The organism is Geotalea uraniireducens, assembly GCF_027943965.1.
Taxonomy (GTDB): domain Bacteria; phylum Desulfobacterota; class Desulfuromonadia; order Geobacterales; family Geobacteraceae; genus Geobacter; species Geobacter uraniireducens.
Map to the genome: position 1 here is coordinate 810,172 of NZ_AP027151.1, position 53,861 is coordinate 864,032.

A 53,861-nucleotide genomic window follows, 5' to 3' on the forward strand; every position below is an offset into this window, starting at 1 on the left:
TACAGCAGTCAAAGATGACCATGCACCTGCTGCTGAGCGCCCTGCTGATCGGGTGTGCGCTCCTGTTCGGATGCTCGGGCGACAACGGTTCGAATGGTGCCAGTACCGGGACGGTCAGCGGTGCTGTTTCCGACTGGTACGGCAATACGGTTCCCGGCGCGCAGGTCGCGACAACGGTCGGCGGCGAAGAGGTCAGCGCGACCACCGATGCCAACGGCAAGTATACGCTCACCCTGCCGACCGGCACCTTCACCCTCAATGTAACGGCAAGCGGTTACAATGCGCTAAGCCAGTCGGTCGAGGCGGCCGTCGGCCGGAACGTGACCGCCGACCTCAAGCTGACGCCGACCGGTCCGGCCGCGGTAAGCGCCATCAGGACCGACACCAAGTCGACGGTGCTTCCCGGTGACGTGGTGACGCTCCAGGCCAGCACCAAGATCTTCGACCCGGCACTCCAGGGACAGTCAGTGAGCTATGTCTGGTCGACCGCTCCCGGCAGTGCTCCCCTGACCTTCAGCGATACCACCAGCCCGACGCCGACGGTGTCCCTGCCGAGCAGCGCCGCGCTGAAAAAGTACCTGGTGGAGACCCTCGCGCTCCCGTATTTCAATGATAATCCCGATGAGCCGGCGGTCGTCATCGACCGCTACCAGGTGGTACCGTTCTCCCAGCAGGCGGCGGCAACGCTCGGCAATTCGGCCACCGCCCAGGTAACGGCGACGATCAACGGCCAGATCTTCACCAGCACGGTCAAGGTGCCGGTAAAGGCGCCGTTCGTCCCGAACCAGGGATTGAACAACGTTGCCGTCGGCCAGCCGGTCGTTCTGCAGGGACAATTCCCGTTCACTCCCACCCCCAAGACGAGCTGGAACTGGTCGGTGACCGGTCCCAGCGGCGCCGTGACGGTTAACGATGCCAATACCGCCTATCCCGATTTCATTCCGGCGACGGTGGGGACCTATACCGTCAGCGAGGGCGGCGTTGCCCGGCTGACAATTACCGCCGACAAATGGGTCGGAATGATGGCCGGCCTGAATACCCCCGACCCGACCTGCAACGGCGCCTCCTGTCACCAGGACAAGATTACCTCCTGGCTGCAGACGGGCCACAAGGAAGTCATGTACACCGGCATGATGGAAAATCCGGGCGACTACTCGATCACTACCTGCGCCAAGTGTCATACGGTCGGCTACAACCAGTACAACAGCGGCATCAACAATGGCGGGTTCTCCGACGTATATCCCACCGAAGGGTTTACATTTACCCAGGGCGATCCGAACGTCGAAGCGAACCTCTGGAAAAATTATCCGAAATCATCGCGGCTGATCGGCGTTCAGTGCGAGGCTTGTCACGGGCCGCAGGGGAGCGCCCACCACGTCAGCGGCACGGTCGATCCGAACGTCGGCAATGCCCGGGTCAGCTTCTCGGCCAACGTCTGCGGCACCTGCCACGGCAGTCCGAAGAAACACGGCCGTTTCCAGCAATGGGAACAGAGCGCCCACGGCAGCTTCAACACCTTCACGTTCAACTCCAACGCCGACGGTACCCTGAGCGGCGGGTGCGCCTGCTGCCACAGCGCCCAGGGATTCTCGGCCTTCATGAAGCTGAGCGACATCTCCAACCGCAATGCGACGGTCTTGCCGGCCGGCCTGACGGTGAACAACGCCCAGCCGATCACCTGCGTCGTCTGTCACGATCCGCACAACGAAGGTCCGCCGGCCCATGCCGGTGAGTCGTTCGTCACCGTCAACCTTACCGCGGTCAGCTCCACCGCCGGCAGCACCAGGCTCCTCCCTGGCGGCTTCACTGCCAACGGCGTCGGCAAAGGGGCACTCTGCATCACCTGCCACAACAGCCGGAACGGCTACAAAAGCGGCAGCGGCAGCGACCTCCACGAAGACGGCAGTGTCCTCTTTGCTAACATCGGCACCAGCTACACCGCGCCCCACGAAGCCTGCCAGGGCGATGTGCTGATGGGCCGGAACGCCTATTTCCTCGGCGCGCAGAATTACGGCAACACGGCGACCCGCTCCAAGCACTCCTTCATCGCTGACACCTGCGTTACCTGTCACATGGAGCTGACGCCGGCCAATTCGGCTTTCTCGCTTCCCCAGTCGGAATCGTTCAACACCAACCATGACTTCAAGGCATCCAACGACATCTGCCGGAGCTGCCACGGCAACTACAGTGCCGAAGCGGTTCAGCTCAACTTCGACACTAAGCTGCAGTCGCTGAAGAATGCCGCCGGGATGGCGATCCTCCGCCTTCGTTACGGCGGGGCAGGGACGGTTCCGGTCGGGATGCAGGCCTCTCTGGTGGCCAACCGGGTCGGCCAGGTCGATGTAACCGCTGGCGGCGTCACCCAGCGGTGGTTCCTCAAGACCGGTTCCTACGACGCCTACCTCAAGGATGCGAGCGGCAACGCGATTGCCGGCTGTGCGTCGACGCCGAACGCGGACGGTTCGTATTCCTGCACCGGCTACCTCGACGGGGCCCCGGGGACGGTCGGCAATGCCGTCTCTACCACCGGCTACAACGAAAACCTCGCCAAGGTGCTCTGGAACACCGTCCTTGTCCAGGATGACGCCAGCCGTGGCGTCCACAACCCCAGCTTCACCAATCAGGTAATCGACGCCACCTACGTCGTAACGAGTACCGGCATCTGATCCGTTTACCTGCTGTGATTCGGCGGGCCGCCAACGGCCCGCCGCTTTTTCTGCCTGTCGATTCACTCTACCGCTCTGGAGGAAAGATTTTCATGTCAGGTTACAGATCCACTCTCGGATTGTTCATTGGAATGATGTTCTGCCTTGCCGGTTGCCAAGGAGGGGACAAGCTGCCTCCCGGGCAGGGAGCCAAGGTCCTTGCCACGGTTAACGGTACGCCGATCATGGCGGACGACTTGCGACTGCGTAACCGGACAGCTCACGGGGCGGCACCGGAGGAGATCAATGCTGCCCAGGCCCTCGACGATGTGATCAAGGAGGAACTCTGCTACCAGCAGGGGGTGAAACTGGGGCTCGACAAGGACCCCGAATACCGCAAAGAGATCGATCGGCTCGAAAGACAGCTGGAAGCGATGAAACGGGCTGAAATGACCCGTCGAATCTTCAATACCCAGATCGCCACCCAGGTCAACGTCACGAACCGGGATGCCCAGGATTACTACGCGAAGCATGCCGACCGGATCGCTACCGATCTCCACTTGGCGATGATTTCGTTCCCCAAACGCGAGGCGGCGGAAGCGGCCTTGAAAAAAATCCGGTCCGGAGCCTCTTTCGACATGGTTGCTGCCGAACTGGCCTCGGGAGCGCCGGCTGTCGCAGTCGGCGAGCGAAAACCGTGGGACATGGGGTTCGTTACCTGGGAACAGCTGCCGATCGACTTCGACGACGCGGTTTACAGCCTGAAACCGGGAGAAGTGAGCGAGCTCATCGCCTCACCGCGGACCGGCTTCCATATCGTCCGGCTGATTGAGACGCGCAAAAATTCCAAGGCTGATTATAACGCCCTGTCGGGCATCATCATCAACCGTCTCCGGGATCGAAAGGTGCTGGAGGCGTATGACCGGTATGTCGTGCAGCTGCAGAAGGATGCGCGTATCGTGAAATTCTAAGAAGGAGGGCATGCCTTGAACAGCAACGATCTGAAAACGTCTCGCAGCATACCCCGGCTGGCCGGCCTCGTCTGTGCCTGTGCGCTTCTGGCCGGGATACCGGGCGGGGCCGCGGCGGTGTCGATCAGCGGACAGACGGATACCATTTTCCGCCTCGGCCAATCGGCGGTGGAGAAGCGGGATCTCTATCCGCTCTATGAATATCTGCGGTTGTCGGTAACGAACATCGATAAGAACGGCAACCTGTCATTCCATATCGGCGGCTGGGGGCGGGCCGACCTCGCCGACAAGACCACCGACCGCTATACCGATACCGACCTGCAGTACGGTTTTCTCAGCTATCGGCCGGCGCAGAACAATCTGGTGCTCAATGCCGGGCGCCAGTTCGTTACCGAAGGGGTCGCCGCCGAACGGCTCGACGGCCTTTACCTGCGCAGTGACCTGGCGGCAGGTTTTGGTGCTGCCCTCTTCGTCGGTTCTCCCGTCGTCACCGAACCGAATTTCAACGGCGGTGATCTGGTCTACGGCGGCAGGATCAGCCACAGCTACGGCAACTACTACACCATCGGACTGAGTGCCCTGCAGACCGACTATGCGGGCAGCCGGCTCCGCGAGGAAGAGGGGGTGGATCTCTGGCTGCGCCCTTTTGCCTCCGTCGAGGTCGTCGGCCGCTCTTCTTACAACTCCATCACTTCCGGCTGGATGGAACACGCCTACACGGTCTCCTATACTCCCCGTGACCGGTTGCGGATTACCGCCGACCTTGCCGCGATCAACTACGAGGATTATTTTTATCACGTCACTACCAGTGCACTCAGCCTGACCAACGGTATCCTCGATCCACGGGAAAAAATGCTTGCCGTGGGGGGGGGCGTTTCCTATACGCCGATCAGTGCCCTGACCCTTGCCGCCGATTACCGGAATTACGGTTACGATATCGCCGGTGACGCCGATTATTTCGGCGGCAAGGCCACCGTTACCGTTGCCGGGTTCGCGGCCGGGCTTTCTGTCCACCGGATGAGCGGGGAATCCGACCGGCTGCGCTATGACGAGTATCGGCTGTTCGCCTCGAAAAAGCTCGGCAAGGCGGACCTGACGGTCGATTTCTTCGATATCGACTACGACCGGAGCATCAATGGCATCAAAAACACCTTCTCTCTCGCTGGCGCGGCGACCTATGAGATTACCGACCAGTTCAAGGTCGGCGCCGATGTCGATTATTCGCGGAATCCCGATTTCGATAACGAAGTGCGGGGGCTCGTCAAGATCAGCTATGTGTTCGATGCGACCTATCGGGCGGAAGGGGGAGGGAAGAGTGAGAAATAATGTCCTGATTTTACCGGTGATGCTGCTGCTTGCCAGCTGTCTTTTCGCCTGTGCCAATACGCGTAGTATTGCCAAGGTCCATCCCGAGAACGTTACCGGTCTGGTGGATTGTACCGAGTGCCATGCCGACCGGTTGGCGGCCTTTAACCACCGGGCGAGCGATTTCTATGCCAAGCACGGGTTTTATGCCGGCGAACAACGGGCGGCGTGTGCCGCTTGTCACGAGGAGTCGTTCTGCGCTGACTGCCATGCCCATAAAGAGGAAATCAAGCCGAGCGACAAGTACAAGGATTCGCCGGAGCTGGCGCTGCCGCACCGGGGCGACTATCTCAGCCAGCACAAGATCGACGGCCGGATCAACCCCGCCTCTTGCGTAAAATGCCACGGCAGGCAGAACAACGAGAGGTGCAAGACATGTCATCGCTAAGGAAAACCATACTTACGGTCGTCCTGCTGGCACTTGCCGTCCTCCCCCTGGCCGGGTGCGGCGACACTAATTCCCAGTCCACCTTTGATGCCAACTCCGGCGCCCATCCTGCCGACTGGCTTCCCCTCGGGCACACAGTGGCTGCCGAGGATCATCTGGAAACGTGCACTGAATGTCATGGCGGCGACCTGGCGGGCGGGATTTCAAAAGTACCGTGCGCGCAGTGCCATTTGGGGAACAACGAGGCGGTGCATCCGCTCCAGTGGGGAAGTTACGCCTATGCCCTCCATGCCAATTATGTCAAGCTGAACGGTACGGCCAGCTGTGCCGAGGCTGCGTGCCACGGAACCGCCCTCGAGGGAGTGCCGGGGAGCGGTCCGTCCTGCACCGCATGCCATCTGGGCGGGCCGACGTCGAAACATCCCCAGCTCTGGGACACCAACATCACCCTGCACATGGGGTATGTGGCCCAAAACGGGACGGCCGCCTGCCAGAATGCCCTGTGTCACGGCGCGGCGCTGCAGGGGGTGTTCCTGAGTGGCCCCAGCTGTAATGCCTGCCATCAATTCTGATCGATTCCTTGCGGTCCGGAGGACTCACGTCTCTCCGGACCGTATTTCCCTGCCTTCCCGGCATGCTCTTTACCACTTCGGACCGCAGTAACTTCATTTTCCTGCCGCTGGACGATCGCCTCCCTCTTTTCTTTCTTTTGTTAGCGTATGTTTATTTTTTTGCGGCGTATTGTTTTTTTATGCACCTTCAGGAAAGGATGCGATTGTGTAATATCAATATGTTAGCTGTGATGTGCTCCGCCGGTATGGCCCTCGCCCCATTCTTCTGCATACCCTGTCCATACAATAGGGGCAGGGTCAGAACCTGCCGCTGGCCGGCGGCGCGGCGAAAAGTTGTGGATTTTAAAGAGTTAAATAAAAATTTCTCATATTTTGTTTTTGTGGCACACCGGCTGCAATATACAAAGACAAAAGCAGGAGTTGGAAAATACAGGATCGGGGAGGATGCCATGAAAACCACAGCCAGAACACTTATCGCGATGATCGCTTCTGCCTCTTCAGCCTTTGCCGCTAGCGGCGCGGGTGTCGACGAAAGCGGATTCCTCACTCCGCTGTTCCTGGCCTTTGGCGCCCTGATCGTTGCCTTCCAGACGGTGCCGGCGCTGATGCTGTTCGGCTCGATGCTGAAAGGGCTCTTCTCGGCAAAGGGCGAAGCGAGCAAAGCCCACTAGCAGATTTCAAGGACCTGGACCGGTAGAGGCTTTGTGACGGCTCGCCGGGTAATGAAAAGGAGGATGTCATGAAAGCGAGAGTAGCAGGATTCCTGGCAGCGTATCTTGGTAGCGTAGCATCGGCCTTTGCCGCATCGGGCGCCCGGGAAGACAACAGTGGCGTGTTCGTCTGGATCTTCCTCGGCTTCTGCGCCCTGATCGTCGTCGCCCAGCTGGTTCCGGCCGTCCTCACGATGTTCGGTATGGCCAAGGGGGTCGCCGAGGGGTTGAAGGAAAAAGCCGAAGCGAAAGCCACCAATCACAAATAGCCGAGAATTTTCCGTAACGGGAGGCAGCAGAACCGCGCGGCGCCCTGCCAGCGGGGCGCGCGCCGGGGGAAAAGATGGCACGGTCCAACGATTAAGGCCGTCCTCGCAAGGGGGACGGCCTTTTGTTGTGGGGGAGGGGGGGCCTACATGGTGGTTTTCCAGCCGAATGATTTGCACTGCGCTTCAAGAACCTGGGCGTGGCTGATCCCCAGTGCCGCAAGATGGGCTTCGGCCGCCGTGAAGTCGAGCTTCTCGATGTTCTCGGCGCAGCACAAGAGCTCTCCGAGCGGGCCTTGCCGGTGCAGCAGCGCGCGGCTAACTTCGTCGGAAAGATTCAGGCTCTGCACCACTTCGACCATGGGGATCGCGTAGATCGTTTCCATGAGCGAGAGGATGCCGGTCATAAACGCCTGGTCCCCGGCATCGCTAAGCCCCTTGAAGTGCGGGAGAGTGCAGGCAAGCTGTTCCATGAAGCCCGCCCGGACTGCCGCCATGTCCACCAGCGGATTTTCCGTCCCGGAACTGTCTCCCGCAGCGAAAATGGCGAGCTGTACCCACCGCTTGATCTGTTGGCGGCCAAGCATGGCGATGGCATGCCGGGCCGTTTTGATCTTCTCACGGGTCCCTGTCCCGACCGAGTTGACCAGGAGCAGCAGTTTGTAGGTCAGGCCGGGGTTCCCCTGGAACGCCTGAACGATTTCGTCGAGGGGGGAATCCTCCAGCAGGAGGTGCAGCAGTTTGAGGAGCGTGGCGGTCGCTTCGTCGATCCGCTTCCGCTCCATGACGAGCGGCTTGGCGAAAAAATACCCTTGGAAGTAGTCGAAGCCCAATGCCGCGCAATGGTCGAATTCTTCCCGCGTCTCGACCTTTTCCGCCAGCAGCCTGAAGGGGTAGGGGCGGAAGCGGGCCAGCATCTCGGGCAATTGGGCCAGCGGCGTCTGGAGCAGATCGACCTTGACGATGTCGACAATCCCGTAGAGTTCTTCGTAGAGCGGGCTGTACTCGTGGTCGTCCAGCGCCAGGGTGAAGCCGGCCTCCTTGAGCTGGCGGCATCGTTCGACCAGGGAGGCGCTGACCGTCAGGGTTTCGAGCAGTTCCAGTACCACCATCTCCCGGGGGAGAATTTCCAGGGCGTCGCCCATCAGGAGATCGAGTTCGACGTTGATGAACCCCTGGTGCCCGCCGAGAATCTCCCGGGCACCGAAGCCGGAGAGGGTGTTGACGATGACGTTGGCCGTGGCGAATGAGGCGTCAGTGACGTTTGCCTGCAGGCTTTTGGGGGAAGAGCGGAACAGCAGTTCGTAGGCACAGAGCTGCTCCTGCCGGTTGACGATCGGTTGCCGGCCGATCAGGTATTTATCGTTGCCCATCGTCTTCTCTCCGGTCGGTGGTGTTTTTAGCGATGCGGTCGACCAGTTCGTTATATGTTCACTCTATCGGTATTATCGGATGATGTCTTGAGGGGAAATCACTTTTTTGATCGGCGGCAGGCGGGCGAGAGCACTTCAGAATGGCGAAGAGCCGTTATCTTCCTCACGGATGCTGAAGAGCCACCAGCGACGATCCCTCCTGCCGTAGCGGGGCTGTCGGTCAAAGTAGACCTTCATGATGCCGGCGGTTGTTGCCACCTCGAACCAGTGCTTGCGGACGTACATCTCACCGCTGCCATGGCTGCAGGGGCCGGTATCGTGCCAGCGACGGAGCACGGTCGTGACTTCGACGGTCCGGCCGCGCCAGACGAAAGCCTGTGGTACGCCAGGCTCACCGGATGCCATGGCGGCACTGTCGAAGCTGCCGGCCACCGGCGTAATGGCTTCGCCGACGAAACGTTCATGCCCCGTTGGGTGGGATGGGAGAGGCATCGCTCAGATCTCGCTGTAGACAACCGTTTTTACTTCGGCGATTTCCAGGTGGTCGAAGGTTACTTCCGTATTGTCCTCGAGGATGATGGTCGTATAGCCGTAGTAGCGCCAGGTGCCGTCGCAGCCGGCATTGTTGCCGACACTGCCGCTGGTGACGTAGCCGGTATACGCCCGGCCGTTCAGTAAGATTACCTCAATGAAGTTGCTCATGGCCAGGACGGCGGAGAGTTTCTTGTGGTTCCGGTAAAAGCACTCGGCTTCCGCCGTTGTTCGGGTCCATCGTCTTTCCGCAATCATAACTGCCCCCCTCCTGCAGAAGGATGCAGATGCACTTTAGGTTCACGCGGCCCCCGCTGGGCAGGCCGGTTACACTACTAAAACAAGATACGTGCCAAGAGGTGAAATTGTTTAATTACAATAGGTTATACGGGTAGTGGCGGTGCAGAAGCGGTTTGTGCTGTAAAATATTTTTACGACTCGGCTAAAAAACATGGCAAAACAGCGGGTTAAAGGACCGTAAAAAAATTTTACAGTAAAAAATTTTTACGGCGGGATGTTCGGGTGAGCTAATTTCAATTACTTGCGAATCCGTGCGACCGTGGCGCCGTTCAGCCGTTGCAGTTCCCGGGGGGCGATCCGGACCAGTGTTGTGGCGGTGCCGCCGCCACCGTAGACGATTTCCCGATCGAAGACCCGTTCGTCGATGAAGAATCGGGCGGCAAAGCCGAAGGGGGGCGTGCCGCCGCAGGGGTAGCCGGTTGCGGCCAGCATCTCGGTCGGGGTTGCCAGCCGGGGCATCGGACAGCCGGCGGCCTGGCCGAGCCGGCGGGCGCTGGCCCGGTCCTCTCCTTTGACGATGGCGACCAGCAGCATACCATTGTCGGCAATCATGCAGATGCTCTTGACTAAATCTTCCGGGGAGATGCCGGCCGCTGCGGCGGCTTCGGCGACTGAATGGCACGATTCGGCAAACGAGAGGTGGTCGCCCTGGACATGGTTGGCCGCCATCCAGGCACGCAGGCGTTCGGCGGGACAGGAAATCTCGTTCATGACTGGTCTCCTTGGCGAATTCTGTCGCATGGTAGCCGATTTGCCGGTTTATCGCAACGGCGGACCGGAGCGGGAGATTCCTCTTGACATTGCTAGACGATCGGTCTAATAGTTGATTCCATGGAAAAGAACGAGACACGCCAGCAGATCATCCAGGTCGGCACCGAACTGATCGCCCGCCAGGGGTTCAATGCCACCGGCATCGATGCGGTGCTGAAACAGGCGGGGGTGCCGAAGGGGTCGTTTTATTATTACTTCGGCAGCAAGGAAGAATTCGGCCTGGCCGTGATCGACCAGTTCGCTCTTCGCTACGCCCGGCGGCTCGATGATTACCTCGGTGATGAGACGCTTTCGCCGTTGAACCGGATTCGCCGTTACCTGGAGAGCGTTCTGGCGCGACTGGAGCAGAACCACTGCACCAAGGGGTGCCTGATCGGCAACCTGGGGCAGGAGATGGCCGATCAGCACGAGCGGTTCCGGACTCGGCTGGAGGAGGTCTTCCGCTCCTGGCGCGAACGGTTTGCCCGTTGTCTCCGTGAGGCTCGCGCTGCCGGCGAACTCGCCGCCGCATTCGATGTCGATGTGATGGCGGAATTTATCCTCTCCGGCCTGGAGGGCGCGATCCTCCGGACCAAGGTGATGAAATCTCCCCGGCCGTTGCAGGATTTCATCGACATCCTTTTTGCCCGGGTGCTGGTATAATTCAAGGCAGACAGAGACAACTCGACAGGGCCGTAGTGCCCTTTTTTTAGCGCTGCCGCTAGACGATCGGTCTAAAAAGGCGCCGCGAGCCGGCAGATATGCCCTGTTTTGAAAGGAGTCGTCGTGAAACAATCACTGGGTGCAAAAACCCTCGCCTATCCGACCCCCGTCTGGCTGGTCGGCACCTACGACCGGGAGGGGAAGCCGAACCTGATGACCGCCGCCTGGTGCGGTATCTGCTGTTCCCAGCCCCCCTGCGTTGCCGTCTCGCTGCGCAAGGCAACCTATTCCTATGAGGCGATCGTCGAACGGCGGGCCTTTACCGTCGGGATGCCGGGCGAACGACTGGTCCGGCAGACCGACTATGCCGGCATCGCCTCGGGGCGGAACCTGGACAAATTCGCCGCCGTCGGCCTGACCCCGATCGGCAGCGAACTGGTGGACGCCCCCTATGCGGCGGAAGTGCCGCTCGTTCTGGAGTGCCGGTTGCTCCATATCCTGGAAATCGGTCTCCATACCCAGTTCGTCGGCGAGATCGTCGACGTCAAGGCCGACGAAGCGGTGATCGGCGATGATGGTCTGCCGGAGATCATGCGTGTCAAACCATTCGTCTACGATACCGGTCATCGTGGCTATTACGGGATTGGCGCCTACCTGGGCCGGGCCTTTGCCGTCGGCAAGGAGCGCTGATCCGCAGCCATCGTCGTTCAACCACCAAAGGAGGTGAGCCATGTCGCCACGTAATCTGCTGCTCGAAACGACCGAGGGGGTCGTCACCGTCACTATCAATCGCCCGGCGGCGCTCAATGCCCTGAATCGGGAGATGCTCGAAGAATTGGCGGCGGTGATCAACGAACTGGCCGCTGATCAGGCCGTTCGAGTGATCATCCTGACCGGCGCCGGCGAGCGGGCCTTTGTCGCCGGGGCCGATATCGCGGTGATGCGGGAGATGGCGCCGGCGGCCGCCCGCGAACTGGCCCTGCTCGGCCAGGGGGTCTGCCGGGCGATCGAACGCTGCCCGAAGCCGGTGATCGCCGCGGTGAACGGTTTCGCCCTGGGGGGCGGTTGCGAGCTGGCGCTGAGCTGCGATATCCGGCTGGCCGCCGAGAGCGCTCGCTTCGGCCAGCCGGAGGTGAACCTGGGGATCATCCCCGGTTTCGGCGGCAGCCAGCGGCTCCCCCGGCTGGTCGGCCGGGGACGGGCCCTGGAACTCTTGCTTACCGGCGAGATGATCGACGCCCAAGAAGCGTGGCGGCTCGGCCTGGTGAACCGGGTAGTACCGGCTGCCGAACTGCTGGCGGAGGTCCGGGGCCTGGCGCGGAAGATTGCCGCCAAGGGGCTCGTCGCGCTGCGGCTCTGCAAGGAAGCGGTCATCAACGGCCAGGAACTGGACCTTGAGCGGGCCTGTACCTATGAGGCCGACCTGTTCGCCCTTACTTTTGCCACCGAAGACCAGCGAGAAGGGATGACCGCCTTTCTCGACAAGCGGCCGGCCCGGTTCAGCGATCGCTGACCGGCCGACAAACAGGGGGATAACTATGAGTCTGGCAACCATCGACCGGCAGCGTTGCATCCACGACGGCCTCTGCATCAAGGCGTGTCCGGTCCATCTCTTCGTCGACGATCCGAGCGGCGTGCCGCGTTTCCAGAACGAGCGGGCGGAGGCGTGCATCGGCTGCGGCCATTGCGTGGCCGTCTGCCCCGCCGATGCCGTTGACCACCTGGCGGTGCCCCTGGCCGAATCGCCGTTGCTCGAACCGGCGCTGACCGTTTCCGGCGCCGCCGCGACGCAGCTCTTAAAAAGCCGGCGTTCGATCCGCCGCTTCACCGCTGAGCCGGTTGCCGAGGAGCCGCTGCGGCGGGTGCTCGATACCGCGCGCTGGGCACCGACGGCGAGCAACCGGCAACAGGTTCACTGGCTGGTGATCCGCGAACCGGCGGCGGTCCGGCATCTGGCGGGGGTGACGATCGACTGGCTGCGCGGGATCGCCAACCGGCCGGCCTATTACGAGCCATTTATTGCTGCCTGGGACCGGGGCGAGGACTGGGTGCTCCGTGGCGCGCCCCACCTGGCGGTGGCCCATGCGCCGGAGAACGACTGGGGTGCCATCGACTGTGCCATCGCCGTGACCTACTTCGAACTGGCGGCTTTGGCGGAGGGGTTCGGTACCTGCTGGGCCGGTTTCCTGACCCGGGCGGCCGGCAGCGACGCCGGGGTCGCTGCGGCGCTGGCGCTCCCTGCCGGGCACCGGATGTACGGCGGGGTGATGTTCGGCAATCCGGAGTTTCGCTACCGGCGCTCGCCGCAGCGCCGGCTGGCACAGGTCGAGTGGCGGTAGGCCGGCCGATGGCTGGTGCTCCGGTACGGCACGATCGGCAGCCGTCGGCCGCCAGGCTGCTCTTGACCTGCTGTGTCATCAGTTTCGGCTGCTTTTTCGGCTCCTACATGCGGATTCCGGTGGTACCGCTGTTCGCCATCTCGCTCGGGGCCGATTCGGTTCAGGTCGGGCTGATCAACGGTGCCTTCATGCTGATGGCCGGCCTGCTCTCCATTCCGTCGGGACTGGTCTCCGACCGGCTGGGGCGCCGTCTGCCGCTGCTCGGCGGGCTGACGCTTCTGGCCGGTTCGTCGTTTCTCCTTTACTGGAGCAGCAGCCCGCTGCAGATGGCCGGTATCTACCTGCTATTCGGCGTCGGCCTGTCGGCCTTCTCGCCGACCCTGATGTCCTACGTTGCCGACGTCACCCCGCCCGAAGTGCTCGGTCAGGCGTTCGGCTGGTACACCATGGCGCTCTACGGCGGGATGACCATCGGCCCGGCCGCCGGCGGCCTGCTCGGCAAAGCGCTCGGGCTGCGCCAGGTATTCCTGGTGTCCGGCGGACTGATCTTCGTCATGTTCTGGGTGGCGCTGTTCTTCCTGCCGGCCCCGCCCGGCGGCCGGTCCGGCAGGACGGCCCGGCCGGCGGTGTTGCCGGCGCTGCGCACCCTGGCGGAGAACCGGCCGTTTCTCGCCTGCATGCTCGCTACCTTCGGCACCTGTACCGGTTTCGGGATGTTCGTTACTTTCATGCCGCTCTATATCCGCAGCCTGGGGATGAATTCGGGGCACGTCGGCCTGGTTTTCGCCGCCCAGGCCCTGGCCAACGCCCTGTCGCGGCTCCCTTTCGGCCGGTTGAGCGACCGGGTGGCCGACCGGAGCGTCTTCGTAACGGGCGGAGCGGCCCTGTTTGCCCTGGCGCTGGCCTCTTTCGGTCTCTGCCACACGGTGGTGCCGTTGATGGCGGCGGCCGCACTGCTCGGGGCGAGCATGGGGGTGGCCTTCACCGCCGTCGGGGTGCTGATTGCCGACGTCGTTCCCCGGCAATTGCGCGGGCTGGCGATGGGCGGGTACAACACCTGCGTCTATGCCGGCATGATGTTGAGCGCCGCCGGGATGGGGCCAATAGTCCGGGAAAGCGGCTTCCGGACCGCTTTTTTCCTTAACTGCGGCATCTGCCTGCTGGTGGCGCTCGGTTTTTACCGGCTGTTCCGCCGGCAGCCCGCCCGGGTGACGGCTGGCTGGGGCCAGCCGTAAAAGGAGACCATAATGGAAGAATTGGTGCGGGAAGAGATCGGCAGTTTTGTCGCCACGAGCACGGAGAACTGCTTCCCGGATGGGGAGCCGTATTTCGCTGCGCCGCTGGTCGGTTTTGCCGCGGCGAACGATCCGCTCTTCGCCGACTACAAACGGATCATCGGCCCCTTCCACCTGGCGCCGGCGGAGTTTCTTGCCGGGGCGGCGACGGTGATCTGCTGGGTACTGCCGATCAGCCGGCCGACCCGGGAGAGCAACCGGCGCCAGCAACACTGGCCGTCCCGGGAGTGGTCAATGACCCGCACCTATGGCGAACAGTTCAACGTAGCGCTCCGCCGTCATCTGGTCGCCTGGCTCACCGGGCGAGGCCAGCGGGCGGTCGCCCCCCAGCTGGCCCCGGAATGGCGGGCCCTCGACGACTGTCGGGCCGGGGTCGCCTCCTCGTGGTCCGAGCGTCATGCCGCCTATGCCGCCGGCCTCGGCACCTTCAGCCTCAATGATGCCCTGATCACCGAGCGGGGGATTGCCCACCGGCTCGGCACGGTGGTGACCGACCTGGCGCTGGTGCCGTCACCGCGCCGACCGGCCGACCACCGCCATAATTGTCTCTATTTCCGGGAAGGGAGCTGCGGCCGCTGCATCGGCCGCTGCCCGACGGGCGCCCTTTCTCCTGCCGGCCACGACAAGGAGCGTTGCCGGGAGTATGTCTACGGGGCCGTACCGGCGGCGGTCGAGGCGGAGTATGGCGTCTCTCAGACCGGCTGCGGTCTCTGCCAGACGGCGGTGCCGTGCGAGGCCGCCATCCCCGGCAGCCTCCTGCGCCCCGGCGGCAAGCGGGCCTGACCCCGGTGACGGTGCCCGGGCTTTCCCGGCGCCGGAATTGTTCTATACTTTGATGACGGGCCGCCACGGCCCGTTATTCTCCGGTCGGCCGCAGGCCGGCCGGCGCCGGAGGGAACATGGAAACGACGACTATTGACGGCATCGGGATCAAGGCATCGCGGATCGCCCTGGGGACCTGGGCGATCGGCGGCTGGATGTGGGGCGGCTCCGAGGAGGAAGAGTCGATTGCGACGATTCACGCCGCCCTCGATCAAGGGATTACGGTAATCGATACCGCTCCCGTCTATGGCTTCGGCCGTTCGGAAGAGATCGTCGGCCGGGCCATCGCTCGGCGCGGCGGGCGCGACCGGGTGATTATCGCTACCAAGGTGGGTTTGGAGTGGCGCGATGGCAAGGTCTTCCGCAACTCAACGCCCGCCCGGATTGCCGCCGAGGTCGAGGATTCGCTGCGCCGGTTGCAGACCGACTACATTGATCTCTACCAGGTCCATTGGCCTGATCCCCTCGTGCCGATCGAGGAGACGGCCGGCACCATGGAGCGGCTCCGCCAGGCGGGGAAGATCCGGGCCATCGGTGTCAGCAACTATTCCCCCGCCCAGCTGGAGGAGTTCTGCCGGGTGGCGCCGCTGCAGGCCTGCCAGCCGCCGTATAACCTGTTCGAGCGGCAGATCGAGGGAGAGCTTCTCCCTTATTGCCATGATCAGGGCATTGCCCTCCTGACCTACGGGGCGCTCTGCCGCGGGCTGCTCAGCGGCCGGATGACCGCCGACACCGTTTTTACCGGCGACGATCTGCGCAGGGTCGATCCGAAGTTTCGTTCGCCCCGCTTTGCCCAGTACCTGGAAGCGGTCCGCCGGCTCGACCGGTTTGCCCGGGAGCGGTTCGGCAAGGGGGTACTGGCGCTGGCGGTGCGTTGGATTCTCGATCAGGGGGTGCAGGTTGCGCTCTGGGGAGCCCGACATCCAGCGCAGGTGAGGGCGGTTGGCGAAGTGTTCGGCTGGTCGCTCAGCGAGGCCGACCGGGCCGAGATCGAACGAATTCTGCGCGAAGCCGTCCCGGAGCCGGTCGGTCCCGAATTCATGGCGCCCCCCTCCCGCTAGCCGGCTGACGAACCGAGGGGTGGGGGCCGCAGGTCGGCAGCCCACCCCTTGCATGTATCCGCCGTTTCGTGGTATTTATCGGATATCTATTCCTGCGGCCCTGCCGGCCGACCCCACCCGTTCTTTCCCTGTTGTCCCGTGTGTTGTGCCGTTGGTGATCTGTCGGAATTCCCGCAGGAAAACCCGGTTTCCTGTCGTCGAGCCCCGGAGCGGTTTTCCGCATTGGGGCTTCGAGCGATCAGCCGCGCTGGGGCTTGACGAAAAAATAGGTGATCAGGAGGAAGGGGAGGGCGGAGAAGGCCGCTTCCAGGTTGCCGCTGAACAGCTGCCAGGTGCTGAAGGAGATCACGGCCAGGACGAAGAGGATCATCAGTATCGCGACAATTTTGTGCATGTGGCGATACTACACCTTCGTCGGAAAAATGTGAAGGGGCAACCCTTCAGGAATCGGTTGGCCGTACCGATAGAATTCCCAGGGGAGAATGTCATGGATACCATATTAATCGACGCGGAGCTGGAGCATTATTACCGGGAGCGGCTGGCGATGAGCGGCAAGGTTGCCTGGCAGCGGTTTCTTTTCCGGGCGAGCACCGCCTTCCAGGGGGCCGAACTGGAGCTCTACCTGGAGCGGGTCCGGGCCCACGCCCGGGCGTACGCTTCTTACTGTGCGACCTTCAAGTCGCCATTTCGCCATTGCGAGTCGGCACTGTTCCTGTCGAGCTTGCTGTTGTTCGGTGCCGGGATTGTCATGATCCTTACCGGCGACCTGTCGGTCTTCGTGGCCGGAGGGACCGCCGCCGGAGTGGTCGGGATGGTCGAATGCGCCCGGAAGCTGGCGGATTACTGGCGGCAGTACGGCTCGATGGAGACAGTGTTCCGCGAGTTTGCCGAGTGTCCCGGCGAGTGAGGCGGGCCGACGGCTAGCGTTGCCGCTCCCGGTGTTCCAGCCAGCGGACCCGGGCCAGCCAGGCGACGATGGCGAGGTTGAGCAGGAAGGTTCCGGCCCGGATGGCGGTCACTCCGCGCCAGAGCTCGTAGATTTCGACCGGGAGATAGATGCCGCCGGAGATGATGCCGAGCCATTGGGCCCAGATCCGGTCGCGCCAGAGCCCCCAGGCTTCGATGAAGCGGAGTGTGGCGTAGCCGATGGCGCCGGTGGCGAGTGCCTGGAGACGACTGTCGCTGGCCCGGTCGGCAAGTTCGAGAAAAATCCGCGGCGCGGCATTGGCCGGGTTGAGGTGAAAGTGGGCGACGATCTGTTCCGCGAGGGCCTCGACGTCCCGGTGGATCAGGCTGAGCAGCCCGAGGCCGACCACGATGACCAGCGCGCCCTTGGTTGCCTCGAAGCAGGCGATGGTATGCAGCCCGGCCGCTGCCTTGAGATGGTGGTCCCGGCGACGCATCGAGTCCCCGCTAGCGCCGGTAGATCAGTGCCGCGCCGGCCAGCAGCAGCACGGTTCCGGCGAGCCGCCGGCCGTCAATGGGGATGGCGCGAAAGCCGAACAGGTTGAGCTGGTCGAGGAGCAGTCCGGTGATCAACTGGGCGGCGATGGTGGCCGCCATCGCTGCTGCCGTGCCGATCCTCGGCACTACCAGAATGGTCAGGGAGACGAACAGCGCTCCGAGCAGCCCGCCGGTCAGTTCCCACCAGGCGGCATCGCCGGCGGCGCGAAGACTTCCCCGGCCGCAGGCCGCTACCACCACTGCCAGGGCGAGGGTGCCGACGGCAAAGGAGATGAAGGCGCTCTCCAAAATGCCGACCCGTTCGGCGAGACGGCCATTGATCGACGGCTGGAGCGTCAGGATGACCCCGCCGCCCAGCATCAGCAGGAAGAGGAAAAGATTGGACATGGGTAGCCTGGCTCCTTGGGAAGTGGGGCATGCGCTGCCGGTCCGCCGATTCTACCCGCTGCCCGGTCGGCCTGCAAGGAGAAATACCCCCGGCTCGGGACAAAAAAAGGGGAAGCGTTCGCTTCCCCGAGCCACAGGCCGGAGTGCCTGGCTCACCGTGGCCTATTCCACGGTTATCTGTTTGATCGTTGAAGATTCTCGCCTCGGGAAACGGATTTCTAGGATGCCGTCCTTCAGCGAAGCCTTGATGTGATCGGTATCGAGGCCGTCGGGGAGGCTCAAGGCCCGGCTGAAGCTGCCATGGGACCGTTCGAGCCGTAGATAGTTGGCCTCTTCGACCCGCTCTTCGCTGTTCCGTTCCGCCGCGATGATCAGGTTGTTATCGACGAGTCGCAGGTTGAGATTTTCGCTGCTGATCCCCGGCATTTCCGCTTTGACCACCAGTTCGTTCCGCTCTTCGTACATGTCGATTGAGGGGCTGATCCCGCCACCTTCGCCCAGTTCGTGGAGCATCCCCCGGAAGGGGAGCCAGTTCATGCCGAAAAATGGCCGGTTGAAGGCCTCTTCGAACCACCGCTCCATTTCGCGGAACTGGCTGGCCATCCCAGTTTCCGGTGATGCCCCCGTTGCCAATGCCGTTCTCGATGTCCCTGTCGCGGACCCTGCGGACCGCTTGACGTGCACCGTCCCTTTGCCGGTACCCTGCTGTGGAACCGTTCTCAGTTCAGTCTGCCGCCTCATGATCGAACACCCCTTTTCATGGTGATTGAATTCATTTAGTTATCAGTATAATAAATTGAAAATGAATGTCAAGTTCTGCTTCCGGGTGTCGTTTCGCGCTTGCGCGTATCGGGACGGCGGTGTACTCTGGAGCAACTGGACTAGGGGATGATCCACGAAGAGAGGGCGTAGATGGCCGATCACGACACAGCACAAACAACGGCGGGGAAAGGGGGCGTCTGGCTGATCATGATGGCGGCGGTCCTCTGGGGGACCACCGGCACCTCGCAGGCACTGGCCCCGGTCGGTGCCAGTCCGGCAGTGGTCGGCGCCCTGCGGTTGGCGGTCGGCGGTGGGGCGCTGCTCCTCCTTGCCCTGTGGCGTGGCGGGTTGCGGGGCGGAGGCCGGTGGCCATTCTGGGCGACCGCCAGCGCCGGCGGCTTCGTGGCCGCCTACCAGCTCTGTTTTTTCGCCGCCGTTGCCAAGACCGGCGTGGCGGTCGGCACGATGGTCGGTATCGGCAGCTCGCCGGTGCTGGCCGGTATCCTCGTCTACCTGGCCAGGGGTGAACGGCCGGGACGACGCTGGCTGGCGGCGACGGTCCTGGCGATCGTCGGCTGCACCCTGCTGCTGGCGACCGGCGGCACGGTCAGTGTCAATCCCCTTGGCGTCATCCTCGCCCTCGGGGCCGGTGCCTCCTATGCCGCCTATACCCTGGCGATCAAAACGCTCCTTGACGGTCGTTCCGCCGATGCGGTGGTGGCGGTTGCCTTCTGCCTCGGCGCCCTGCTCCTCTCACCGTTGCTGGTGACGGCGGACCTTTCCTGGCTTGCCGCCCCTCGCGGGCTGGTGGTGATCCTGCACCTGGGACTGCTGGCAACCGCCCTGTCCTACCAGTTGTTCGGCCGGGGGCTGCGGACGGTACCGGTGGCCAACGCGGTCACCCTCTCCCTGGCGGAACCGCTCACCGCCGCCATCCTCGGGGTCACCGTGGTTGGCGAGCGGCTTACCCTCCCAGCGCTGATCGGGATTGCCCTTCTTTTCTCCGGGCTGGCGCTGCTGGCCATTACACCCCGGCGGAGTATCACCGGCTGATCACTCCACCGCCCCTGCCGTTTTCCCCGTTTTTTTGCGATGTTCCTTGCCGTACCGGTAGAGCTGTGGCAAACTTTATGAAAATTTGCCAATCTGTTCCCTCGGGACGCAAAGGAGTGCGCCATGACGACGAGAGAGATCCAAGGAAGGAAATTCGACGCTCGCCCCGACCGGGTCGATTACCGTGACCGCATCTACAATCCGCCGCTGGTCTGTCTTCCCCCCCAGTATCCCGATGCCGGCTTCATTACCGGCCACCTGAGCGATTACACCACCAAGCACCGGCTGATCCTCGACCAGGGGAAAGAGGGGGCCTGCACCGGCTTCGGCCTGGCGGCGGTCATCAACTATCTGCTCTGGAAAAAACATTTCGACGACGAGCAGCGGACGGGTAAGTTTGGGAAGCTGGCGACGGTGAGTCCGCGGATGCTGTACCACATGGCACGGATCTACGACGAGTGGCCCGGCGAGGACTACGACGGGTCGAGCTGTCGCGGGGCGATGAAGGGATGGTACCGGCATGGCGTCTGCGCCGAGGCGCTCTGGCCCTACAAGACCAAGTTCGTCCCCCCGCGGGAGGGCTGGCAGCAGGATGCGGCGCTCCGGCCGCTGGGAGCCTACTATCGGATCAACAAGGACTCGGTTGCCGACATGCAGGCGGCAATCCACGAGGTGGGGGCGATCTACGTCTCGGCATCGGTGCATGAGGGGTGGTTCCTCGGCAGTTCGCCGACCCTGCCGGTGATCCCGCTGGTCGCGGGGGAGACGGGAGGGCATGCCTTCGCCCTGATCGGCTACACCAGCGACGGCTTCATCGTCCAGAATTCCTGGGGTGATTCATGGGGCTGCTTCGGCTTTGCCATCCTTACCTACGAAGACTGGATCCGCAACGGTTCCGATGCCTGGGTGGCGGTGCTCGGCGCGCCGATGGCGATCCAGGAAAAGGTCCGCACCCGGAGCAGCATGACCCTGCAGGAAGTGGCCAACGGCAAGGCCGGCTGGTCGTGGCAGCCGGACAGTACCGCGCCCCCCCACGTCTACAGCAACCCTGCTGTCGAGCCACTCAGCGAGAGTACCGCCTACGAGCACACAGTAGTTCTTGGTAACGACGGCCGGCCGATCAACCGCTTCCTCGACGTTGCCGATGCCACCGGGGCGGTCCGGGAGACCGCCTTCACCCTGCCGCTGGCTTGGTTGCAGGGGCAGGCGAAACCGATCCTGGCCATCTACGCCCATGGCGGCCTGAACAGCGAAGAGGCATCGCTCAAGCGGATCCGGGTGATGGCTCCCTACTTCCGGGCGAACGGCATCTACCCGCTCTTCATCACCTGGAAGACCGGTTTCGGCGAGAGCATCTCCGGAATGCTGGAAGACGCGGTCGGCAAGTTCCTCAAGCCGTCGGCGGAAGGTCCGGCCCGCGGTCTCTGGTCTGACATTACCAGTCAGCTCAAGGAGGCCAAGGACCGGTCGGTGGAGGTTGCCTGCGAGAACCTGCTGGTGAAGCCGGTCTGGATGCAGATGAAGCAGAATGCGGCGGCGGCCGTCGAACGGGAGGCGGGGCTGACCCTGGTGGCCGGCTGCCTCGCCGAGCTAAAGAGCCGTCTGCCGGACCTGGAAATCCACCTGGTCGGCCATTCGGCGGGCTCGATCCTCCATGGCCACCTGCTCGACCGGCTTGTCCAGAAGAAGCTGGCGGTCCGGACGGTTTCCCTCTACGCGCCGGCCTGTACCGTCCGCTTCGCCCTCGACCATTACCGCCCGGCGATGGAGAAGCAGATTCTCGCCAAGGAGCGGCTCTTCTTCGACATCATGAGCGACGAGCGGGAGCAGGCTGATACCGTCGGCCCCTACGGCAAATCGTTGCTCTACCTGGTCAGCCGGGCGCTGGAAGACCTGCACAAGATGCCGCTGCTCGGCATGGAGGCGGCCTGGAACCCGGCAGTGGCGGCGCCGGCCCAGTGGAACCCGCGAACTGCCGGCGATGTCGCCGGCTGGCAGTCATTCATGGGAGGAATGGGGACGGTGCGGGTCCACAGTCGCGACCGGGCCAAGGTCTTCGACGGCCAGGAGTATATCCCCCTGGCCCATGGTTCCTTCGATAACGATGTGGTGGTGGTGGCCGCTACTCTGGAGCGGATTCGCGGCAGTGCCCTGGCGGCAAAAGTGGAGAACCTGCACGGTTTCTGAGCACGGGGCCAAGGGCGGGTGATCAGGGGGACGGAGGGGTGCCCCGGGTACCGAGGGTCGTCGCCACCATCAGCCGGAACAGCTCTTCCAACCCCTCCTGGACGGCCGGTGTCTCGATGATCCCGAGGGCTCGGGCAATTGCCTCGAAGGTCGCCAGCCCCTCGGGATGGGGTTCACGGCGGATGCCCCAGGCGGTCGGTGGTCCGGGCGGAAGTCTGACCATCCGGGCGCGGGCGAGGCCGGGGAGCCGCCGACCCATCCGGGCCGCCTGCCGCCAGTTGCCGTCGGGGACTATCAGCGTCACCGGCCGGTCGTCGCCGGCAAGCAGTTCCCGGCTCAACAGCGGTACGTCGTCGCCGGGGTAGAGTATAAGAGTCTGCCGTTCCGGCATGTCGAGGTCGGCCAGGTCGAGGGGCCGGTCCAGGTTGCCGTGGATGCGCAGCTCGCTGTTGGGAAGCGCCGCCAGGGCCAGCGGGCCGGTGGCGGTGGACTTTTTGTGTTCGCGCTGGTGCATCACCAGCACCAGGCGGGTGGCCAGTTCGTAACGGGGGATCGCCGCGCAGATGCAGAGGGTGAGATGCATGCGGCAGCGGGCACAGCGGGGGGTGCGTTTGGCTCGGGTTCCCATGGCTCTTACTTAACCCGGATTTGCCTGTTTGCGCAACTGAAAGCTTGATCAGCTGCCGGCACAAGCCGTCGTGTCAGCGGAAAATCTTCTCTCGCCATTCAATGCTTGCCATAGAGGGTGACATAACGGTATATTTTTCGTGGCCTCCCGCGGTAACATTGCCGAACGATGACTTCCTGCGCATTTCCGGGAACTACGATGACTGACGCCAAGCCCGCTGCTGGCACGCTCGTGCCGTTTATTGCCGGGGGAGGGCTCCTCGCCGGGCTTTACCTGACGAGCTATGCCAGCTTCCTCCTCTTTCATACCCTGGTCGAGCTTTTTTCCGTCCTGGTGGCCGGTGGCATTTTCGTTATCGCCTGGAACTCCCGCCGCTTTGCCGGCAACAGCTATTTCCTCTTCATCGGTATCGCCCATCTCTGCATCGGTGTGACCGACCTGTTGCACGCCCTGGCCTACAAGGGGATGGGGGTGTTCCCGGGAGGCGGCGCCAATCTGCCGACCCAACTCTGGATCGCCGCCCGTTATCTGCAGAGTGTTTCCTTCGTGCTCGCCCCACTGTTCGTCAACCGCCGGCTTAGGCCCCGCATTGTCCTGGCGGCATTCCTGGCGGTGACCGGTTTGCTGTTCGCTTCGATCTTCTCCTGGGGGCTTTTCCCTGTCTGCTACGTGGACGGAGCGGGCGTCACCCTCTTCAAGACCTGGAGCGAATATGCCATTGCCCTCCTTTTCCTGGCCGGGCTGGTGCTCCTTCGGCAGCGGCGGGCGGCCTTCGACCGGCACGTGCTCGATCTTCTCTCCGGCGCCCTGGTGCTGCTGGTGGGGACCGAGCTGGCCTTTTCCCGTTACATCAGCGTTTACGGCCCGAGCAATCTGGTCGGGCATCTGTTGAAGGCGGCGGCGGTCTTCCTGATCTACCGGGGGACCATCGAAACCGCCCTGACCCGCCCCTACGACCTGCTGTTCCGCGAGCTGAAGGCTGGCGAAAGGGCGCTGCGGGAGTCGCACCAGCGGGTTTCGTCCCTGCTGGAGAGCATTACCGATGCCTTCTTTTCCCTCGACCGGGAATGGCGTTTCACCTATCTGAACAGCGAAGCGGAACGGTTGCTCGGCAAGAGCCGCGCCGAACTGCTCGACCGCGACCTCTGGACAATTTTTCCCGAGACGGTCGGCTCGGCCTTCGATACCGGCTACCGCCGGGCGGTTACCGCCAACGAGGCGGTAACGTTCGAAGGGTACTATCCGTCGCTGGAACGGTGGTTCGAGGTCCACGCCTATCCCTCCCGGGAAGGACTGTCGGTATTTTTCCAGGATATCACCGCCCGCAAACGGGCGGACGAGAAGTTGCGCGCCTCGGAAGAGCGTTTTGCCACGGTGTTCAGGATCGCCCCGACCATTATGGTCATTTCGTCCCTGCAGGACGGTCGCTACCTGGAGGTCAATGCGGCGTTCGAGCAGCATCTCGGCTGGCGGCGCGAAGAGGCGCTCGGCCGGACCTACCTCGATCTGGGCGTCTGGGAAAACCCGGCCGACCGTGAGGCAATCCGCGCCGTCATCGATCGCGAGGGGGAGGTCCACGACCGGGAGATCATGGTCCGCGGGAAAGGGGGCGAGTCGATCGTCGGTCTGTACTCGGGCGTCACTATCGAGCTGAACGGCGAAACCTGTCTGCTGAGCCTGATCCGGAACATTACCGCCCGGAAGCGGGCCGAGCGGGAGGTAGAGCTGCTTAACGTCGAACTGGAGTCGCGTGCCACGGCGCTGGAGGATATGAACTGCGAGCTGGAGGAGGCGAACTGCGAGCTGGAGGCGACGGTGGAACAGCTGGAGACGGTCAACCACGAGCTGGAAGCGGCGAATACCGAACTTGAGGCGTTCAATTATTCGGTATCCCACGATCTCCGCCGGCCGCTCACCAATATCAACGGTTACTCCCAGGTGATTCTGGAGCTGTTCGGCAACGGTCTTGACGAGCAGTGCCGGCAGTTCGTTGCCAACATCTACGACGAGACGAAGCGGATGGACCATCTGATCGGCACCTTGCTCAATTTTTCCCGGATTTCCCGCTGCGACATCCGGCTGGTGACCGTGGACCTCAGCGACATGGTGTGGGCGGTGGCGCAGAAACTGAAGATGAAGGAGCCGGAACGGCAGGTGACGCTGACCATTGCCGAAGGGATGACGGCGTACGGCGACGCGGGGCTGCTCCACGTGGTGGTCGACAATCTGCTCGGGAATGCCTGGAAGTATACCGGCAAGCGGGAACATGCGTTGATCGAGTTCGGAGTGACCGACATCGACGGCAGCCGGACGCATTTTGTCCGCGATAACGGCGCCGGCTTTGCCATGGACCAGGTTGAGCGGATCTTTGCGCCGTTCCAGCGTCTTCACCATCCGGAAGATTTTCCCGGCGAGGGGATCGGCCTGGCTACCGTGGCCCGGATCGTCCAGCGGCACGGCGGCCGGATCTGGGCGGAAGGGACCGTGGACCGGGGCGCCACCTTCTATTTCACTCTGTAATCCTTCCTGCTTCTGGCGGCTGTTCCGCACTGCCTGCCGTGGCGATCGCCACCCGGTTGCGTCCCCCTTGCTTGGCCCGATAAAGCGCCTTGTCGGCAGCGCCGACCATTGTGTCGGGGTCGGCCCACGATGCTGTGTCGCTGCTGGCGACCCCCAGGCTGATGGTCACCGGGATCGGTCCCTCCGGGCTGGCGAAGCCTTCGCTATCGATATGTGCCCGGAGGCGTTCCGCCAGGATCGCTCCCTGCTTGGCGTCGCAATCGGGGAGGATGATCAGGAATTCCTCCCCGCCGTACCGGCCGACAAAATCATAGGTCCGGACCAGCGAGAGCATGCGCCGGGCGATTGCGCAGAGCACTGCATCGCCGGCCTGGTGGCCGTGCGAGTCGTTGATCCTCTTGAAATGATCGAGATCGGCCATGATGATGCTGACCGGCTGCTTTTCCCGTTGTGCCTTGGCCAGTTCCTGGCCGAGGAAATTGAGGATCTCCCCGTGGTTCCAGAGTCCTGTGAGCGGATCGTGGGTGGCGCGGGTCCGGAGCGCTTCCCGGGCCGCGAGCAATTCGTTCTGCAGCTCGACGATGCGCTGGCCGGCGCGGAGCCGCACCTTGAGCTCGTTGTGCTTGAACGGTTTGGTGATGTAATCGTCAGCCCCGGCCTCCATGCCGGTGACCAGGTCGTCCTCGCGCTGCTGCGAGGTGAGCATGATGATATAGGTGTACGGCTCCTGCCCGGCGGCCCGGATGCGTTGGCAAACCTCCAGCCCGTTGACGCCCGGCATCACCCAGTCGAGAATCACCAGCCGGGGGGGATCCTCGCCCTGCAAGATCTGCCAGGCCTCGTTGCCGTTCCGGGCAACGATGACGTCGTATCCCCAGGCGGTCAGGCAGACTTTGAGGAGCTGGCGCAGATTCGGTTCGTCTTCGGCGATCAGGATTCTCATGGCTCCTCCCTGGGCGAGGGGGGTGGCCGGCGTGGTGTGTCGAGCCGGCGGGGTTAGAAAAAAATACCATAACTCCGGCCGTTGGCAAAAAATGAGCACCCGGTCGCCAAAATGTTTTTGTTGTTGGTTTGTTGTGATGTTGTTTTATATTGGTGGGTACTGGTGATGTTTCGTCGGAGAAAGGAATTGCTGATGACCCGAGCCGCCCTTCTTACCCATTTCGCTCCGCCGGAGCGTGCCGATCAGGGGGATATTGCCCGCCGCCATGCGTTGCTGGCGGCTGATGAAGGGCTGCGTGCGCTGCTCGATGCCATGCCCGAGTTCGTGATGGTTGTTAGCCCGACCCGCCAGATCCTGCTCGGTAACCGGGCTCTCAATGCCTTTGCCGATTCCCAGGGGTGCGAGGACATTATCGGCCTTCGTCCCGGCGAACTGCTGGCCTGCCAGCACGCGCTTGCCGCGCCGGCCGGTTGCGGCACTGGCGAGGCCTGTCAGACCTGTGGTGCGGTAGAGGCGATCCTGGCGGCGCTGGCCGGCGATCGGGCAAGTCACGAATGTCGGGTGCTCCGGCACACCCCCCAGGGGATCGAGGCCCTCGATCTGAAAGTCTGGGGAACCCCGTTCCGCTGGCGGGGAGAGACTCTGGCCCTGGTGGTCGCCGTCGACGTGAGCAACGAGAAACGGCGGCAGGTCCTCGAACGGCTCTTTTTCCACGATCTGCTCAATACCGCCAGCGTCATTCACAGTCTGACCGAATTGCTGTTCGACGGAATCATGAGCTTCGACGATGGGAAAGAGAGCCTGCTGGTCGCGGCCCGGGCACTGGTGAGCGAGATTCGCAGCCAGCGTGAGCTGCTGGCGGCGGAGAACAACGAACTGACCGTGCATCCGGGACCGCTGCATTCGCGGCTGTTCCTCGAAGGGGTAATCCAGACGTACTACAACTCCACCCTGGGGCGGGAGCGGCAGATTTCCCTGGCGCCGGGGCTGGCTGAAACGATCTTCTATTCCGATGAGCGGCTCCTGGGCCGGGTACTCGGCAACCTGCTCAAGAACGCTCTCGAAGCCTCGCCGCGGGGCGCCGCGGTGACCCTCGGCTGTCGGGAGGGCAACGGGGAAATTTCCTTCTGGTGCCACAACGTCGGGGTCATGTCGCGAGAGACGCAGCTGCAGATCTTCCAGCGCTCGTTTTCCACCAAGGAGGCGGGGCGCGGTATCGGCACCTACAGCGTCAAGCTCTTGACCGAACGTTATCTGAAGGGGCGGGTGTCGTTCACTTCCACCATCGCTGCCGGTACCACCTTCACCGTTACCTATCCGCTCGATCTGCGCAGCCTCGATAGTGCGCTATCTTCCCCCCCTCGTTTGCCGGCCTCCTGAAAGGCGGCCGCGTGAGTGGGTGGCTGTTGCCGCCAATCAGAGCGCTGCGACGGTGCCGGCAATATCGGCCAGGGCCTTGATCGCTTTGGCCGCCTTGGCGACCACCTCGGCCACGTTCTCCAGTCTTCGGATATCTTCCCCGATCTTTCGCGCCACCTCGGCCAGTTTCCCGCCGGCCAGCCGGAGCGCCTCGATCCGCTGGTCGAGGGCCGCTTCCAACAGCAGGTCTTCCTGATCGTCGAGGTCGACGTACAGCTCTTCAAGGAGGCGCTGCTGGTCGGCGGAGAGGTCCGCCCCGTTACGCGCGGCCCTTGTCTCCTCCTTTGCTGCGCGGATGGCGGTCAGCGCTTCTTGCCGTGCCGTTTCAAGATGTGTCATGTGATTATCCCTCGCTAAACGCTATTCGTTGTAATCTCCCCCGCGCCGGCGAATCGTCTTGCTGGTCGTTGCCGGAAGCTCATTCGGCGGCGAGCTTCTTCCGCAGCTTATTGGCGGTGTTCACTTCCTGGACAAGTGTTTGTACTTGCCCGATGGCGTTTTTCAGCCATCGCCGCTCGGTGACGTTCTGTACCAGGGCCCGGTGGGCGGCCCGGTAGGTTTCAGCCGCCCGGAGCGCCTGGGTCGCCAGCTGAACCGTTTCGTCGGCTCCGGTCAAGCCGTCGGCCACGAGCAGCACCGTTGCGAGCTGCTGCTTGCCGCCGGCGCTGTCCACGATCCGCCGGTAACTCTCCCGGAGGTCCGTGGCAACGTTGCGGATCAGGTCGAGCTGCTCGGGGGGCGGTCCCGCAGCAATCGCGAGTTGCAGTCCGGCAAGGTCGGCGGGCGCGAGGTACAGGGCGAGTAGTCGCTCCACCTCGACGATCATCGCTTCCACGACCGGGTCGGCGGCGGTGATCGCCTGTTTCAGGGCCTCGGCCTGTTCATGGCGGATGTAGATCCCGCCGGCGCCGCGGGCCCCGGCCGCTGCCAGGGCGCCGAAGCTCCCCAGGTTGGTCCCCTGCAGTTTGTTGAAGCGGTCGATGGCCCGGTCCACCGCACCGCCGAGGCTTTCGGCGCTCCCCTGGAGTTCGCCGGTGTAGCTGTCGCCGGTGAGTTTCACGAGGAGTGCTGCATAGTCGTTCAGAATTTCCAGAGCACTGTCGGCTGCCGTGGCCCGCCGGGCCAGTTCCTGTCGCAGCTCGACGGCTGCTTCCACCTGGCGGAGCGCCGCGGTGCCGCTGGTCATGGTAGCAGCTTCCAGGAGCTTTTGCCGGGCGCGGAGTTCGGCGTGGCTGCGGATCACCGTACCGGGAAAGGTACCGTAGTTCTTTGCCGCTTCGGCGAAGGTGCCGACCTCCTTAACCTGCGACGGCGTGAGAACGGCGGTGCATCCCTGAAGTGCGGCGAGTGCCGCGGCGGCGACGATGAGGGCGATCGTCTGGCGAACGATGGCGTAGGTTGGTTTCATCGGGGCTCCTTTACGTACGGAATGCCGGTTGTTTTTGCCCCCCGAGCGGGGTGGCGAATTGGCTTGCGGCGTGTCTGTAACCTTGCGTCGCGGCGCGAAGGGAACGCATGCGTGGACGTAGCCGGCAAACGCTCCGGGTATCGCCAGGCGAGATTTCCCCTCGTCGCGCCCTTCGGGTGGTGCCACGTGGCATTTTTGCCGGGCAGTTCTCAGCCCTAGGCGATGATGTCGATAATTGCCACCTTCATCGAGATGCTGATGTTGTGCGGGGCCTGTTCTTCGTGCTTCCGCTCCTTGTTCCAGCCGCCGCTCCTACCGCCTCAACGCACCCTGATCGGCGGGATATCGGTGTACGGACGGTTGAGGACCCTGATCTGCCTGGTGACCGGTGTCTGTCCGACCCATATTTCGAGGACGTATTTCCCCGGCGGGATGTTGTGGAGATAGTAGAACCCCTGGTTGTCCGTGTAGGCGGGGGAGGACCGCCCCCGGTTCCGGGCGGAAAGCGTTACCTCGACCGAGGTCGCCGGGTAAATGCCGTACGCGGTCTTGCGCTCGATCTTGCCGCGGACCGTCTGCGCCTCCGCCCGCGGCGTGCCGCCGATGACGATGATGAATGCGACCATCCATGCAGCCAACAAAGCGATACGTCTCATTTGTCCGGGACCTCCGTGTTCCCCCCCATGTACGGGGTGCTGGAACGTTGCAGTCTGATCGGCTCGGCTACCAGTTTGGTCTTGGTCCCCTTGTCCGTTTCCACGGTCAGTCCCGGACCGCCGAACGCGTACCGTTTGTCGCCGAGCGGGATATAGACCGATTCATAGCCGTCGTGGTGCACGACGAGGGTCGGGAAATCGAGTTGTCCTGCCTGATTTCGCCTTACCGGGATGTCGAGGGTGAAGCTGCCGTCACCGAGAAAGACAACGGCGTTCGGCCGCACGGCGATGTCGGATTCGACGAGGACGTCTCCCGGGGGGGCCATCATCGCCCTCCCTTTGATTGTCCAGACTTCGTAGGTCTTGGGCCGGGTCGAGATGAATCCCCCCATCACCAGTACCAGGATGAAATAACCGGCGAACGCACCTGACAGCTGGATGTTCAATCCCTTGAACGGCCCCTTGACGAAGGTCCGCGAGGGGAGAAAACGGTAGATGATGACCGCCGGGACCAGTGGCAGGAGCATGGTCAGCACCACCAGCGTCAGGTAGATAGTATTATCGCTCATCGTCGTCACCTCGCCTTCATGGCGGGAATGCTTCCGCGAACAGCCGGGTTGCCGTGTCGGGGTCGAGCTCGCCGGTCCCAGGGAGGCCTAATCGCTGCTGGAACTGCCGCAGTGCAGCATGCGTCTGCTGTCCCTGGAAGCCGTCGACCGGGCCGGGATCGACGCCGAGGTAAAGCAGGGCGGCCTGGGCCGCCCGCAGCGCCAGATCCGGGAGGGTGCCCTCATACCGGGCATGGGCGGCGGCAAGCCGGGAGTCATACTCGTTCTTCCTGAAATCGGCCCCATTGTAGCCACGGGCAAAGGCGGCCCAGTCCTGCCGCTGCAGCGCCCCGGCCAGATTGTTCCCCTTGGCGAAGTTCGCCATGGCCAGGAGTTGCGCATTCTCATCCCTCACCATGGCTTCGATCATGACATCGATGGTGGCGAAGCCGGCCACTTTGAAGTTGAACCCCATCACCTGGCCGATGCCCCAGGAAGCGCTCTGGAGCGCCGCTTCCCGGTCGAGTTCCAGAGCCTTCCCCAAGCGGGTGTACTCGGCTGGCCCGCCGACATAGCCGCCGGGTTTCCCGTTGCTGATATCCTCATTGCCGGCATCGTGCCTGCCGTTCGTCAGCCGGTGGAAGATGTGGCGCTCGAAGAGTATCCGTGGTCGCCGGTCCTGAAGAAACCCGAAGCCGCGGGTCTCGACCGTCAGCACTGCCCAAACCACCGGGGCGGCAACCCCGAGGGCGCTGCAGGCGTTGCCCATCCCTTCGGCATTCAACGGCCTACCTTGGCCGGTAAAATTCATGGTGAACTCCTGTGCGTTCCGCCGGGCTGCCGGTCGTTCCGTAAACCGGTAAACAAGCGGGCAGACATTCCCGGCTGAGGTGATGTCTGATGTCAGCTGCCGTTACGGCGTGGCCGGCGGTTCCTGCTCCCCGACCGGCTCTTTACCGGTTCCGACGGAACCCCATTTCAGGTCGGTGTTATATTTGACGTAGACGGGGCGTTCGTTGCGCAGCGTATCCAGCATCGGGCCGAACTGGGCATCGGGAAAGTAAATGTTGAGGATGCCGTTCGGCCATTGAACGTTGCCCGGGAGCGGTGCTCCGCTCTTGATAATGCCCGCGTAACCGATGTACGCCCCCGACGGTTCGTAGAAGTACACAAAACCGATCTGGTTCGCATTGCTGTAGCCGCTGATCATGAGCACTTCATAGGTACCGACTTCTTTGCTGACAATCATGGGATAGCCTCCTGTCTGCCGAACGAATGGATTTTCTCCGGGCGGAGCCCTGGAGGGGCGCCGGAGCGGCCAACGACGGGGCGATCCCCTTTCCCCGCCGGTCGGGGGATCGCCGCCGGTTCAGGCCGGTTTCAGATCGTTGCAGATGCGTACCGGCCAGAGCGCTTCGCGCCAGTGGGGGCCGGCTGGGGTCCAGGTGCGGTCCTGGACCCGCAGTTTGAAGACGTAGACGCAACATTCGCCCCGCCGCAGGAGCAGGTCGGCCGGCACCGGATAGCCGACCGAAGCGCTACAAAGCGGATCGATGGTCCGCAGGTCGAACTGGGCCAGGGTGCCGAACATGGCGGTGGGGAGCGGGTTGGCCGGGTCGCAGGGGGTGCAGGCCGTTCCCGGGTCGCCCACCCGGCTGGTGCCGAAGAAGCAGGGCGTTCCCATGCTCCAGGCGATGGGAATCTGCAGTTCGGTCCCCCCCTGCTTGCTTACTTTGACCCAGTAGAAATCGAAGTTGTCGTTGGGCCGGCTGTGGGGCAGCGCCGGGTCGATATACTCGTCCCAGGCGATCCCGGAGAGCGGGAGGTTCCACGGCACGCTGCAGTCGGGCGGGGTGGCGAAGGCGCTGACGCGGATGTCGGCACAGCGCGGCACCGCGTCGATCCTGATCATCGCACAGACCGGCTTGTTGTCGAGCCAGACCTTCTGGGTGTCGTAGTAGAGGGCGCCGCCGGTGTCTTCCACCACCAGTCGCAGGGTGATCAGCCCGCTCAGGCCGCAGGTCGAGACGTGGGTCTGCCAGCAGGAGGGGGAGAGCCGCGCCTCGGGGACGTTCAGCAGGCAGTAAGGAGGGAAGGGGACCGGCACCACGCAGTCGGCGACCCAGGAAGCGGTCAGCACCGAAGTGTCCTTGCGCATGTTCAGGTCGCGGTATTGCCAGACCGTGTTGTACTCCACCTTCCAGATGTTGGTCCAACCGCCGGTGGTCGGGTCGGTTTCGAAGCCCGGCTTGTAGTCGATGAGATAGCGCTTTATCTTCTTCCCTTCGCAGCCGCCGACAAAGGCGCTCCCCCAGATGGAGAGGCATTCGCCGAAGGATATCTCGTAGACCCCGGCCGGCCTGCTGCAGAGCGCCGGCACGGTCTCGACGAACATTGCCGCCGGGTCGTAGGGGGTGGTGTCGAGGGTAAAGGCGCCGTCGAAGCCGAGAATTCGCACGTCCTGCTTGAAGAGGGTGAAGGTGATGGTCTTGATGCAGGTGGCTCCCTGCGCTCCGTAGACGGTGAGGCGGATGGTGTAGGCCCCTTCGTCCCGGGCGGTGGTGTCGAAGTAGCCCAACAGCCCGCTGGCGACCGGGGTATTCCCCTGGCTGCCGCCGCCCGGCGGGATCGGCGGATAGTGGAAGTCGCCGGCATGCCAGGTAATGCCGTCCCGGGACCATTCCAGCACGTAACGAAGGAAGCCGCCGCCGCTGGCAGTCCCTTTCACCGCTACCACCAGGGCTTTGAGATCGGTATTGACCGTTTCGGCGACGCAGCCGCTCGGTTCAGTCAGTTCGCAGGCCAGCGGCTGGAAGCAGCGGCGCAGGCAGCGGAAATAGCCGACCAGACAGCGGACCAGGTCGAAGAGGGTGCGGGCGCGGGCCAGGCACCAGCCGAAGCGGAAGGCGCAGAGACACCAGCAGCGGCAGAGCCAGAAACGCGGGTCCTGGCTGAGCTTGTCGAACTCCGCCGCGCCGAGGAGGAGTTTTGCCCGCTCGACGGTCAGGAATTGCTCGAAGAGGGCCTCGGCGTCGCCACCGCCGGAATCGCAGTCGAGGGTGCCGGTTACCGCCTCTTCCGCCAGTTCGCCGGCCTGCTCGGCAAGGTGCAGTTCCCCTTCGAGGTACGGCTTGAAGACCGTCCCGAAGCCGGCCACCAGCGCCTTGAAATCGGCCCGCTCCTCTGCGGTGAGGGGGCGGCCGGTCGGGTCGTTGGCGAAGAGCCGGCGGATGCAGAGCCAGTAGCGATAGAGATAGTAGACCGCTGCGGCGAACGAGCGGGCCCGGGCGAGGAGCCAGCCGAAGCGGAGGCAGCAGAGGATCTTCTGCAGGCACCAGCGCCACTGGTCGACGGGGCCGAGGGTTTCGCGGGCCTTGGGATCGAGAAGCCTGAGCGCTACCGCTTCACTGGCTAGCGGGGCGAAGAGCCGGTCGGCAAGCAGCTGCTCGTCGTCGCAAGAGTGGGGGTGTTTGGCCGCTTCTTCCACCAGCCGCTCTACCGAACCGCTGAGCTCCAGCTCCTCCTGGAGCAGCGGCCGCCAGGCGTCGAGCAGTTCCTTGAGGACGAACTGGAAATCTTCCAGCGGGACATCCTCGGGCAGACCTGCCTGTTTTGCCGCTTCGGCGGCACGTTTCGTTTCCTTTTCCATCCGTGGAACTCCTTCCTCTCCGCGTCCTGCGGAGCGTTGCCGGAAGGTGCCGTACCTCAGCCGCTCTTTTTCAGGTAGCGCTCCGCCACCCATTGCTGCTCGGAGGGGTGGATACGGCACCAGCCGTTTGCCGTGGCGTAAATGTTCACTTTGACGCCGCGACCGAGACTCTTGACGATCGGGTAGGCGGCCCCCTGGCCGCGCCGGACGTTGAGCGACGAGGCGTTGACGACTGCCGTCCGCAGTATGGCGGGTGGCGCGGATGGCGCACCGCCGGTCAGTTCCGCCCACGCCTCGGCGACCAGGGGGATGAAGCCGCTGCGGGCGGCGGCGACGGTATTGCCGCCGAAGAAGGCGCTGCCGGGGCAGCTCTTGGTCATGCCGGTGCCATCGGTTCGCTTGCCGCTGTTGAGATCGTACCAGTGGTGGTAGACGATGCTGTCGCTGGAGGGGACGAGGTGGAATTCACGGCAGAGCAGGGCGTTGATCCGGACGATGGCGTCCCGGTGAGCCGGGGCCATCGTATCGCCGCCGGTGTCGAAGTTGCCGAGGTTTTCCAGGCAGATCCCCTCCTGGTTGGCCCCCTTGATCCCCGCCGGTACCTTGTCGAGAGCACGACAGACGGCCACCGTCCCGTCGGGGAACGACGTGAGGTTCTGGGCAATTTCGGCGAAACCGCGTTCCGCCATGTGGAAATGTTCCATCCCTTCGAGGAGGGTAAAATGGTTGTTGCCGGTGAACTGGACGTAGCCTGGCTGGTAGGTGTGATGATTCTGGACCAGCCTGATCGAACGGCTGAACCTGGTGTCGAGCAGCCACTGATCGAATTCGGCGATGGTGAAGAGGAAGAATTTCCCTTTTTTCTGCATGACGGTCTCCCGGGATAACGCTGATCGGTAATGCCGGCACCGGTGCCTGGCTGGTGACCGCCGGCGGTTGTTCACCGGCAACACCGACGGCCCCGGTGCCGATGGTGAGAACAATTCTCCGGACCATCTTCATTACGGCAATGGCCGGGGCCTGTTGGCGGAGCCGGTAACAGGCCGGTTAATGGTAGCTGACGGTAATGTCGGCTCGTTCCTTCGCCAGGTCGGCAAATAGGGTGGCGACCCGGGGAAAATCCTCGCCCATGGCGACTCTGGAGAGTGCTGCGTCTTCCCAGACCAGTTCCACCGGTCCGGCGACATCGGTGACGAGCACGTCCCAGAGAGCGTCAAGGTTCCGGCCGAAATGCGGAGGAAAGGGCAGCTGGCCGGCCAGTTCGTCGTACAGGTCGTCGAGGGAGCCGACAGCGCGACCATGAATCGTGCAGCGGGTCACTCGCACGCCGGCACCTCGGTGAAGGTCCGGTAATGGTCGACTGTCACCAGCCGCTGGCCGTCATCCGAATAGAGGAGCCGCTTGGCGCCCCGGGGGCCGCCCTTATAGTCGAGATCGGCCTCGCGCCATTTCCGGCCGCCGTCGGGGAGCTTCCCCTCCCGGTTCAGGAACAGGTCGCCGCCGATGCTTTTCCCTTTCAGCCGCCAGCAACTCCAGAGGTCGTTACCGGGACGCCAGCCGACCATCCGCGCCTGCTTCTTGGTGACAAACTGGGGGGGAAGCTTGCTGTTGGCGGTCCGGTTCAGACCCCGGAGGGCCGCAACCAGCTCCGGCTCGTCGATCCTGTTCTCCGCCTTGAGCGATGCGTTCAGGGCGGCGACCGCCTTTTCGCAGCTTTCCCCGCGCACCGGTGGCGAAAACGGGCCGAGGAGGCAAAAGGCGATGAGGGCGAGCGTGCTGATGCGGCAGAATAAGCTGGTCATACGATGAGATTCTCCTTGTCGGTTGATGGTGGGCCGTCCTTCGGCCATTGTTCGTTGACGGGACGGGGAGGCGGTTCTGCCGGCCAGCGGACGATGAGCCATCCCCTAGCCAGCCATTCGGTCGCCGCTGCCGTCCCGGCAGTTTGTCGTCGCGCTGATGGGCTTCCCTGAATTTCGGCGCTCCGGATCCGTGCGGCCAATAGGTCGGCGGGTGGGGCTGCAAGGGCCACGGGCGACTCGCACTTGTTTGTTCTGCTGGAGAAAAGTGTTGCCGAGGTTTCGGGTCGGCCAGCTGACGCCGCGCCGAAATCATGGCCCGTGATTGGCCCGACGGTCGCCGGTTCGGCGGTGAGATCGCGCCGGATGGGGCAGGCCCCGCCGGCGGCCGATGGCGAGAGCCGGGCGTCCGTGCAAGGACAGCGAAGTGTCGGGACGGTGGCCATGTTCGGTGTTGTGCTGAGTCTTGACCGCTGGGCATCTCTCTTGACCATGGCGAAGTCCTTTCTTCGTGGAGTTTCCCATGGTTCCGGGCAAGGCTGGCGACGTGAGGAGATGGCGGGAGGGGGCCCGGTAGCGCCGGTGTCCCGGCTGGAGCCGGTAGCGCGAATAACCGAACGGAATCAATGAGCCCTCCATGGCTCCGGGCGCGTCCCTGCTCTCAACGTGCAGCGGGCGAAACGGTACCGTAATTCCGGGATGGAAAATAAGTATAACGTGGGAGATTTCTTATGCAAGAATAATTAAATAAAATTCAATGACTGGCCCTGGCCCCCTTTGCGAGGAGGGTCGGGTGCCGTGGCACGATTCGCCGGTGATCAAACCGTCTTCTGCTATAATGGAGAAAAGAATTCGAACAGAGAGGGAGGGACGCCATGGCCCAGCATGTCATCCCGGCATATCTTGCGCTGTTACTGGTCATTATCGTCCCCGGCGTGGCGGGCGGAATCCTGGCCGCCAACCGGGCGCGGAACTTCATCGGCTGGAGTATTCTTTGCGGACTGTTCCCGATCTTCCTGCTGGTTATTTACTTCCATAAGCCGTTGCGGGAGGTGGAAGGGAAATTCAGGAAGTGCCGCTCCTGCGGCGAATTTATCAAGTGGCGCGACGCCTGCTGCAAATATTGCACGGCGCCGCAGTACCCCACCGATCCGCCAGCGTCTGCCGCGTAAGACGGTCAGCTGTCTTCGGCCCGGTTCGTCGACGGCTTGGCGTCGGGATGCGTCTGGAATCGTTGCTGGTGTCGGCGCAGATTGTCACCGAGCAGGGTCACGATTTCCGTCGCCGCTTTCAGGATATGTTCGGCGCCGAGCCCGGCCCGGTTCATCTCCCGGTAAAAGGTGCGGCCGGCAATTTTTGCCAGGCGGGCCAGGTCGGGAGCGAGCCCGGGCGGCTTGCCGGCCACCATCTTCCACGTTTCGCGGCTCACTGTCGCCTGGACCAGCCGGGAATCGAACCGGCCCCGCAGTTCGGCAAGTTGGATCGACTTTCCGGCAAGAATGGCGACGGCGCCGGCAAGCGCCAGGTCTCCAGCCGTCAGGGGCCGGCCATCCCGCGGCGTGCTGAGGTTGAGCACTCCCGCGACGCGGGAGCCGATCGGAATCGGCACCGAGATGAAGCAGCGGGAAGGACTGTCGGGGTGCCGGGCCAACGGGTGGTAAGGGGAGCGGGTGATGTCGTCGACCATAACGGGATGGCGGGCGGCGGCCACCTGCCCGGCGATCGTCCTGCTGATCCGGTCCGGCGAGGGGCGGTCGCCGCTCCGGGCGAACTGCCGAAGCGAGGGACCATCCTCTGCCGTTTCCGGGCTGAACAGCATGACGGAGCAGTCGGTAACCTTGAAAAACTCCGCCGTCATCCGGACGAAGGCATCAAGGTTATCCTCCGGGTTGGCATGTTGCTCCAGGAGCATCGCAATTTCAGCCAGTTTGTCAAAAGAATCGCTATTGTTCATTGTTTGAACGACATCGGCTGGCGGTGGTTGCCGGCCCGTTACACGACCGCGATGTCGACACTCCCTTCCCAGTAGCCATGGAGATTGCACCGCTCGTGAACGAGCAGGGTCACTTTGCCGGCCGGCGCCGCCTCCTTCGGGATGGTGACGGTGAAGGTCGCCTTCGGTGCGAGGAAGCCGCGGGGCTGCAGCGTGAGCTGGCCTGCCGGCTCGTTGCCGATGTTGAGGGAGATATGCTCGATCCAATGGGTTGGCCCCATCGGATGGAGCACCTCGCCAACCGTGACCTCGACGGTGAACGACGCGCCGGCGGCAACCGACTTGGGGGCGGTGATGATCGGCACGTGCTTCTGTTCGAGCGGGCTCATCTTGGCCGGGTTCTTGGCCCGGTTGATCGTGGCGAAGAGCGACTGGTCGGCCTGGACCGGGAAGTACTGTCCGGCGGCGGCTACCCGGCCGGCGATTCCCGATGCCATGGTGCCGAGCGCTGCTGTCTTGAGAAAGGTTCTTCTGTCCATGATTCCTCCTGTGCTAGAATCGATCGCCAATGGGCGCCGGTTGAGTACAAGCGCCTTCTAAGTGTAGAATCTCCCTCCCAGAAGTCAATGGCGGCAGCCGCTCCGCTGTCGGCCGCAACAGAAAATTTGCCGGGCCGGTCAACCGTTGGCGGCATGGTGCGTTAGATGGGATGAGCCCCCGTCCGGAAACGGTCCCGTCGGCCGGGCGGCGGCAAGTGCCGGCCTTCCCGTGCGGTGACCGGCAGTGCGCCACGGGGATGCCAGCCGGCCATTATGACATGCCGCGGCTTTGGAGATCCGGCGCGGCGGGGAGTTACATTCTGGATTCCTCAGCAGATTTGAATCGTTTCCTGGCAGATGTCGAGCGGCGGGCCTTCCGGATGGCCCGACTGGCCACTGCGGATGCCGAGGAAGCGCTCGATATCGTCCAGGAGGCGATGTTCGGTTTCGCCCGGCGTTACGGGGGGCGGACGGCGGGAGAGTGGGCGCCGCTGTTTTACCGGACGCTCCAGAGCCGGATCATCGACTGGCAGCGGCGGACCGGCCTGCGCAATCGCTGGCGGGTCTGGTTCGGCGGTGGCGACGAGGGCGACGGCCACGATCCGCTGGAAAACATTGCCGACGGAAGAACGCCGGACCCGGAGTCGGCCTTGGCCGACCGGGCGGTGGGGACGGCGATCGAGGCGGCGCTCCGCCAGCTGCCGCTACGGCAGCGGCAGGCGTTTCTGCTCCGTTCCTGGGAAGGGCTGGGAGTGGCGGAAACGGCGACGGCCATGGGCTGCTCCGCAGGGAGTGTCAAAACCCATTATTCGCGGGCGGTGCACACCCTGCGCAGCTTGCTTGAGGAGTACCGATGATGACGACCCGGAAAAGCGACGAACGGCTGATTGAGACGATCACCGCCCATCTGGACCGGAGTACGGAAACGCTTGACGACGAAATTGCCCGGCGGCTTCGCCAGACCCGGGCCGGAGCGGTGGAAGCGGCCGGTCGTCAGCGTTTGGGGGGCTCGTTCCGCTGGCTCACAGCCGGCGGAGTGGCGACGGCGGCCATCCTGATCGTTGCCGGCGTTCTCTGGATGAACAGTGGCCGGAAGGTGACCACGGTCGCCAATCTCGATGATATGGAGATCGTCACCGCCCGGGAGCAGATACAATTCTATGAAGATCTCGATTTCTACCGCTGGCTGGCAACCCAGGAAAATGGCGGCTAGTGCCGCCCTGCTTCTGCTGCTCGGCTTTCCGACGGCATTTTCGTTTGGCCGGCAACAGACAGGAGAGGAGCCGGAATTTCTCGAATATCTCGGTACCTTCGAGACGGCCGGCGGGAAAGAGCTCGATCCGCTGGCTTTCCAACTGGTGGAGAAAGCTGCCGCCCCGGCACCGGCCAAGGCCGACAAGGGAAAGCGGCGGCAGAGTGAGAGACGGCGCCCGGCCTCCGCTGCCGCCGACAACAAGGGAAAGGATCGGCGTAATGAATAGACGGCAGGCTGTACTGGCGACGTTTTTGCTGTTTGCGGTCGTGCCGCCCGGCTGGGGAGCGGACCGGGCCGTAGACTGGGACCGGCTGACTCCTGAAGAGCAGCAGGCGCTCAAACCCTTGGCGAACAAATGGGCCCAATTGCCGCCGGAGCGCCGGGAACGGCTGCTGCGGGGCGCCGCCCGCTGGCAGGCCATGACCCCGGAGGAACGGCAGGCTGCCCGACAGCGGTTCAGGGAATGGCAACAGCTGCCACCGGAAGAGCGACAGCGGATTCGCCAGCAGTTCCAGTCGTTCCGTCAACTTCCTCCCCAGGAGCAGGAGCGGATCAGGCAGAAATTCCGCTGGTTCCAGCACCTTCCCGCCGAACGGCGCCAGAAGCTGCGGGAAAAATGGCAGGCCATGAGCCCGGAAGAGCGGCGCGAACTGCGTAGCCGCTGGCGGTCGATGAGTCCGGAGGCGCGGCGGAATTTCCTCTCCGGCGGCAGACCGGGGGCGATGACCGGGAAATAATGCTTTGCTTGTCAACCGTCGTTGCCGCCGGCCAATAAGCCCCGATGGTGCGACGCAAGGGATGGGCCACCACAGGCCCCGGACCAGCCGGTTCGGGGCCTGTCGTTTTGCGGGAACTTTACTCAGTCGGGAAAGGCGATTCGCTGGCCGGCGAGAAAGTCGGTCGCCAGTTCGGGCGAAGCGAGGAAACGACCGACCGAGCGGGTAAGCTCTCGCCCGGTGTCATCGAGCCCCCGTTGCGCCAATCCTGCCGCAATGCCCCGGAAGGTCTGCTCGACGAGAAATTTCTGGAACAGGTTCGCCAGCAGCGGTGCATAATCGCCGGCCGCCTGGGCGGCCAGGGCTTCGCTGCAGCGTTGGGAATCGGTCGAGGTGATCGCCCGGCAGGTAAGAGGGCGTACCTGATGGATTGTGCACCAGCCGCGCCGATCGAGAAAGGGGCAGGGAATATCCGCCCTGATCCGCTCGTCGTCGTCGAGCCAGCGGACCGCCCGGGCGGTTTCCTCGACCTGGCGGTGCAGGGGGGCGACTTCGGCGGCCGGCAGGTCCGCTGTCAGATAACGGGCAATGGCGATCGCCTCGGGGATCAGCACCGTGACATTGACCCGGCAGCAGGCCGAGCAGCCCGGCCCACAGGCGGTCAGTTCCGTCGTTTCGGCCGTCATGTTGGTCACCAGCACCGTTTCGGCCTGCTCGGCAAGCCGCGCCATGGTCTCGCCAATGGCGGGAGCGCCGACGGCCCTTGCCAGGCCGGACAGGGTCATGGCAGTAATCTCGGCGGTGTAGGCGGCGAAGTCGAAATCGTTGCTTGGCATGGCTGCTCCGTCCGGCCGGCAATCCTGCGGTCGTGGCCGGAAACAGGTGTCGGGCCGTTCTGGCGTTACACTTCTTCTCAATTGTAATTGCGGCCGGGCGATCGTCAACCCGGCGGAGCCGGTAGCGGGCCGCACTTTTTATTTGCGGCGCTGGCGGTACCGGCCTATGATAGGGCCGTTCGGGTCCGGCCATCGGGCCAGCTTGCCATCGAGAGGAGCATTGCATGCGATTTATCAATACCGGGCGGGTGGTGGCCGCCCAGCTGACCACGCCGGCCGAGAATCCGCTGCTGACGGAGGACAGTCGGCTTATCGACGTCTGGTTCGAGGGGGCGGTGGTCCGTAAGCAGCTGTTCAAGAAGGTTACCAAGGCGGAGGAAGAATCCTTTGTCGCCCGGCTCCTGGCGGCGGGGTTCGTCCGCTCGGGCAATCTGTTGCTCGATCCCGCCGCGATCCTCTTTGCCGAGATGGAGAATCAGTTCGTTGGCGGGCTGGTCACTATCGGCTTCCAGGAAAACGGTAAGCCGCTCGAACTGAAGGTGAGCGGCAAGGTATTCGCCGATCTGTGCGACCGGCTCGCCGGCCATGGCCCCGCTTGAGGACGACCCGGTAAAATGCTTGCCACTGTTTGCTGCCGTCCGGTCTGCTTCTGGTATACTGTCGCCTTATGAATCGTCAGCTCTTCGTCGGTCGCAAGATACTCCGGATTCCTCCCTGTGGTTACCAAGTGGCGCGGGGACGGATCATCATGTCCACCCTCCTCGGGTCCTGCGTGGCGGCCTGCCTTTACGACCCGGAAAACGGCGTGGCCGGGATGAACCATTTCATGCTGAGCAATCGTCGCTATGCCCGCGAGATGCCCTTCAGCATCACCGAAGCGGGACGTTACGGCATCCATGCCATGGAGTTGCTGATCAACGCGCTGATGCGGCACGGGGCGCGGCGGGCCAACCTGCGGGCCAAGGCCTTCGGCGGCGCTTCGATCTTTACCAATCGGGACGTCGTCGGCAATTTCTCCTGCGTTGGCAGTGTGAATTGCCGTTTCATCCGGGAATTCCTCGATAACGAAGGAATTCCGCTCGTTGCCTCCGACCTGGGGGGGGAGCGGGGGCGGGTCATCTATTTCGATGGGGGCGACTATTCGGTGTATGTCCGCCGGATGAGCGGGCGGCGCAATATCGTCGTGGCGGAGCGCGACCGGAGCCTCTGGCAGCAGAGCGTGGAAGAGCATGACCGGGAGGCCGCCGGCATCGACCTCTGGCTGCCGGGGCAACCCCGTTACTGACGGAATGCGCCAGCGGCCGGGAACTGCCTGCCCGGCCGGCCATGGGCGACAAACGTGGCTGCGGAGGCCACACCGGACGGGGGAAGTGGGCGATGACCCTTTTTTCACCTGTTTTTCGCAAACATCGCACCATTCGCCGGATCAGGCTCTACTTGGCGATTGCTCTGGCGGGGTGGACGGCGTTACTGGCCCTGTCGATCATGCTGGAGCTCTCCTCGCTGCGCGGCAATACCGAGCAGACTGCCAGAGCCGAGGCCCTGATGGCCTACGAAAAAGATGCTCTCTACCGGCGCTGGGCGTCCCGGCGCGGCGGCGTCTATGTTGAGGCATCACCCGATTCGCCGCCGAACCTGCATCTCTCCCATGTCACCGAACGGGATATCATTACCCCCTCAGGCCGCCATCTCACCCTTGTCAACCCTGCCTACATGACCCGCCAGGTTTTTCAGACCGCCAAGGAGTTTGCCGGTCCCCAGGGGCATATTGCCAGTCTTCGCCCCCTCTACCACGGCAACCAGCCCGACTCGTGGGAGGCGAAATGTCTCCGTTCCTTCGAACGGGGGACCACCGAGGCCAGCTCGGTCGAGTCGATGGCCGGCCAGCCCTACATGCGCTTCATGCGCCCCTTCATCGCTGAGGAGTCCTGTCTCAAGTGCCATGGCGTCCAGGGGTACAAAGTAGGTGATGTGGTCGGCGGCATCAGCGTCGCCGTACCGATGGCCGGCCTGCTCGCCGCCCAGCAGGAGGAGGTGTGGCAGATCTGGGGCTGGCACGGACTGCTCTGGCTCCTCGGCTGCGTCGTCATCGGCTGGGGCGGACGCCGTATCGGCCTCGATACGGTGGCCCTCGTCACCCAGGAGGAGCGCCTGACCGAGCGGAACGAAGAGCTGGTGATGACCGAGGAAGAGCTGCGACAGCAGGTAGACGAGTATCAGCAGGCCCAGAACGAGCTCCAGGCGGAGAAGAACAAACTGGAAACGATCATGGCCAGCATGGGAGACGGGCTGATTATCGTCGCTCCCGATTACCGGATCATCTATCAGAACCGGGTGATAACCGCCCTGTTCGGCGATCGGACCGGTGAACTCTGTTACCAGGCCTACCGAGGGAAGGCTGAGCGGTGTCTCGATTGTCCGGTCGACCAATCGTTTGCCGACGGCAGGCCCCATACCGAAGAGCTGACCTTGCAGAATGCCGGGCGGGAACTCTGTTTCGAGGTCATCGCCTCGCCGCTACGGGACTGGAACGGCTCCATCGTGGCGGTGGTGGCGGTGCTGCGCGATGTTACCGAACGGAAGAAGGCCCAACGGGAGATGGAACGGCTAAATGCCTCCCTTGAGGAACGGGTTTACGAGCGGACTGCCCTCCTGGAGTCGGAAATCAGGCAGCGGGAAGCCGCCCAGTACGAGATCGGCCTGTTGAACGAAGACCTGATGCGGCGCACGTTGCAGCTCGAACAGAGCAACCGGGAACTGGAATCGTTCAGCTATTCGGTGTCCCATGATCTGCGAGCCCCACTGCGCCACATCAATGGTTTCAGCCATGCCCTGGCCGAGGAGTTCGGCGACCTCCTGAACGAGGAGTGCCGCGGCTACCTGCAGCGGATCGATACCGCCGCCAGCCGGATGGGGGTGTTGATCGACGACCTGCTGTCGTTGGCGCGGGTGACCCAGGCGGAGATGCGCCACGAGCGGGTCGATCTGAGCGGCCTCTGCGTCCAGGTGCTGAAACAGCTGCAGGAGACCGCCCCGGCCCGGCAGGTGGAGTGGACCGTTGCCCCGGATGTTGCTGCCTGCGGCGATCCGTTGCTGCTGCGCCAGCTCATGGAAAACCTGCTCGGCAATGCCTGGAAGTATACGGGAAACGCCGACGTTGCCCGGATCGAATTCGGTCGGACTGAGTGGGAGGGGACCCCCTGCTGTTTTATCCGCGATAACGGGGTCGGCTTCGACATGCAGTATGCCGACAAGCTCTTCAAAGCGTTCCAGCGGTTGCACGGTACCGAGTTCGAAGGAAGCGGCATCGGCCTGGCAACTGTCCAGCGGATCATTGCCCGCCATGGCGGCCGGATCTGGGCGGAGTCGGCGGTCGGCTGCGGGGCGACATTCTATTTTGTCCTTCCCGGTTGTCCTGACCGCTAGCCATCTCCGCCAAGGGACGAATATCGTCAATGGAAGCTTCCCCGCGGCGAGGCGGCATCCCCGCCGCCGAACGGCGGACGCGGGCCGGTGGGGCCTGCCCGCGTCTCCTCTCCCGAAGATTGCAACGGCATGCTTCGTGCTAGAACGGTGGTACGGCGAATACCATGCCGGACAATCCGCAGGGGGGGCAGCTATGAAAGGCATCTGGGGGGGAGGAGTAGTGCTGGCGCTGGTACTGGCCGTGCTGATCGGCACGGTGCAGATTGCCGGCGCCAAGCAGGTTTATCTCAAGGACGGCGGGGTAATCGATTGCCGGTCGGCCTGGCGGGATGACGGGCGCGTGCAGGTGCTGGTCAACCGCGATACGCTGGTAACTCTCGGTACCGACGAGGTCGATCTGCCCAGGACCTTTGGCCGCCCTGCGGCAAAGCAGCTCCGGCAGAAACATCACCGTGGTCATCATCGTTCTGCGGGGCACGGCGCTGCGGCGGCTACAGCTGCCGACCCGCCGCCCGCGGCCGGCGATCCGGCGCCTGCCGGCGCTGTTGTCGACCCGGCTACCCCACCGGTCAAACCGGAACCCGCGCTGGCGTCGCCAGCCGTTCCGCATGTCGCTCCTTCCGCCGAACCGCCCCGGCAGCAATCACAGCCGACGGTGGGCATCCCGGCTCCGGCACCGGTGCCGGCCAATTCGATTCCGCCGAACGTCGCGCTGTTCCTCTCGACGTTTGGTACCTCGCTGGTCGCGGTGCTGGTCGTGCTGTTCCTCTTTTTCCTGGCGGTCTACTGGAAAGTCTACGTCAAGGCCGGAGAACCGGGCTGGAGCAGCCTGATCCCATTTTATAACCTGTTCATCCTGGTGAAGATCGCCGGCAAGCCGTGGTGGTGGTTCCTGCTGCTGTTCCTGCCGCTCGTCAATATCATCGTCGCCGTGCTGCTTCACCTGGCGCTGGCGGCCCGCTTCGGCAAGGGGGTGTTGTTCGGGCTCGGCCTGGCTTTCCTCGGTTTTATCTTCTTCCCGATTCTGGCCTTCGGCAAGGCGGAATACCAGCCGCTGATCCCGTCGCCGGCGGGAGCCTAGCGGCGGCCGGCGTTTTCTAACGGTGGGTGGCGATGATGGCGAGCATCTCCTCTTCCATGGTCGTCCGGGGGAAGACGGTGATCCGTCCCAGTTCCCGACCGTCGCGGATAAAGATGAAGACCGGCACGCTGTCGATGTCGAAGCGGTCCGCCAGGCCGATTCCATCGTCTTTGAGCCGGTCCACGGCATCGAGTTCCAGGGTGAGTCGCGAGTTGGCGGTGACGTCGAGGGTCTTCAGCAGTGTTGGCACTTCGCTGCGCGAATCGAGGCACCAGGTGCCGAAAAAGACCACGATCCGAGTTGGCCGGTCGATCCGGCGCAAGGCGGCGATCACCTTGGCCTGTGGCTGATAGGCCGCGGCATTGTCCCGGAAGATCGGGAAGGCGGCATAGAGCGCGGCCGGCGTAGTCGGACCGCGCAGGTCCTTGCCGGCCGGTTTCGCCCCCCACGCCGGCAGCGCGCTGCATGAGACGATCAGTGCCATCACCGCAAGAAATCGCATAATTCCTCCCCTTTTCGCCGTCGCGGCGAGTTGCCCCGTGGCTCTCATGAGAAGGTTTACCACGGGGCGCCGCCGTTGTCCATCGCGCCACGTTCCGTAGCCCCGGGGTGGATTTTCACTTTTGTGCGTCGACGGTTTAGGGTATTCTTGAAAACTTGTGCCGCTAACCGTTCCCTCCACCAAGGAGTTCCCATGAACGACCATCTGATTCCGCGCACGGAGTCGGCTTACTCATACCCGCTGCTGATCAAGAACCTCCTCCAGGCGCCGCTGGTTGCCGCTCCGGACCAGGAGATCGTCTACCGAGATTCGCTTCGTTATACCTACCGTACCCTGGGGGAGCGGATCTGCCGACTGGCCAATGTCCTGACCAGTCTCGGCGTCAAGGCCGGCGACACGGTGGCGGTAATGGACTGGGACAGCCATCGCTACCTGGAGTGTTTCTTCGCCGTGCCGATGATCGGCGCAGTGCTTCACACCATCAACGTCCGGCTCTCTCCTGAACAGATCCTCTATACCATCGACCATGCGGAAGACGATGTCCTTCTGGTCAACAGCGAGTTCGTGCCGCTGCTCGAGCAGATCAAGGGGCGGCTCGATACGGTCAGGACATTCGTGCTGTTGACTGACGACCGCAAGCCGGTTGCCGGTTCCATCCCGTTCGCCGGGGAATACGAGGAACTGCTGGCGGCGGCGCCAACCTCCTTCGATTTTCCCGACTTCGACGAGAATACCCGGGCGACTACATTCTATTCGACCGGCACCACCGGCTTGCCCAAGGGGGTCTATTTCAGCCATCGCCAGCTGGTGCTCCATACCTTCGCTACCGTTGCCGCCCTGGCGACGCCTTTGACCCACGGCCGGTTCCATCGCCAGGACGTCTACATGCCGATTACCCCGATGTTCCACGTCCATGCCTGGGGACTTCCCTACGTTGCAACCATGCTGGGAGTCAAGCAGGTCTATCCGGGGCGCTACGTCCCCGAACAATTGCTCGAACTGATCGCCCGCGAGCGGGTGACCTTTTCCCACTGTGTGCCGACCATCCTCCATATGCTGCTGAAAAGCCCTGCGTCCGCCACTGTCGATCTGGCCGGCTGGAAAGTGATCATCGGCGGGGCCAGCATGTCCCGGACCCTCTGTCTGGAGGCGCTGCAGCGGGGGATCGATCTCTTCACCGGTTACGGGATGTCGGAAACCTGCCCGATTCTCACCCTGGCACACCTGACCCCGGAGATGCTGGCGCGCCCGGCGGCGGAGCAGGCCGAGATTCGCTGCAAGACCGGCATCCCGTTGCCGCTGGTACATCTCCGGCTGGTGGACGAACAGTTCCGCGATGTCCCCCGCGATGGCCAGAGTACCGGTGAACTGGTGGTCCGCGCGCCCTGGCTCACCCAGGGGTATCTGAAAGATCACAAGGCGTCGGCGAAGCTGTGGGAGGGGGGGTGGCTCCATACCAGCGATGTGGCGAACATCGATCCCCATGGCTATGCGAAGATTACCGACCGGACCAAGGACGTGATCAAGGTGGCGGGGGAATGGCTCTCTTCGCTGGAACTGGAGGATCTGCTCGTCCATCACCCGGCGGTGGCGGAAGTGGCGGTGATCGGCCAGCCCGACGAGAAGTGGGGGGAGCGTCCCCTGGCGCTCGTGGTGACCAAGCCGGACCAGCAGCCGCCGGTGACGGAAAAGCAGCTGCTCCATCATGTGCGCGAGTACGCCGAAAAAGGGCTGATCTCCAAGCAGGTAGTGCTGCTGCGGCTGCGGTTCGTCGCTGCCATCGACAAGACCAGCGTCGGCAAAACCAACAAGGTCGCCCTGCGTGAGAAATATCTGTAACGAGAGAGGATCGGGATTGCGATGATCAAACGGCAGACAACCATCAACAGGATCTTCCGGCTGAGCGGCATCGGCCTGCATACCGGCCGGACCGTCACCCTCGAATTCCTCCCCCGGCGGGAGTTCGGCATCGCCTTCGTCAATAACGGCCAGCTGATCCCTGCCCGCTACGACATGGTGGCCGATACCCGCCTGTCGACGCAGATCGCCGCCGGCGGCGCCTCGGTGGCGACCATCGAGCACCTGATGGCCGCTTTCTACTATTCGGGGATCACCAACTGTCTGGTCTACATCGACGGCCCCGAGGTGCCGATTATGGATGGCTCGGCCTGGGAGTTCTACCACGAGATATGGCGGGCCGGCGTTTACGAGTTCCCCGAGCCGGGCGTCTACCTGCAGGTGACCCGGCCCGTCGAAGTGCGGCACAACGACGCCTGGGTGCGGATCAAGCCGCTCAATACCCTCGACATCACCATGACCATCGAGTTCCGGCCGCCGGTGGGGAAACAGCGCAAGCGGGTGATGGACGTGGAGAATGCCGTTTCGATCATCAACTCGCGGACCTTCGTCCTCCACGAGGAGATCGAGGCGATCCGCAAGGCCGGGCTGGCCAAGGGGGGATCCCTCGACAACGCCGTGGTGATCGGCGGCGAGAGCATCGTCAACCCCCAGGGGCTCCGCTACAAGAAGGAACTGGTGAACCACAAGATCCTCGACCTGATCGGCGACCTCTATACCTGCGGTTACCGGTTGCTCGGCAAGGTGGAGGCGCACAAGACCGGTCACTACCTGAACAACCTGCTATTGCGGGAAATCTTTTCCGATCCGGAAAATTACGCTATCTACTGAAGGCCGGAGGGCTCGCGCCCTCCGTAACAATGATCAAATCTTGCCCAACAGCCGGAGCAGGCCGTCGAGAATGGTAACCGGGTGGGGAGGGCAGCCGGGGATGTAGAGGTCGACCGGGACGAGGTCGCCGATGCCGTTGTGCGCTGCCGGGGAGTCGAGGTAAGGCCCGCCGTTGATGGCGCAGGCGCCGCAGGCGACGACGATCTTCGGCGCCGGGATCGCCTCGTAGGTCATCAGCAGCGCTTCGCGCATGTTTTCGCTGACCGGGCCGGTGACCCAGAGGCCGTCGGCATGGCGGGGCGAGGCGACGAACTGGATGCCGAAGCGTCCCAGGTCCCAGCCGATGGTCGACAGGACGTTGGTGTCCGCTTCGCAGGCGTTGCAGCCGGCAGCGCTTACTTCGCGGAACTTCAGCGAGCGGCCGAACAGCGCCCGGGTCCGTTCCTCCAGGGCGCAGGCCAGGATTCGTTCGGCGCCCGGGCGGACGAGCAACTCCTCGCGGCGGTTGGCCGCCAGCCGGGGATCGGTGGTGAAGCTGATCGCCTCGTGGGGGCAGGCGGTGGCGCATTCCGGGCAGAAGAGGCATTTCCCCAGGTCGAGGGAGAGGTCGTCGGCGCAGGAGATGGCGCCGTAGGGGCAGGCGTCGGCGCAGCGGCGGCAGTCGGCCGGACACCGCTCCGTCAGGAATTCCGGGAAGCCGCGGAACCGGGGGGGAAGCGTCACCGGTTCCCGCGGATAGCGGGTCGTCCGGTGCCCCTGTTTCAGCCGGGCCAGGATCGCACGGATCATTGGCCGTGCTCCGTGGAAGGGGCGGGAGCCTCCCGCCGGCCGCCGGCAAGGTAGCCGAGCTTGAGTGAAATTTCGTCGGCGGCCTGGCGGACCTGGGGGATCAGTTCGGCGGCGAGCCGCTCGTCGGTCAGGCGCATTGCCGGTCCGGAAATGATCACCGCGGCGACGATCCGGCCGGTATGATTCCGGACCGGCGCTGCCACTCCCCGGATTCCTCGTTCCAGCTCTTCGTTGCCGACGGCGTATCCCTGTTCGGCGATCGCCGCCAGGTGGCGGGCGAGGGCCTCCCGGTCGGTGATTGTCCGGTCGGTGTAGGGGCGAAGCTCGACCCGTTCCAGATACTCGGCCAGCCGTTCCGGCGGCAGGGCGGCGAGCAGCACTTTGCCGGCGGCGGTGCAGTAGGCGGGGAGCCGGGAGCCGATCCGCGATGCCACCCGGACGGTCATGGTCGTTTCGACCGCTTCCAGGTAAGTGCTGAGATAATCGTGCATGGTGGCAATGTAGGCGGTTTCGTTGCAGACGTTCACCAAGTTCCTCAGTACCGTCTGGGCGTGGCGGAACAGTTCCGCCTGGGCAAGGAAGGTCCGGCTGATCTCGTAGGTCTTGAGCCCGAGGCGGTAGCAGCCGGTCAGCCGGTTGAGCTCCAGGTAGCCGCGCCGTTCGAGGGTCGCCACCAGCCGCTCGGTTGCCTGGGTGGTCAGTTCGAGCCGGTCGCGCATCTCCCTGATGCCGAGTTCGGCAACCTTGTCGTCGAACAGTTCCAGGAGGGTCAGGGCATTCGATACGGCCTGGATCATGTAGAACGATTTGTCGGTGCGCGGGACATTCGGTTTGCCGAGGTGTTCGGCACCTCCCTCCGGATTGGTTGTCGATTCTTTCTTTCGTCGTGCCACCGGTCGGTACTCCTTCCTACAGGTCAAAACCGCAATAAGATAGATTGAAGCTCTTGTTGCAGAGCGGGAAATCGGAAATCTGCTGGCCGCGCAGGGCCAGGGCGAGTCCCTGCCAGTTGTGGAACGAGGGGTCGGTCACCTTGTAACGGCGGAAACGGCCGGCTTCGTCGGTGATTGCCACGTGGCAGATTTCGCCACGCCACCCTTCGGTCAGCGCTACGGCGATCCGCTCGGCGTCCGGCGTCCCGGTTTGGTTGCGGCACGAGCCGACCGGCAGCTGGCCGAGCTGGTCGCCGATGAAGTCGAGGGATTTTTCCGCCTCCAGCCAGCGGACCACGGTCCGGGCGCAGACGTCACCGTGGTGGGCGGTGACCACCGGGATCTGGGCCATCCGGTAGATGCCGAACGGGTGGTCGAAGCGGACGTCCCGCTTGAGCCCGGAGGCGCGGGCTGCCGGGCCGACCAGCCCTAGTTTCTCCGCCGTTTCCAGCGGCACCGTGCCGGTATTTTCCAGCCGGCTCATCACCGACGGGGTGTCCCAGAGGAGTTTTACGGCATTGGCCAGGTCGGCGTGGGCGGCGTCGAGCCGGGCTCGCAGGTCGTCCCGGGCCGCCGGTTCGATGTCGAAGACGACGCCGCCGGGACGGAGCAGCCCCCGGCCAAAGCGGCTGCCGCACAGGACGGCGCTCATGTTGAGGAAGTCGCCCCTGATCCGGCCGCAGAAGGAGGAGGTTGGGAGGTAGCCGACGTCGCCGGCGATGGCGCCGAGGTCGCCGGTATGGTTGGCCAGTCGCTCCAACTCCAGGGCGATGCCGCGGATCACCTCCGCCCGGGCCGGCACCCGGCTCCGGGAGAGCGCTTCGACGACCATGCAGTAGGCCTGCATGTGGCCGATGGTGGTATCTCCGGCCACCGTCTCCATCTGGTAGGGGGTGCGGGGGTGGGGACCGCCGGCGAGCGCCTGCTCGATTCCCCGGTGCTGGTAGCCGAGGGAGATCTCCAGGTGCATCACCTGCTCGCCGTGGCACTGGAAGCGGAAGTGCCCCGGTTCGATGATCCCGGCGTGGACCGGGCCGACTGCCACTTCGTGGACCTCTTCCCCCTCGACCCGGTAGAACTCCATCACGCCGGGGAGGATCGGTTCTGCCGGTGCCCGGCCCCAGGCGTCGTGACCTGGGCGGAACGAGTGGTGGAAGCGGACCGGCTTCAGCCAGGGGTGGCCGGCGGGGATGATGCCGCACTGCTCGGCGATCTCTCGCTCGAAGAGGCTCACCTGGGGAGAGCGCTCGGCGAGCGAGGGGAACGACTCGCCGACGGTGGTCCGGAGCAGGCCGATCAAGCCATCGGCCTTGTAGGTGAGCACGCAGCAGAGAATCGCCCCGTCCGGCTCGGGGATGCCGAAGTAGGAGGCAACCTGCCAGCCGTGGCCGGTGGCGTCGATGATCTCCTGGAAAAAGCGGTCGCCGGCGAAGTGGGGGACCTCGGCGAACGGCAGCGCCATCCCGTTGTGGCAGGTGAGGAACGGACTCGTCACGGCCGCACCTCCAGAAGAGCGACGCCGTCGCGGAGCAGGCGCAGGAGCGGTTCGGGGATCCAGATGCCGAGGCAGAGGATGATGCCGAGCAAAAGCAGCGGCGGGGCTACGGTGAGGAAGCGATCCCGGTAGGCGGTCCGGGCGATGCCGGCCGGCACCCCTCCCATGACCAGAGGCAGCACCGTGGAGGCCATGCCGATGAAGACGATGGCCAAAAAGAGCAGGAACAGGCCGCCGATGACGTGCCGGCCCTCGACGAAGGCGCTGCTGACGATGGAAAACTCGCTGACGAAGGGGGAAAACGGCGGCGAACCGGTAATGGCGATGAAGCCGGCGAGGAACAGCCCTCCCGACCAGGGGAGTCGGGCGAGCGCCCCGCGGACCACCACCGTGCTCTTACTGTCGTAGGAGCGGTGGATGTTGCCGGAGGAGAGGAAGAGCACCCCCTTGGTCAGGCCGTTGTTTATGACATGGAACAGGGCGCCGAACAGCGCTCCCTTGCCGAGGCCAAGGGCAACGGCCATGATCCCGACGTGCTCGACGCTGGAGTAGGCGAGCATCCGCTTGAAGTCGGCCTGGCGGGCCATGAAGACGGCGGCGAAGGCCATCGAGATCAGCCCCATGGCGATCAGCGCGCTCTGGAAGAAGGCGCTTTCGCCCCCCGAGGCGAGGGCGATCTGGTAGACCCTGAGCAGCGCCAGGAAAGCGCAGTTGACCAAGCCCCCCGCCAGCAGCGCGCCGACCAGCCCCGGCGCCTCGCCGTAGGAGTCCGGTTTCCAGGCGTGGAGCGGGGCGAGCCCCATCTTCGAGCCGAAGCCGACCAGAAGGAAGATGAAGGCGGCGTGGAGCCAGCCGGGATTCAGCTCCCGGGCGACGGCGAGCAGCGGGCCGAGCAGCAGGGTGGCCTCCCGGTTGGCCAGGAGGGTCGAATAGGCGAGGAACATCAGCCCGAGCAGGGCGAGGGCGATGCCGACCGAACAGATCAGCAGGTATTTCCAGGTCGCCTCGATGGAGCGGGCGTTGCGGTTGAAATAGATCAGCGGCGCCATGGTGACGGTGGTGGTTTCCACCGCAACCCAGAGCATCCCCAGGTGCTGGCAGATCGTCACCAGGGTCATTGCCGAGAGGAGAGCCAGAAGTCCCATGCAGAGGACCCGGTTCGGTCGTTCGCGGCGGTAGCCGAGGTAGCCGACGGCGTAGACGGCGCAGACGGAGAAGAGCAGGGCAATGCTCACCAGGACGATTTTCCCGAGCGGGTCGAGGTAGAACCAGCCGCCGGGAGAAGGAGGCGGGGTCTCGATCAGCACGCAGGCGGTCAGTACCAGGTGCGGCAGGGCAGTGGCTGGCAGGACCAGCGGGCGGAACCTGCTGCTGGGGACGACCCAGGCGACCAGGGCGCCGAACAGCGGCAGCAGGACGAGTGCGTAGAGCATCCGGTCACTCCTCCTTCAGGGCGCTCAGCCGCGAAGTGTCGATGGACGAGAACTCGCGGCTGATGTGGTTGATGACGATCCCCATGACGAAGATGCCGACCAGGAGGTCGAGCAGCGCGCCGGCCTCGACCATGACCGGCATCGCTTCGGTGAGCAGCAGGCCGAAGATGAAGATGCCGTTTTCCAGGATCAGGTAGCCGATTACCTGGGAGATCGCTTTCTTGCGGGTGGTGAGGACCAGGAAGCCGGTCATCAGGGTGGCGATGGCGGCGGGGACGATCAGCAGCCCCTTGTGTTCCGGCGCCAGGGGGAGCCGGGCGGCGAAGACGAAGGCGAGGGCGGTGAAGATCGCCCCGAGGATCAGGGTCGGCACGTAGCCGATGAACGGCTCGACCTCGCGCTTGATCTGGACCTTCTGCACCGCATTGGTGATCAGGCCGGGGATGACGATCCCCTTGGCCAGGATGATCCCGACGATGATCGCCACCAGGTGCCAGGAGAACGGGTGGATGATCCCGGGGAGAATGCCGAGGATCACCCCCTGGACGGCGACGGCCCGGATCGAGAAGGCGAGTCGGCTCGAGCCGAGGATGACGAAGTTGATGAGCAAGACCAGCACCAAAAGTTGATCGGCAAAGGAACCCACGCGTATTACCTCAGTACCAGCAGCATGGAAAAGGCGGAGAGGATGGTCGCCGCCACCAGCAGTTGGGGGATGCGGACCAGCCGCAGCCGGGCCATCACCGATTCGATCACCCCGAT

General features: G+C 63.8%; 60 protein-coding genes (2 of these 60 only partly in view). 30 read left to right on the top strand and 30 right to left on the bottom strand.

What is annotated here, in order from left to right; all coding sequences use genetic code 11:
• The 7 genes from QMN23_RS03845 to QMN23_RS03875 form a co-directional block, all read left to right on the top strand.
• Positions 1-2,666, top strand: the 3' portion of a protein-coding gene (locus QMN23_RS03845; RefSeq protein ID WP_282001905.1) for a carboxypeptidase-like regulatory domain-containing protein. It extends 10 nt beyond the left edge of the window; the window shows 2,666 of its 2,676 coding nt (coding positions 11-2,676); its start codon lies off the left edge, out of view; its stop codon occupies positions 2,664-2,666.
• A 92-nt stretch (positions 2,667-2,758) separates the two neighbouring features.
• Positions 2,759-3,616 carry a peptidylprolyl isomerase gene (locus QMN23_RS03850; RefSeq protein ID WP_282001906.1) on the top strand — a complete coding sequence of 286 codons (858 nt, stop codon included), beginning with the start codon at positions 2,759-2,761 and terminating at the stop codon, positions 3,614-3,616.
• Positions 3,617-3,631: 15 nt separating this feature from the next.
• Positions 3,632-4,942 (top strand): hypothetical protein, encoded by a 1,311-nt coding sequence (locus tag QMN23_RS03855; RefSeq protein WP_282001907.1) that lies wholly within the window; start codon positions 3,632-3,634, stop codon positions 4,940-4,942.
• Positions 4,932-5,369, top strand: a complete 438-nt coding sequence (locus tag QMN23_RS03860; RefSeq protein WP_282001908.1) for a cytochrome C — start codon at positions 4,932-4,934, stop codon at positions 5,367-5,369. The genes QMN23_RS03855 and QMN23_RS03860 overlap by 11 nt, the downstream gene beginning before the upstream one ends.
• Positions 5,357-5,941 (top strand): hypothetical protein, encoded by a 585-nt coding sequence (locus QMN23_RS03865; RefSeq protein WP_282001910.1) that lies wholly within the window; start codon positions 5,357-5,359, stop codon positions 5,939-5,941. Before QMN23_RS03860 ends, QMN23_RS03865 begins: the two co-directional genes overlap by 13 nt.
• A 449-nt stretch (positions 5,942-6,390) precedes the next feature.
• A complete protein-coding gene (locus QMN23_RS03870; RefSeq protein WP_282001911.1) occupies positions 6,391-6,612 on the top strand; it encodes a hypothetical protein in 222 nt (73 codons plus the stop codon).
• Between the two features lie 68 nt (positions 6,613-6,680).
• Positions 6,681-6,920 (top strand): hypothetical protein, encoded by a 240-nt coding sequence (locus QMN23_RS03875; protein WP_282001913.1) that lies wholly within the window; start codon positions 6,681-6,683, stop codon positions 6,918-6,920.
• Positions 6,921-7,063: 143 nt separating this feature from the next.
• On the opposite strand, the gene QMN23_RS03880 is transcribed toward QMN23_RS03875, so the two are convergent.
• From QMN23_RS03880 to QMN23_RS03895, 4 genes are all read right to left on the bottom strand, one after another.
• Entirely contained in the window at positions 7,064-8,290 is a 1,227-nt protein-coding gene (locus QMN23_RS03880) for an EAL and HDOD domain-containing protein (RefSeq protein WP_282001915.1), read from the bottom strand.
• A 135-nt stretch (positions 8,291-8,425) separates the two neighbouring features.
• Complete coding sequence (locus QMN23_RS03885; RefSeq protein WP_282001917.1) at positions 8,426-8,782, bottom strand: DUF6504 family protein; 357 nt, start codon at positions 8,780-8,782, stop codon at positions 8,426-8,428.
• Positions 8,783-8,785: 3 nt separating this feature from the next.
• On the bottom strand, positions 8,786-9,079 hold the full coding sequence (locus QMN23_RS03890; protein WP_282001918.1) for a hypothetical protein: 294 nt from the start codon (positions 9,077-9,079) through the stop codon (positions 8,786-8,788).
• A 279-nt stretch (positions 9,080-9,358) separates the two neighbouring features.
• Complete coding sequence (locus QMN23_RS03895; RefSeq protein ID WP_282001919.1) at positions 9,359-9,832, bottom strand: aminoacyl-tRNA deacylase; 474 nt, start codon at positions 9,830-9,832, stop codon at positions 9,359-9,361.
• A gap of 120 nt (positions 9,833-9,952) precedes the next feature.
• Here QMN23_RS03895 and QMN23_RS03900 point away from each other — a divergent pair, with 120 nt between their 5' ends.
• The 7 genes from QMN23_RS03900 to QMN23_RS03930 all read left to right on the top strand — a co-directional run bounded on the left by QMN23_RS03900 (position 9,953) and on the right by QMN23_RS03930 (position 16,051).
• The gene (locus QMN23_RS03900; protein ID WP_282001921.1) at positions 9,953-10,534 is read left to right on the top strand and encodes a TetR/AcrR family transcriptional regulator; all 582 of its coding nucleotides are present in this window, start codon (positions 9,953-9,955) and stop codon (positions 10,532-10,534) included.
• Positions 10,535-10,657: 123 nt separating this feature from the next.
• Positions 10,658-11,224, top strand: coding sequence for a flavin reductase family protein (locus QMN23_RS03905; protein ID WP_282001923.1), 567 nt, complete (start codon positions 10,658-10,660; stop codon positions 11,222-11,224).
• Between the two features lie 40 nt (positions 11,225-11,264).
• Positions 11,265-12,047 carry an enoyl-CoA hydratase-related protein gene (locus QMN23_RS03910; protein ID WP_282001924.1) on the top strand — a complete coding sequence of 261 codons (783 nt, stop codon included), beginning with the start codon at positions 11,265-11,267 and terminating at the stop codon, positions 12,045-12,047.
• A gap of 25 nt (positions 12,048-12,072) precedes the next feature.
• Positions 12,073-12,873, top strand: a complete 801-nt coding sequence (locus QMN23_RS03915; RefSeq protein ID WP_282001926.1) for a nitroreductase family protein — start codon at positions 12,073-12,075, stop codon at positions 12,871-12,873.
• Between the two features lie 8 nt (positions 12,874-12,881).
• Positions 12,882-14,108: an MFS transporter gene (locus QMN23_RS03920; RefSeq protein ID WP_282001928.1), complete on the top strand. Its 1,227-nt coding sequence runs from the start codon at positions 12,882-12,884 to the stop codon at positions 14,106-14,108.
• Between the two features lie 12 nt (positions 14,109-14,120).
• Positions 14,121-14,951 carry an epoxyqueuosine reductase gene (locus QMN23_RS03925; protein ID WP_282001930.1) on the top strand — a complete coding sequence of 277 codons (831 nt, stop codon included), beginning with the start codon at positions 14,121-14,123 and terminating at the stop codon, positions 14,949-14,951.
• A gap of 116 nt (positions 14,952-15,067) precedes the next feature.
• On the top strand, positions 15,068-16,051 hold the full coding sequence (locus QMN23_RS03930; RefSeq protein ID WP_282001932.1) for an aldo/keto reductase: 984 nt from the start codon (positions 15,068-15,070) through the stop codon (positions 16,049-16,051).
• Positions 16,052-16,289: 238 nt separating this feature from the next.
• On the opposite strand, the gene QMN23_RS03935 is transcribed toward QMN23_RS03930, so the two are convergent.
• Positions 16,290-16,445, bottom strand: a complete 156-nt coding sequence (locus QMN23_RS03935) for a hypothetical protein (protein WP_282001935.1) — start codon at positions 16,443-16,445, stop codon at positions 16,290-16,292.
• A gap of 93 nt (positions 16,446-16,538) precedes the next feature.
• Here QMN23_RS03935 and QMN23_RS03940 point away from each other — a divergent pair, with 93 nt between their 5' ends.
• Complete coding sequence (locus QMN23_RS03940; protein ID WP_282001937.1) at positions 16,539-16,958, top strand: GSU0071 family protein; 420 nt, start codon at positions 16,539-16,541, stop codon at positions 16,956-16,958.
• A gap of 13 nt (positions 16,959-16,971) precedes the next feature.
• Here the strand turns inward: QMN23_RS03940 and QMN23_RS03945 are convergent, their stop codons facing one another.
• The 3 genes from QMN23_RS03945 to QMN23_RS03955 all read right to left on the bottom strand — a co-directional run bounded on the left by QMN23_RS03945 (position 16,972) and on the right by QMN23_RS03955 (position 18,505).
• A complete protein-coding gene (locus QMN23_RS03945; RefSeq protein ID WP_282001940.1) occupies positions 16,972-17,454 on the bottom strand; it encodes a DUF2127 domain-containing protein in 483 nt (160 codons plus the stop codon).
• Between the two features lie 10 nt (positions 17,455-17,464).
• On the bottom strand, positions 17,465-17,902 hold the full coding sequence (locus QMN23_RS03950; RefSeq protein ID WP_282001942.1) for a DMT family transporter: 438 nt from the start codon (positions 17,900-17,902) through the stop codon (positions 17,465-17,467).
• A 162-nt stretch (positions 17,903-18,064) separates the two neighbouring features.
• Complete coding sequence (locus tag QMN23_RS03955) at positions 18,065-18,505, bottom strand: Hsp20/alpha crystallin family protein (RefSeq protein WP_282001944.1); 441 nt, start codon at positions 18,503-18,505, stop codon at positions 18,065-18,067.
• A gap of 309 nt (positions 18,506-18,814) precedes the next feature.
• On the opposite strand from QMN23_RS03955, the gene QMN23_RS03960 reads away from it, so the two are divergent.
• On the top strand, positions 18,815-19,717 hold the full coding sequence (locus QMN23_RS03960; protein WP_282001946.1) for a DMT family transporter: 903 nt from the start codon (positions 18,815-18,817) through the stop codon (positions 19,715-19,717).
• A gap of 123 nt (positions 19,718-19,840) precedes the next feature.
• Positions 19,841-21,904 carry a C1 family peptidase gene (locus QMN23_RS03965; protein ID WP_282001949.1) on the top strand — a complete coding sequence of 688 codons (2,064 nt, stop codon included), beginning with the start codon at positions 19,841-19,843 and terminating at the stop codon, positions 21,902-21,904.
• Positions 21,905-21,926: 22 nt separating this feature from the next.
• On the opposite strand, the gene QMN23_RS03970 is transcribed toward QMN23_RS03965, so the two are convergent.
• Positions 21,927-22,532: a tRNA-uridine aminocarboxypropyltransferase gene (locus tag QMN23_RS03970; RefSeq protein WP_282001952.1), complete on the bottom strand. Its 606-nt coding sequence runs from the start codon at positions 22,530-22,532 to the stop codon at positions 21,927-21,929.
• A 198-nt stretch (positions 22,533-22,730) separates the two neighbouring features.
• On the opposite strand from QMN23_RS03970, the gene QMN23_RS03975 reads away from it, so the two are divergent.
• Entirely contained in the window at positions 22,731-25,052 is a 2,322-nt protein-coding gene (locus QMN23_RS03975; RefSeq protein ID WP_282001955.1) for an MASE3 domain-containing protein, read from the top strand.
• Here QMN23_RS03975 and QMN23_RS03980 read toward each other — a convergent pair.
• Positions 25,042-25,995: a GGDEF domain-containing response regulator gene (locus QMN23_RS03980; RefSeq protein ID WP_282001956.1), complete on the bottom strand. Its 954-nt coding sequence runs from the start codon at positions 25,993-25,995 to the stop codon at positions 25,042-25,044. The two genes, QMN23_RS03975 and QMN23_RS03980, sit on opposite strands and share 11 nt — an antisense overlap.
• 192 nt (positions 25,996-26,187) lie before the next feature.
• Between QMN23_RS03980 and QMN23_RS03985 the strand changes: the two genes are divergently transcribed.
• On the top strand, positions 26,188-27,375 hold the full coding sequence (locus tag QMN23_RS03985) for a sensor histidine kinase (RefSeq protein WP_282001957.1): 1,188 nt from the start codon (positions 26,188-26,190) through the stop codon (positions 27,373-27,375).
• A gap of 36 nt (positions 27,376-27,411) precedes the next feature.
• Here the strand turns inward: QMN23_RS03985 and QMN23_RS03990 are convergent, their stop codons facing one another.
• From QMN23_RS03990 to QMN23_RS04035, 10 genes are all read right to left on the bottom strand, one after another.
• Positions 27,412-27,753, bottom strand: a complete 342-nt coding sequence (locus QMN23_RS03990) for a hypothetical protein (protein WP_282001959.1) — start codon at positions 27,751-27,753, stop codon at positions 27,412-27,414.
• A gap of 79 nt (positions 27,754-27,832) precedes the next feature.
• Positions 27,833-28,822, bottom strand: a complete 990-nt coding sequence (locus QMN23_RS03995; protein ID WP_282001960.1) for a hypothetical protein — start codon at positions 28,820-28,822, stop codon at positions 27,833-27,835.
• A 320-nt stretch (positions 28,823-29,142) separates the two neighbouring features.
• Positions 29,143-29,478, bottom strand: a complete 336-nt coding sequence (locus tag QMN23_RS04000) for a carboxypeptidase-like regulatory domain-containing protein (protein ID WP_282001961.1) — start codon at positions 29,476-29,478, stop codon at positions 29,143-29,145.
• Positions 29,475-30,047 (bottom strand): hypothetical protein, encoded by a 573-nt coding sequence (locus QMN23_RS04005; RefSeq protein ID WP_282001962.1) that lies wholly within the window; start codon positions 30,045-30,047, stop codon positions 29,475-29,477. The genes QMN23_RS04000 and QMN23_RS04005 overlap by 4 nt, the downstream gene beginning before the upstream one ends.
• Before the next feature lie 16 nt (positions 30,048-30,063).
• The gene (locus QMN23_RS04010) at positions 30,064-30,837 is read right to left on the bottom strand and encodes an N-acetylmuramidase domain-containing protein (RefSeq protein WP_282001963.1); all 774 of its coding nucleotides are present in this window, start codon (positions 30,835-30,837) and stop codon (positions 30,064-30,066) included.
• Positions 30,838-30,939: 102 nt separating this feature from the next.
• Positions 30,940-31,275 (bottom strand): hypothetical protein, encoded by a 336-nt coding sequence (locus QMN23_RS04015; protein ID WP_282001964.1) that lies wholly within the window; start codon positions 31,273-31,275, stop codon positions 30,940-30,942.
• Between the two features lie 120 nt (positions 31,276-31,395).
• Positions 31,396-33,675, bottom strand: a complete 2,280-nt coding sequence (locus QMN23_RS04020; protein ID WP_282001965.1) for a hypothetical protein — start codon at positions 33,673-33,675, stop codon at positions 31,396-31,398.
• A 56-nt stretch (positions 33,676-33,731) separates the two neighbouring features.
• The gene (locus tag QMN23_RS04025) at positions 33,732-34,544 is read right to left on the bottom strand and encodes an N-acetylmuramoyl-L-alanine amidase (protein ID WP_282001967.1); all 813 of its coding nucleotides are present in this window, start codon (positions 34,542-34,544) and stop codon (positions 33,732-33,734) included.
• A gap of 178 nt (positions 34,545-34,722) precedes the next feature.
• Entirely contained in the window at positions 34,723-35,001 is a 279-nt protein-coding gene (locus QMN23_RS04030) for a barstar family protein (protein ID WP_282001969.1), read from the bottom strand.
• A complete protein-coding gene (locus QMN23_RS04035; protein ID WP_282001972.1) occupies positions 34,992-35,477 on the bottom strand; it encodes a ribonuclease domain-containing protein in 486 nt (161 codons plus the stop codon). The genes QMN23_RS04030 and QMN23_RS04035 overlap by 10 nt, the downstream gene beginning before the upstream one ends.
• An 872-nt stretch (positions 35,478-36,349) precedes the next feature.
• Here QMN23_RS04035 and QMN23_RS04040 point away from each other — a divergent pair.
• Positions 36,350-36,646, top strand: a complete 297-nt coding sequence (locus QMN23_RS04040) for a hypothetical protein (RefSeq protein ID WP_282001975.1) — start codon at positions 36,350-36,352, stop codon at positions 36,644-36,646.
• 5 nt (positions 36,647-36,651) lie between these two features.
• Here the strand turns inward: QMN23_RS04040 and QMN23_RS04045 are convergent, their stop codons facing one another.
• Positions 36,652-37,428, bottom strand: a complete 777-nt coding sequence (locus QMN23_RS04045; RefSeq protein ID WP_282001978.1) for a GAF domain-containing protein — start codon at positions 37,426-37,428, stop codon at positions 36,652-36,654.
• 38 nt (positions 37,429-37,466) lie between these two features.
• Positions 37,467-37,946, bottom strand: a complete 480-nt coding sequence (locus tag QMN23_RS04050) for a class II SORL domain-containing protein (RefSeq protein ID WP_282001979.1) — start codon at positions 37,944-37,946, stop codon at positions 37,467-37,469.
• Between the two features lie 278 nt (positions 37,947-38,224).
• Here QMN23_RS04050 and QMN23_RS04055 point away from each other — a divergent pair, with 278 nt between their 5' ends.
• Genes QMN23_RS04055 through QMN23_RS04070 form a run of 4 tightly spaced genes read left to right on the top strand, consistent with a single transcriptional unit; the run spans position 38,225 to position 39,938 of the window.
• Entirely contained in the window at positions 38,225-38,803 is a 579-nt protein-coding gene (locus QMN23_RS04055) for an RNA polymerase sigma factor (protein ID WP_282003803.1), read from the top strand.
• Positions 38,800-39,159 (top strand): DUF3619 family protein, encoded by a 360-nt coding sequence (locus QMN23_RS04060; protein WP_282001981.1) that lies wholly within the window; start codon positions 38,800-38,802, stop codon positions 39,157-39,159. Before QMN23_RS04055 ends, QMN23_RS04060 begins: the two co-directional genes overlap by 4 nt.
• Complete coding sequence (locus tag QMN23_RS04065; RefSeq protein ID WP_282001983.1) at positions 39,149-39,427, top strand: hypothetical protein; 279 nt, start codon at positions 39,149-39,151, stop codon at positions 39,425-39,427. Before QMN23_RS04060 ends, QMN23_RS04065 begins: the two co-directional genes overlap by 11 nt.
• Positions 39,420-39,938, top strand: a complete 519-nt coding sequence (locus QMN23_RS04070; RefSeq protein ID WP_282001985.1) for a DUF3106 domain-containing protein — start codon at positions 39,420-39,422, stop codon at positions 39,936-39,938. Before QMN23_RS04065 ends, QMN23_RS04070 begins: the two co-directional genes overlap by 8 nt.
• A gap of 122 nt (positions 39,939-40,060) precedes the next feature.
• On the opposite strand, the gene QMN23_RS04075 is transcribed toward QMN23_RS04070, so the two are convergent.
• Entirely contained in the window at positions 40,061-40,753 is a 693-nt protein-coding gene (locus QMN23_RS04075) for a YkgJ family cysteine cluster protein (RefSeq protein ID WP_282001986.1), read from the bottom strand.
• 224 nt (positions 40,754-40,977) lie between these two features.
• Between QMN23_RS04075 and QMN23_RS04080 the strand changes: the two genes are divergently transcribed.
• The 4 genes from QMN23_RS04080 (at position 40,978) to QMN23_RS04095 (ending at position 45,260) form a co-directional block, all read left to right on the top strand.
• A complete protein-coding gene (locus QMN23_RS04080; RefSeq protein WP_282001988.1) occupies positions 40,978-41,352 on the top strand; it encodes a hypothetical protein in 375 nt (124 codons plus the stop codon).
• A gap of 68 nt (positions 41,353-41,420) precedes the next feature.
• Complete coding sequence (locus QMN23_RS04085; protein ID WP_282001990.1) at positions 41,421-42,038, top strand: chemotaxis protein CheD; 618 nt, start codon at positions 41,421-41,423, stop codon at positions 42,036-42,038.
• Between the two features lie 92 nt (positions 42,039-42,130).
• Entirely contained in the window at positions 42,131-44,179 is a 2,049-nt protein-coding gene (locus tag QMN23_RS04090) for an ATP-binding protein (RefSeq protein WP_282001992.1), read from the top strand.
• Between the two features lie 193 nt (positions 44,180-44,372).
• The gene (locus tag QMN23_RS04095; RefSeq protein ID WP_282001995.1) at positions 44,373-45,260 is read left to right on the top strand and encodes a DUF5684 domain-containing protein; all 888 of its coding nucleotides are present in this window, start codon (positions 44,373-44,375) and stop codon (positions 45,258-45,260) included.
• Positions 45,261-45,276: 16 nt separating this feature from the next.
• On the opposite strand, the gene QMN23_RS04100 is transcribed toward QMN23_RS04095, so the two are convergent.
• Positions 45,277-45,762, bottom strand: coding sequence for a thioredoxin family protein (locus QMN23_RS04100; protein ID WP_282001997.1), 486 nt, complete (start codon positions 45,760-45,762; stop codon positions 45,277-45,279).
• Between the two features lie 192 nt (positions 45,763-45,954).
• Here QMN23_RS04100 and QMN23_RS04105 point away from each other — a divergent pair, with 192 nt between their 5' ends.
• Together QMN23_RS04105 and lpxC are read left to right on the top strand one after the other, a co-directional pair.
• The gene (locus tag QMN23_RS04105) at positions 45,955-47,601 is read left to right on the top strand and encodes a fatty acid--CoA ligase (protein WP_282002000.1); all 1,647 of its coding nucleotides are present in this window, start codon (positions 45,955-45,957) and stop codon (positions 47,599-47,601) included.
• Positions 47,602-47,622: 21 nt separating this feature from the next.
• Complete coding sequence (gene lpxC / locus QMN23_RS04110; protein ID WP_282002003.1) at positions 47,623-48,450, top strand: UDP-3-O-acyl-N-acetylglucosamine deacetylase; 828 nt, start codon at positions 47,623-47,625, stop codon at positions 48,448-48,450.
• Positions 48,451-48,483: 33 nt separating this feature from the next.
• On the opposite strand, the gene QMN23_RS04115 is transcribed toward lpxC, so the two are convergent.
• The 6 genes in view from QMN23_RS04115 to QMN23_RS04140 are tightly spaced (at most 16 nt apart) and all read right to left on the bottom strand, a layout consistent with a single transcriptional unit that may run on beyond the window.
• On the bottom strand, positions 48,484-49,239 hold the full coding sequence (locus QMN23_RS04115; protein ID WP_282002006.1) for a hydrogenase: 756 nt from the start codon (positions 49,237-49,239) through the stop codon (positions 48,484-48,486).
• Positions 49,236-50,132 (bottom strand): IclR family transcriptional regulator, encoded by an 897-nt coding sequence (locus QMN23_RS04120; RefSeq protein ID WP_432613096.1) that lies wholly within the window; start codon positions 50,130-50,132, stop codon positions 49,236-49,238. Before QMN23_RS04120 ends, QMN23_RS04115 begins: the two co-directional genes overlap by 4 nt.
• Before the next feature lie 16 nt (positions 50,133-50,148).
• Entirely contained in the window at positions 50,149-51,666 is a 1,518-nt protein-coding gene (locus tag QMN23_RS04125; RefSeq protein WP_282002009.1) for a hydrogenase, read from the bottom strand.
• A complete protein-coding gene (locus QMN23_RS04130) occupies positions 51,663-53,099 on the bottom strand; it encodes a proton-conducting transporter membrane subunit (protein WP_282002011.1) in 1,437 nt (478 codons plus the stop codon). Before QMN23_RS04130 ends, QMN23_RS04125 begins: the two co-directional genes overlap by 4 nt.
• A 4-nt stretch (positions 53,100-53,103) precedes the next feature.
• Complete coding sequence (locus QMN23_RS04135) at positions 53,104-53,745, bottom strand: hydrogenase (protein ID WP_282002014.1); 642 nt, start codon at positions 53,743-53,745, stop codon at positions 53,104-53,106.
• 5 nt (positions 53,746-53,750) lie between these two features.
• Positions 53,751-53,861, bottom strand: partial view of a respiratory chain complex I subunit 1 family protein gene (locus QMN23_RS04140; protein WP_282002015.1) — the final stretch only. 798 nt of this gene lie beyond the right edge of the window; 111 of the gene's 909 nt are visible here — the last part of the coding sequence; its start codon lies off the right edge, out of view — the gene reads right to left on this strand; the stop codon is at positions 53,751-53,753.

What these genes read in the sequence shown, in the direction of transcription:
- QMN23_RS03965 (WP_282001949.1), top strand. Translation starts at nt 19,841, where the DNA reads ATGACGACGAGAGAGATCCAAGGAAGGAAATTCGACGCTCGCCCCGAC.
- QMN23_RS04000 (WP_282001961.1), bottom strand. Translation starts at nt 29,478, where the DNA reads ATGAGACGTATCGCTTTGTTGGCTGCATGGATGGTCGCATTCATCATC.
- QMN23_RS04115 (WP_282002006.1), bottom strand. Translation starts at nt 49,239, where the DNA reads ATGATCCGTGCGATCCTGGCCCGGCTGAAACAGGGGCACCGGACGACC.
- QMN23_RS03995 (WP_282001960.1), bottom strand. Translation starts at nt 28,822, where the DNA reads ATGAAACCAACCTACGCCATCGTTCGCCAGACGATCGCCCTCATCGTC.
- QMN23_RS03955 (WP_282001944.1), bottom strand. Translation starts at nt 18,505, where the DNA reads ATGGCCAGCCAGTTCCGCGAAATGGAGCGGTGGTTCGAAGAGGCCTTC.
- QMN23_RS03885 (WP_282001917.1), bottom strand. Translation starts at nt 8,782, where the DNA reads ATGCCTCTCCCATCCCACCCAACGGGGCATGAACGTTTCGTCGGCGAA.
- QMN23_RS03940 (WP_282001937.1), top strand. Translation starts at nt 16,539, where the DNA reads ATGGATACCATATTAATCGACGCGGAGCTGGAGCATTATTACCGGGAG.
- QMN23_RS04040 (WP_282001975.1), top strand. Translation starts at nt 36,350, where the DNA reads ATGGCCCAGCATGTCATCCCGGCATATCTTGCGCTGTTACTGGTCATT.
- QMN23_RS04025 (WP_282001967.1), bottom strand. Translation starts at nt 34,544, where the DNA reads ATGCAGAAAAAAGGGAAATTCTTCCTCTTCACCATCGCCGAATTCGAT.
- QMN23_RS03945 (WP_282001940.1), bottom strand. Translation starts at nt 17,454, where the DNA reads ATGCGTCGCCGGGACCACCATCTCAAGGCAGCGGCCGGGCTGCATACC.
- QMN23_RS03920 (WP_282001928.1), top strand. Translation starts at nt 12,882, where the DNA reads ATGGCTGGTGCTCCGGTACGGCACGATCGGCAGCCGTCGGCCGCCAGG.
- QMN23_RS04045 (WP_282001978.1), bottom strand. Translation starts at nt 37,428, where the DNA reads ATGAACAATAGCGATTCTTTTGACAAACTGGCTGAAATTGCGATGCTC.
- QMN23_RS03850 (WP_282001906.1), top strand. Translation starts at nt 2,759, where the DNA reads ATGTCAGGTTACAGATCCACTCTCGGATTGTTCATTGGAATGATGTTC.
- QMN23_RS03895 (WP_282001919.1), bottom strand. Translation starts at nt 9,832, where the DNA reads ATGAACGAGATTTCCTGTCCCGCCGAACGCCTGCGTGCCTGGATGGCG.
- QMN23_RS04010 (WP_282001963.1), bottom strand. Translation starts at nt 30,837, where the DNA reads ATGAATTTTACCGGCCAAGGTAGGCCGTTGAATGCCGAAGGGATGGGC.
- QMN23_RS03930 (WP_282001932.1), top strand. Translation starts at nt 15,068, where the DNA reads ATGGAAACGACGACTATTGACGGCATCGGGATCAAGGCATCGCGGATC.
- QMN23_RS03950 (WP_282001942.1), bottom strand. Translation starts at nt 17,902, where the DNA reads ATGTCCAATCTTTTCCTCTTCCTGCTGATGCTGGGCGGCGGGGTCATC.
- QMN23_RS03875 (WP_282001913.1), top strand. Translation starts at nt 6,681, where the DNA reads ATGAAAGCGAGAGTAGCAGGATTCCTGGCAGCGTATCTTGGTAGCGTA.
- QMN23_RS04035 (WP_282001972.1), bottom strand. Translation starts at nt 35,477, where the DNA reads ATGACCAGCTTATTCTGCCGCATCAGCACGCTCGCCCTCATCGCCTTT.
- QMN23_RS04100 (WP_282001997.1), bottom strand. Translation starts at nt 45,762, where the DNA reads ATGCGATTTCTTGCGGTGATGGCACTGATCGTCTCATGCAGCGCGCTG.
- QMN23_RS03900 (WP_282001921.1), top strand. Translation starts at nt 9,953, where the DNA reads ATGGAAAAGAACGAGACACGCCAGCAGATCATCCAGGTCGGCACCGAA.
- QMN23_RS03865 (WP_282001910.1), top strand. Translation starts at nt 5,357, where the DNA reads ATGTCATCGCTAAGGAAAACCATACTTACGGTCGTCCTGCTGGCACTT.
- QMN23_RS04105 (WP_282002000.1), top strand. Translation starts at nt 45,955, where the DNA reads ATGAACGACCATCTGATTCCGCGCACGGAGTCGGCTTACTCATACCCG.
- QMN23_RS04070 (WP_282001985.1), top strand. Translation starts at nt 39,420, where the DNA reads ATGAATAGACGGCAGGCTGTACTGGCGACGTTTTTGCTGTTTGCGGTC.
- QMN23_RS03925 (WP_282001930.1), top strand. Translation starts at nt 14,121, where the DNA reads ATGGAAGAATTGGTGCGGGAAGAGATCGGCAGTTTTGTCGCCACGAGC.
- QMN23_RS03975 (WP_282001955.1), top strand. Translation starts at nt 22,731, where the DNA reads ATGACTGACGCCAAGCCCGCTGCTGGCACGCTCGTGCCGTTTATTGCC.
- QMN23_RS03985 (WP_282001957.1), top strand. Translation starts at nt 26,188, where the DNA reads ATGACCCGAGCCGCCCTTCTTACCCATTTCGCTCCGCCGGAGCGTGCC.
- QMN23_RS04080 (WP_282001988.1), top strand. Translation starts at nt 40,978, where the DNA reads ATGCGATTTATCAATACCGGGCGGGTGGTGGCCGCCCAGCTGACCACG.
- lpxC (WP_282002003.1), top strand. Translation starts at nt 47,623, where the DNA reads ATGATCAAACGGCAGACAACCATCAACAGGATCTTCCGGCTGAGCGGC.
- QMN23_RS04015 (WP_282001964.1), bottom strand. Translation starts at nt 31,275, where the DNA reads ATGATTGTCAGCAAAGAAGTCGGTACCTATGAAGTGCTCATGATCAGC.
- QMN23_RS04130 (WP_282002011.1), bottom strand. Translation starts at nt 53,099, where the DNA reads ATGCTCTACGCACTCGTCCTGCTGCCGCTGTTCGGCGCCCTGGTCGCC.
- QMN23_RS04060 (WP_282001981.1), top strand. Translation starts at nt 38,800, where the DNA reads ATGATGACGACCCGGAAAAGCGACGAACGGCTGATTGAGACGATCACC.
- QMN23_RS03960 (WP_282001946.1), top strand. Translation starts at nt 18,815, where the DNA reads ATGGCCGATCACGACACAGCACAAACAACGGCGGGGAAAGGGGGCGTC.
- QMN23_RS04050 (WP_282001979.1), bottom strand. Translation starts at nt 37,946, where the DNA reads ATGGACAGAAGAACCTTTCTCAAGACAGCAGCGCTCGGCACCATGGCA.
- QMN23_RS04095 (WP_282001995.1), top strand. Translation starts at nt 44,373, where the DNA reads ATGAAAGGCATCTGGGGGGGAGGAGTAGTGCTGGCGCTGGTACTGGCC.
- QMN23_RS04005 (WP_282001962.1), bottom strand. Translation starts at nt 30,047, where the DNA reads ATGAGCGATAATACTATCTACCTGACGCTGGTGGTGCTGACCATGCTC.
- QMN23_RS03990 (WP_282001959.1), bottom strand. Translation starts at nt 27,753, where the DNA reads ATGACACATCTTGAAACGGCACGGCAAGAAGCGCTGACCGCCATCCGC.
- QMN23_RS03935 (WP_282001935.1), bottom strand. Translation starts at nt 16,445, where the DNA reads ATGCACAAAATTGTCGCGATACTGATGATCCTCTTCGTCCTGGCCGTG.
- QMN23_RS03915 (WP_282001926.1), top strand. Translation starts at nt 12,073, where the DNA reads ATGAGTCTGGCAACCATCGACCGGCAGCGTTGCATCCACGACGGCCTC.
- QMN23_RS04085 (WP_282001990.1), top strand. Translation starts at nt 41,421, where the DNA reads ATGAATCGTCAGCTCTTCGTCGGTCGCAAGATACTCCGGATTCCTCCC.
- QMN23_RS04020 (WP_282001965.1), bottom strand. Translation starts at nt 33,675, where the DNA reads ATGGAAAAGGAAACGAAACGTGCCGCCGAAGCGGCAAAACAGGCAGGT.
- QMN23_RS03880 (WP_282001915.1), bottom strand. Translation starts at nt 8,290, where the DNA reads ATGGGCAACGATAAATACCTGATCGGCCGGCAACCGATCGTCAACCGG.
- QMN23_RS04065 (WP_282001983.1), top strand. Translation starts at nt 39,149, where the DNA reads ATGGCGGCTAGTGCCGCCCTGCTTCTGCTGCTCGGCTTTCCGACGGCA.
- QMN23_RS03910 (WP_282001924.1), top strand. Translation starts at nt 11,265, where the DNA reads ATGTCGCCACGTAATCTGCTGCTCGAAACGACCGAGGGGGTCGTCACC.
- QMN23_RS04090 (WP_282001992.1), top strand. Translation starts at nt 42,131, where the DNA reads ATGACCCTTTTTTCACCTGTTTTTCGCAAACATCGCACCATTCGCCGG.
- QMN23_RS03890 (WP_282001918.1), bottom strand. Translation starts at nt 9,079, where the DNA reads ATGATTGCGGAAAGACGATGGACCCGAACAACGGCGGAAGCCGAGTGC.
- QMN23_RS03980 (WP_282001956.1), bottom strand. Translation starts at nt 25,995, where the DNA reads ATGAGAATCCTGATCGCCGAAGACGAACCGAATCTGCGCCAGCTCCTC.
- QMN23_RS03970 (WP_282001952.1), bottom strand. Translation starts at nt 22,532, where the DNA reads ATGGGAACCCGAGCCAAACGCACCCCCCGCTGTGCCCGCTGCCGCATG.
- QMN23_RS03870 (WP_282001911.1), top strand. Translation starts at nt 6,391, where the DNA reads ATGAAAACCACAGCCAGAACACTTATCGCGATGATCGCTTCTGCCTCT.
- QMN23_RS04055 (WP_282003803.1), top strand. Translation starts at nt 38,225, where the DNA reads ATGCCGCGGCTTTGGAGATCCGGCGCGGCGGGGAGTTACATTCTGGAT.
- QMN23_RS04075 (WP_282001986.1), bottom strand. Translation starts at nt 40,753, where the DNA reads ATGCCAAGCAACGATTTCGACTTCGCCGCCTACACCGCCGAGATTACT.